Here is a 57,671-nt window from a genome sequence, read left to right on the forward strand (position 1 = left end):
CAGTGGCAGACCCCGCCCGCCACGGTGTCCTCCGCGCCGCCCGCCTCCACCCTGCCGTCCGGCCTGGACGCCTATCTGGACGACGGCGACGAGGCCGAGCTGCGGGTCTACGACGCCACCGACGGCACGCTGCTGCGCAGCTTCCCGATCCCGGCCGGGGAGGACAAGACGTTCAGCCCGACCTTCGCCTGGGCTGCCGAGATCAAGTCCAACACCCTCATCGTGTACGCGCTGAGCGGCGACGCCTACGCCCGCAAGGCCCGCCTGACCCCGGAAGCGTTGAACGTCAAGGATCTGACCCTGCAGACGGTAGCCTTCATCCCCGGGACGACGCTGCTCGCCGTCGAGGTCGACGGCGGCGACGGCATCACCCACAAGACGATCTCCCTCGACCCCGCGGACCCGGAGAACACCATCCACGACTTCGCGGGCATCCCGTTCTCCTGGGACTCCCACGCCGATCCTGTCGAAACGGCCTACGTCCCGATCCCCGCCCTCCCCCAGGCTGAGGACGTCGTCATCCGCCGCAGCGCCCGCGAACTCGTCCAGGCCGACATCCTCGAGGACGACGACCCCCTCTACACCTGCACCGGCCCCGAACTGGCCCCGTTCACCCTCGCCTGCCGCGGCCAGGGCAGCACCGCCGTCCTCGCCGCCCTGACCGCCGACCCGGCCAAGAACGTGGCGACGCTACGCGTGATCGGCAAGGCCAAGGGCAAATCCTTCACGGCCGTCCACGTCTCCCCCGACCGCAAGACCCTGCTCGCCCAACGAGCGGACGGCTTCTACTCCGTGCCCGTCACCGGCGGCAAACCCAAGCTGCAATTCGACGCCCTCCCCCGCAGCAAGGACCTCACCGTCCTGTCCTGGAACTAAGACGCGTTGCGGTAGCACGGGGAGCTGACCAGCAGGGACATCGCCGGGGGTTCGCCGGTGCCGAGGCTCAGGTCGTACTCGTCGGTGGTGACAGCGATGATCTCGCCGCCGCCGCTGTCGAAGGTGCGCTCGGTCTTGATCGTGTGGCCGGCCTGTTTCCAGGCGTCGCGGACCTTCGCGATCGCGGCGGCCTGTTGCTCGGCGGGCACCAGGAGCTGGTAGATGCCCTGGACGTAGTAGACCTCGTCGGGGTCGGAGATCTCGCCGGCGCGGCCGTCGCAGCCGCTGATGTTGGCGTTGGACTGGCTGAACGACGCGATGCCCGCGGCGGTGCGTGCCGCGGTGGCGAGCTGCTCCACCTGGGCCTTGGCGTCGGCCTGCGGCTTGGTCTGCACGTCTTCTCCCTTGTCGGTACAGGCGGCTAGTGCCAGGAGCAGCGGCACGATCACGGCGAGGCGGGACACACGGGTCATGAGGTTGGTGGCTCCCCCCACATCAGCGAGACCTGATCGTACTGACCGACCACCACTTTGGCCTGGTTGAGCAGGCTCTGGCTGCCGGGCTTCCAGTAGTCGCTGTGGCCCTCGGTGTCGGTGACGTAGCGGTTGGCGCCGAAGTCCTCGTCGGTGGGCTCGTTGCCGTGCACTCCCCAGACGCTGCCGAGGGCGCCGGCCACCGGGTCGCCGTCGGCCTGACCGCCCCACACGTGTTTCGGGTCGATCTGCAGGTCGGCGGCCCGGTCGGTGTGCATGCCGGGGCTGCCCGCGGTGATGATGTCGTCGGCGGCCAGGCCGTCTCCCCGCAGCGCCGCCTCGGCCACCACGGTCGAGCCGTAGCTGTGCCCCTCGACGGTGACGTGCGAGGCGCCGGGGTCGTGGGTGGCGCGCAGACCGTCGACGAACCGGTCGAGCAGCGGGCCGCCCTGCTCGGAGCGGCCCGAGCCGCCCACGTTGCTCAGCTCCGGCGCGTCGTAGCCGAGCCACATGATGCCCGCCACGTCGTCGGCCTGCGCGGTGCGCGAGTCGGCGGCCTGCTGCAGGTTCACCACCCGGTTGACGTTGCCGCGGGTGTCGGTCAGCTCGGTGTTCAGGCCCGGGACCCAGACCGCGGTGTGCCGGGCGGTGTCCGGGTTGCCGACGGCGATGATCGCGCGGCCGTCGCCGGCCGGGTCGAGACCGAGCAGCAGCCCCTTCGGGCCCAGGTCGGCGAGTTTGGTCGTCACGGCGTCGAGCCCGTCGAGTTCCTTGCGGACCTGTTTGAGCTCGTCGCGCATCTCCACGGCCCGGTGGCTGCGGGGGCCTTCCTTGTCGATCGCGGCCTGCAGGTCTGCCGCGCGCCGGGTCAGGTCGACCTTGTCCTTGTCCAGCATGATCCGGTTGGCGGTGTCGCGGTCGGTGGCCGGGACGCCGTCCATCGCCCCGACCAGGTCGGGGAAGTCGTGGATGGCCTGCTCCTGCTGGGCCGGGGTGAGGGCGTTCCACCAGCCCTGGATCTCCGCCGGTGTGCGCCCGCCCTGCTCCGCGAGGGTGTCCCGGATGACCGGTGGCATCGTGAACTGGCCGAAGCCGGTCGACGCGTCGGGCAGGTTGACGTTGATCGCGTTGGCGGTCGAGTCGTCCAGGGCCGCCGCCCGTGACAGCACGGCCTCCAGCTCACCGATCACCGCGACGACCTGGCGTTCGCCGTCCGGGGCGGAGGCCGGCGCGGTGACCGTACCCGTGGCGGTGTCGACCTTCATGCCCTTCTGCCGGGCTGACGACACGATCGACTCGGCCTGCCCGCGCAGGTCCGACAGGCCGTGCGCGTGCAGGTCGAGCGTCTGGTAGATCCGGTATGCGGGGTTGTAGGTGTTGCTCACCTCGGCCTGCAGGCGGGAGCTCTCGGCCAGCGCCGCCGCCGAGCCGGGGCCGTCCGGCCACGCGTCCTCGAGACCCCGGGTGCCACGGATCAGCTGCTCGGCCGCGTCGTCGATCCTCATGGCCAGGTCACGCCACGTGGTGGCCGCTTTCTGCCAGGGACCCGCGTCGGCCGCCAGCAGCAACTGCAGGGTCACCCCGCTCACCGTGGCCCCTTGCCGCTCCGGGTGATCCCGTCGGCGGCTGTCTCGTCGGTGGCGGCGTATTCGGTGGCGGAGTCGGCGAGGTTGTCACCGAACGTGCTGACCTGCCCGGCGAGGCCGGCGAGGTAGCCGTCCCACGAGGTCTGTGCGCCGTGCGCGGCCACGGCCGCGCTCCAGCCGTCCTGACCTGCGGGCGCCAGCGAGCCGTGCGCCGCTCTGGTGGCCGCGCGGACGGTCTCGGCTGCCTCACTCACACCGGCGGCGACCTTCTTGACGCCCGCCGGATTCACCTCGGACCGCTCCATCGACGCTCCCCCGATCAGCTCGATTCAGCGCCATGGTACGGCTCCGGCCCGGTCCGGGCTGCCCCGTGGAATCCCGAGACATCGATCTCGATCCAGCCGGGCGTGATCAGGTCGAAGATCTCGTCGACCGCCGCCATCGGGTCGGGCGCCTCACGGGCCAGGGGGTAGACGCCGAGCACGTAGTGGGAGAACGCCCGGCAGGTGGTCGACGACTTCGGCAGTCCCAGATCGGCGGCGATCACGGTGGTCAGGGCGTCCTCGTGGCGCTGCCACATCGTCGACGCGTACTCCCGCAGCGCCGGGGAGTCGTCCACGAGCCGCCAGAAGGTCACCGCGGCGGGCCTGGCGAAGTCCTCGACGACCGCCCGGAAGTGCTCGCGGAGCGCGTCGGGAATCGTCTGCTCCGCCCCACGCCCGGTCACCGCCTGCACGAGCCGGTCCTCGCGTTTCTGCCCCTCGTCGAAAGCGAGGGCCTCCTTCGACGGGAAGTGCGAGAACAGCGTGGTGACGGCGACATCTGCTGCCGCCGCGATCTCGCGGATCCCGACCGCGTCGAAACCGCGCTCCAGGAACATCTCCCGGGCCGTGTCGGCGATGTGCCTGCGGGTGGCGGCCTTCTTGCGCTCGCGGCGCCCTGGTTCCTCGGTCACAGGCTGCATCCTAACCGTTTCGCAACGCTAACCGTTGTGAAAAGCTAACCGTTAGCGTTATGGTTCTCGGCATGACCACCACCGAGACCCCGCAGCAGACCCCCCAAGAGAAGAGCCCCGGAGAAAGGAGCCCCGCAGAGAAGCCCCTCCGGGAGGCGTGGGTGGCCCTCGCGGGGCTGTCCGCGGTGTTCCTGTTCGAGATGCTCGACAACTCGATCCTCAACGTCGCGCTGCCCACGATCGGCCGCGAGCTGCACGCCTCGACCTTCTCCCTGCAATGGGTGACCGGCGCCTACGCCGTCGTCTTCGGCGGGCTGATGCTCGCGTTCGGCGCGCTGGCCGACCGGTTCGGCCGGCGACGGATCATGCTCATCGGGCTGACCCTGCTCGGTGCCGCGAGCCTGGCGACCGCGTTCGTCACCACGGCGGAGCAGCTCATCGCCGTGCGCGCGGTGACGGGGGTCGCGGCGGCGATGACCACCCCGGGCTCGATCGCCCTCGCGTTCAGGCTCTTCCAGCAGGACAGCCTGCGGGTACGGGCGATGTCGCTGATCACCACCGTGGGGCTGGTCGGGCTCGCGGTCGGCCCGACGGCGGGCGGCTTCATCCTCGCCGTCGCCCCCTGGCAGGTGCTGCTGCTGGTCAACGTGCCGGTCGCGGTGCTCGCGTTCATCGGCATCCGCACCGGCATCGCCGCCGACGACCCGGCCGAGCTGCACCGCGACCCGATCGACATCCCCGGGGCGCTGCTCGGCACGGCGACCGTCGTGCTCGCGCTCATCGCCCCGACGCTGTTCGTGAACAAGAGCTCCGGGTCGTGGGCGGTCACCGCCGCCGCCGTCGTCGCGGCGCTGCTCTTCGTCCTGCGCGAACGGACGGCGCGCCACCCGATGCTCGACCTGAAACTCGTCGCCCGCCCGCTCGTCTCCGCCGGGCTGGCCTACAAGGCCGCGTCCGGGCTCGCGGTCGCCGGGCTCAGCTACATGGTGACGCTGCAGCTGCAGCTCGACTGGGGATGGCCGCCCGCCCTCGCGGCGATCGGCATGCTGTCCCAGGTCGTCGTCCTGGTCGCCGCCGGTCCGTTCGTCAGCAGGTTCGTGGACTGGGCCGGGCTCGACCGGGCCGCCTGGATGAGTGCCACGGCGGTCGTCGCCGGGCTCGCCGTCTACAGCACGCTGGGCCGGCTCGGATACGTCTGGGTCGCGCTCGCCCTCGCGCTGGTCGCCGCCGGCATCCGCGTGGTCGGCGTCGTCGCCGGCGTCAACGTGCTGCGCGGCCTCCCGGAGAACCGCACCTCGATCGGCGCGGCCCTCGTGGACACCGCCTCGGAGGTCACTACCGCGGCCGGCATCGCCGTCACCGGCACCATCCTGGCGGCACTGTTCACCGGCACGATCGCGTCCTCGCACTGGACCTCCCACCAGAGCACCCAGTTCGAGCACGCGATCACCATCGCGGGCTTCACCCTCACCGCCGTCGCCGCAGCCCTCGTATGCTGGGCCACCCTGCGCACCCGCTCCCACCGAGCCTGATCGGCCGGCCCATGCTCAGCTGCGTGAAGTCAGACCTGCCCATACCCGCCATCGACGTGGTAGTCGGCGCCGTTGACGTGGGAAGCGGCAGCCGAGGCGACGAACGCGATCACCGCGGCGGCCTCCTCCGCGGTGCCGGCCCGGGTCATCGGCGTCCCGGCGCCCATCCTCGAGAAGAACACCTTTCGCGCCTCGTCGTCCGGGACGAGCTGCGTGATGGCGGGCGTGTCCGTCGGGCCCGGACTCACCACGTTCACCCGGATCCGCCGCGGACTGAGCTCCAGAGCCCATGTACGGGCCAGCGCCCGGACCCCGGCCTTGGACGCCGCGTAGACGCTCTGCCCGCGCGACGCCTTATGGGCGGCCATCGACCCGACGAGCACCACCGCGCCCCCGTCGGCGAGCAACGGCAGCGCCTTCTGCACCGTCATGATCGTCCCGGCGATGTTGACGCCGAAGACGGTGGTGATGATCTCCGTGGTGATCGAGCCCAGCGGGGCGGGCACGATCGCCGCCGCGTTGGCGACGAGCACGTCCAACCGCCCGCTGCGCTCCCGTACCCGCGCGAAGAGCCGGTCGAGATCCTCGGCGGAGGCCGAGTCGGCCGGGACACCGACGACGTCACCGGGGATGCTCGCCGCCACCGCCACCCGGTCCGCGTCCCGGCCGGTGATGTAGACGGTGCCGCCGCCGTCGGCGATCTTCCGCGCGGTGGCGAGGCCGATACCGGCGCTGCCGCCGGTCACGACCGCGATCTTGCCGGAGAAGGTACCGCTCTGTCCGTTCATGCTTCTGAGCCTGCGCCGCCTCTGATACCGGTGCTGAGAGCCTGCTCATACCAGTACTGACAACACCCGGCTACCGGGTTACGGCTCGGGCACGATGGTGACGTGACAGCCACCGCACGCCGCAGTGAACTCGGCTCGTTCCTGCGCTCACGACGCGAACGGGTCACCCCCGGCCAGGTCGGCATGCCGCCCGGCCTCCGGCGGCGCACCCCGGGGCTGCGCCGCGAGGAGGTGGCCCAGCTCGCCGGGGTCGGCGTCACCTGGTACACCTGGCTCGAACAGGGCCGGCCGATCAACGCCAGCGCCCAGGTGCTCGCCGCGGTGGCCCGGACCCTGCGCCTCAGCGATGCCGAACGCGACCACCTCTACCGCCTGGCCGGGGTGCCCCAGCTCCGGTCCGGCGTCGAACCCGCGCCCGGCATCCCGGACGAGCTCCACGCCATCCTGCGGGCCCTCGACCCGCTGCCGGCCGTGCTGGTCAACGCCCGGACGGACGTTCTGGCCTGGAACCGGTCCTACGGCGCCGTGCACCACCACATGGTCAGCGCATCGGCCGCCGAGCGGAACACCCTCTGGTACCTCTTCACAGCACCGCCGGAGCACAGCCGCATCCTCAACCGCGACGAGCAGGCACCCGAGGTCGTGGCAGGGTTCCGCTACCGCTACAGCCAGCACCCGGACGATCCGCAATGGCGCGATCTCGTCGCCCGGCTGCACGACGCGAGCCCGCTGTTCGCCCGCTTGTGGGACACCGAGGACGTGGCCCCGCCCTCGCTGTGCGACAAGCACTACGATTTCCCGGAGATCGGGGAGCTCCGCCTGCGCTCCACCGGCATGGACCTGATCGGCCGGCCCGGCATCCGGCTCGTCGTCCACACCCCCGCCGACGACTGCAGCCGCGACCGGCTGGATCGGTTGAGAACCCGCCCTGTGGACGGGTAGGGCCGCGCAGGAGCAGGGCCGCGCAGGGGTGCTCAGGTCCAATGAGTACAGATACTCAGGAGCGGGCCTGCTACGTACGGAATGTTCGTCGCATGACGTTCATCGAATCCCCGCGGCGCCGGTTCCGCCATCGACGAGTGGCGACCGGCCGTGGACGCCGGGTCGTGGTCCGGGCCGCGCGGCGGATGGGTGTGATGAGTGCGGCCGATGCCGGGCGATCGCGCGATGCGGCGTACAAAATGATGACTCTGGGGTTGGCTCTGGTGTTTCTGCCGGTGGCGTTCGTGGTCGCCGGGCGGCGCGCTGCGCACGTGGGGTGCCGGTGGGCGCTGGCGTTCCGGTTTCCGGCCGAGCGGCTGGCCGGGCTGACCGCCGAGACCAGGGCGGCGCTCGAGGCGGCTCGGAGCAGGGCGTTGTGGCGCCACGGTGAGCTGATCGGGGTAACGTCCGGGCACCGGCCGGCTGAGCGGCAGGCCCGCATCTTCGCCGATGCGATCCGGCGCGAGGGTTCTCTCGAAGCGGCCCGGTTGCGGGCACTGCCTCCCGGCGAGTCACGGCACGTCGCGGGCACGGCGGTGGACGTGCGGCCCGTCGAGGGGGCGCGCTGGCTGGAGCGGTACGGCGCGCGCTACGGGCTGTACCGGATCTACGAGAACGAATGGTGGCACTTCGAGTATCGTCCGGGCGGCCGGCCTGTGCTGCTGCCGCATCCGGGCGTGACGCGGCGGCCGGCGAGGTCCACTGTCTACCGATCGAACAGGGTGCTGACGAATGCGACGTGACGGCGCCTGGCCGGTGGTCCTCGGCGGAATCGGCGGGGCGCTGCTGCTGACGGTGGAGGCTTCACCGGCATACGGCGGAGGGCTGCCACCGTTCTTCGGCGGGGTCGGCGCGGCGGGCTGGGGCGCGATCGTCACGACCGCGGCCGCGCTGTGCCTGCTGCGGTTCTGGCCCTACCTGCTCGGGGTCGCCGCGCTGCTCCAGCTCAGCGGGTCCCCCCACTATCTCCTCGCGATCATCGGCGTGCTGGCCTGCGCGCAGAGCCTGTTCCGCCGCGGAGCGCCCGGGTGGGGCGCGGCGGTTGCGGCCCTCAGCATCGGCTCCCGGCTGATGGGTACGGCGATGACGGGACCGGCGTGGCTGATACTGCACGCGTCGCTGCCCACCTGGCACCGCGTGCTCACCGTGGCCGCGCTGGCGCTGCTCGGACCGGTGCTCTGGCTGTACCGGCGTGGTGATGCGGACGCTGCCGGGCCGTGGGAGCGCGGGAAGTGGCCGTGGACCCGGGTACGCCTGGTCCTGGCCGGTGCGCTGGCGCTCGCGGTGCTGGTGCCGGTGGGCATGCTGACGACCGGGCGGATCGCGTACCTGCTGGGGGTCGACGCGTACGCGGTGGCCCGGCACGGCGCCGCGCAGGCCGCGCTGACCGGGGCGATCGTCCTGGTCACGGTTGTCGTTCTCGCCGCGATGGCCGGGCTGTGGTCCCTCGCCGGGGCGCTCACCGCGGCCACGGTGCAGGTGGCCGTGCTGGCACCCGCGATCCTCGCCCTGACCGCGCTGGCGTATTCCGACACCACGCGCTGGCTGAGCGTCCTCGCCGGTGCCGTGGCGGGCGCTGCCGCGGCCGCGAGCAGGTGGCGCATCCCGCTGGCCGCCGGGCTCACGGTGGTGGGGGCGACGACCATGCTCATCGCGTACGCCGCGACGACCGGCCATCCGGAGAAGCTCGCCACCCAGCGGCAGGCGATCCCTGCGGCCCTGCTCCTGATCGTGATCGCGGCCGCGGCAACGGCCACAGTGGGCACCACCGCCACCGTGCTGGCACCCCGCGGCGCCCTCCCGGCCGTCCTCGGCCCGGTGACCGGCGTGCTCGCCGGCGCCGCCGCGCAGACCGTCTCCGTGACCTACCTGCGCGACGGGCTGCCCACCTCGTCGTACCTGAACCCGGTCCTGCACCTCAACACCTCGGCGGTGCTGCTGCTCGTGGGCGGCTCGGCCCTCGGTGGCCTGGGGCTCGCCCAGCAGTTCGCGGCCCGGCGCGCCGAACGCCGGCACGCGGAGCAGATCCGCCGGGAAGCCGCCGACGCCGAGCGCGACCGGCTCGCCCGCCCGATCCACGACGGCGTGCTGCAGGTCCTCGCCCTGGTGCAGCGGCACGGCTCCGAGCTCGGGGGCTCCGGAGCCCAGCTGGCCGAGCTCGCCGGCGCGCAGGAGATCGCGTTGCGGAACCTGCTCACGGGCAGGACCGCTCAGCCGCGTACCGCCGATGCCGATCTGGGGTCTGCCCTGTCCGTGCTGGCCTCCGCGTCGATCGAGGTCGCCGCCCCGGCCGGCCCGGTCATGCTGCCCGCCGTGACCGTCACCGAGCTGACCGCCGCCGTGCAGGCCGCCCTGGACAACGTGCGCCGCCACGCCGGGGCCGGCACACACGTCTGGATCCTGCTGGAGGACGAGGGCAACGGCGTGCGGGTCTCGGTGCGCGACGACGGCGCCGGCTTCGCCCCCGACCGGCTGACCGAGGCCGCGGACAACGGCCGCCTAGGCGTCGCCCAATCCATGCGCGGCCGCATCACCGACCTCGGCGGCACCACCACGATCCACAGCCGCCCCGGCGAGGGCACCGAGGTCGAATTCTGGGTCCCCCGCAGGTAGAAGGTCAGACGGGGACGGTGTCGAGGGCCGCTACCGCGGCGCCGCGGGCGCCGGCCATGTCGAGGTCGGGGACCAGGGCGAACGTGGCTGCGGCGCGCTGCTCGCGGCGGAGCTGGGTGTGCTCGCGGACGGTGTCGAGGAACCACTGGCGGAAGTGGGGGGCGGCTTCCACGACGCCGCCGCCGAGGAAGTAGGCGGCCGGGTCGGTGAAGTTGGCGGCGATGGTGAAGAGTTTGCCGATCGCGCGGGCCTGCTGGCCGAAGACCGCGAGGGCGAGGGGGTCCTGCTTCTCGCCGTAGCCGCGCAGCAGCTTCGCGGCCCGGCCGAGCGGCTCGGCGGCGAGGGGGTGGTCCGGGAAACGGGTGAGCCAGTACGGCAGCAGGTTCTTCGCGATGCCGGTGAGCGACGCGATGCTCTCCACGTCGCCCTCGAAACCACAGTTGCACAGCGGGATCGGCTGGCCGTCCTCGAGGACGCCGTGCAGCGGGATCTGGACGTGGCCGAGCTCGCCGGCCATGCCCGCGGCGCCGCTGACGACCTTGCCGCTCTCGACGACGCCGCCGCCGAGGCCGGTGCCGACGATCGCCGCGACCGAGGAATTCTCCATCGCGGTGGTGCCGAAGTGGCGGTGGTGGGCGTAGAGGGCGGCGGCGTTGGCGTCGTTGGCGTAGACGACGGGCAGGCCGAGCCGGCTCTCCAGGGCGCCCCGGATGTCGAAGCCGTGCCACGACACCTGGGAGAAGTTGGTCGAGCCCTTGGACGAGATGACGCCGTCGGCGCTGGCCGGGCCGGGGGTGTCCAGGCCGACCGCGCGGACCAGGCTCAGCGGGGTGCTGGTCAGGTCGAGGATGCCGGTGAACGCGCGGGCCAGGGACTCGACCGCCGACTCCGGGCCCTCCTGCACCAGGCTGGGGTTCTCCACGAGCTGGTCGACCAGGAACTGCCCGGTCGCGTCCAGCACGGTCGCGTTGTTGCAGGTGCCGCCGTTGTCCAGACCCACCACGACCCAGGACGCGGGGGTCCGTACCGCATCGATGTGATCCACAGCATGAGCGTACGTCCGCGCGGCCTTCTAAGCGACGGGTGCGGGTGGATTGCGGGGCGTTAGCGTTGGGTTGCCGGTGCGACTCGTCCCCGCGTACGGGCCGAAGGGTCTGGCATGCAGACGACGACTCGCCGTGCCGTTCTCGGGGGTGCCACCGCCGTGGCCGCCGCGCTCCTGCTCGAGCCCGCCCCCGCCGGCGCCGCAGCTCCTGTGGTCGCGCCCGCCGCCGACCCGGTCTCGCACCTGCTGCGCCGGGCGACGTTCGGTCCCACCCCCGCCGCGCTCGCCGAGGCCACCCGCCTGGGCGCCGCGGGCTGGCTCGACCGCCAGCTCAACCCCGCCACGATCGCGGATGGAGACCTGGACGTGCTGCTCACGCGTCTGCCACTGGCAAATGCCGACATCGCGACGGTACGCGCGAAGCTCCCGAAATACTCCTGGGACGCCTTCGGTGACCTGGGCCGGGCAGCGGTGGCCCGGGCCATCTGGAGCAACCGTCAGCTGTTCGAGTCGGTGGCGGCGTTCTGGGCCAACCACCTGCACATCACGTCACCGTCCAGCGGGGTCTGGGACAACCGGCCCGACTACGACCGCTCGGTGACCCGCAAGCACACGTTCGGCCGCTACGCCGACATGCTCAAGGCGTCCGCCCGGCACCCGGCGATGCTCAACTACCTGGACAACAAGTCGTCGACCAGGGCCGCGCCGAACGAGAACTACGCGCGTGAGCTGATGGAGCTGCACACGGTCGGCCTGATCTACTCCGAGGCGGACGTGAAGGCTGCGGCGCGGCTGCTCAGCGGTCTGACGGTCACCGCGGACGGGCTCTACACGTACGACGCGTCGAAGCACGCCACCGGCGCCGTCACGATCCTCGGCTTCAGCCACGCCAACGCCACGGCCGAGGGTGGCGAGGCGGCGTCCCTCGCGTTCCTCGACCACCTCGCGACCCACCCGGCCACCGCGCAGCGTCTCGCCACCAAGCTCTGCCTGCGCTACGTCGCCGACGAGGCACCCGCGTCCCTGGTCACCAAGCTCGCCAAGGTCTACCTGGACAACGGCACAGCGATCACTCCCGTCCTCAGAGCACTGTTCCTGTCCCCCGAGTTCGCGGCTTCGACCGGCCGCAAGCTGCGCACGCCGTTCGAGGACCTGACCGCGACCGTCCGCGCGCTGGGCCTCAAGCCGGACACCGCCGGCATCGAGGGTCTCAACGCCCTCTACAACAACGCCGTCAACGCGGGCAACGCGCCGTTCCGGTGGAGCCCGCCGAACGGCTTCCCCGACGTGGCACAGGCGTGGGCGTCGCCGTCCGCGTACCTCATCCGCTGCAACAACCACCTGAACCTCGCCGCCGGCTGGTACCCCAAGCAGCTCACCCGCCCCGCTGACCTGCTGAAGTACCTGGTGCCCGTGCTGCCCGCCACGTACGGCGCGCTGGTCGACGCCATGAGCGTCAGCCTCGCCGGCACCCGGCTCCCGGCCGAGCACACCGCCGCGGTGCTCAGCGTCGTGGGCAAGCTGCCGACCAGTCCTGTGACCGGCACCGACACGTCGCTCGAGGGGCAGGTGCCGTACCTGGCCGCCCTGATCCTCGACGCACCGACCTTCCAGCTGAGGTGACCATCGTGCACTCCTGTAGCGGATTCTCCCGCCGCGGCCTGCTGGCCGCGGGCGGCACGGCAGCCCTGACCGGCCTGGTGGGCGAGGGCCTCTCCACCCGCCTCGCGTACGCGTCCGGCACGTACACCGGCGACACGCTCGTCGTCCTGTCGCTGCGCGGCGGCTTCGACGGCCTCTCGGCGATCGCCCCGATCGGCGACCCGGAGTACTACAGGGCCCGCCCGGGAATCGCGCTGCCCAAGACCCAGGCGATCGCCGGCGACACGATGTTCGGCCTGCACCCGGGCCTGTCCCCGCTGCTGCCGATGTGGAAGAACGGCCAGCTCGCCGCCGTCCACGCGGTCGGCCAGCCCAACCCCAGCCGCTCCCACTTCGACGCCATGGAGGAGATGGAACGCGCCGCCGCGGGCACCTCCGTCCGCACCGGCTGGCTGGACCGCATGCTCGGCCTGACCGGAGCCACCGGACCGCTGGCCGGCGTCTCGCTCGGCACCGCGATGCCCAACCGCCTGCTGACCGGCCCCGCCGTGGACGTCTCCATGAGGTCGATCGACACGTTCACCCTCTCCGGCGAGGGCGAGAACCGCCCGGTGGCCGCGGCCCTGCGAGCCATGTACGCCTCCGCACCCCCACTGCTGTCCGGCCCGGCCCTCGCCGCCGACGCCGCCCTGACCGCCACGACGTCACTGCGTGCGAACGCGTACACGCCGGCCAACGGGTCCGCGTACCCGAAGACTGCCCTGGGTGACGCCCTGCGCGACGTCGCCCGCCTGATCAAGGCCAACGCCGGCCTGACCGTCGCCGCCGTCGACTCCGGCGACTGGGACATGCACGAGGGCCTGGGCACCGCGGTCAAGGGCCAGCGCATGTACGACACCCTCTACGACGTCTCCCTCGCCCTGGCCGCCTTCGCCGCCGACCTCGGCCCGGCCAGCATGAAGAACGTCACGGTCGTCACGGTCAGCGAATTCGGCCGCCGCGTCGCGGAGAACGCCTCCCGCGGGGTCGACCACGGCCACGGCAACGCGATGCTGGTGATGGGCGGCGGCATCCGCGGCGGCAAGGTCTACACGAAATGGCCGACCCTGGCGCCCGCCGCCCTCGCCGACGGCGACCTGGCAGCGACCACCGACTACCGCTCGGTCATCGGCGAGATCCTCCAGAAACGCTGCGGCATCGGCAGCCTGTCAGCCATCTTCCCGGAGATCAGCCCGTCCTCGTTCGGCCTGGCCATCGCCCGCTGACCGGATCGCCGCGGCGGTCAGCAGGGTGGCTCGTACGGCAATCCGGGAATGTCGCGTTCCCATTGGGCGCGGGTAATGCGTTCGCCGCTGCCCGCGCAGAGCGCCCGGGAGTTGATGCCGGGATCCAGCTCCCAGACATCGGCCAGACCGTGCTCCATCGCGGCGACCAAGGTGTGATCGTCACCGGCGAACGCCAGCGACCTGCCGGCACCCGGGCCGATGTGGACGACGCCCTCGAGGGTCACCGTCCGTGCCGCGATCCGGTAGTAGCGCAGCGTCCTGTCCCGCCCGATGGTGGCCACCCGGGCACCGTCGGGGCTCATCGCGACCTCGTAGACGTCGCCGGTGTCCTGCATTGTCGCGAGCACCTGCAGCTCGCCGTCGCCGAGCCGCCAGACCCTGACGGTGCCGGCCCGGTCGGCGGCGGCCATCAGGCGTCCCCCGCGATCCGTGGCGAGATCGAGCAGGGAGTAGCCGCCGGCGCACCGGGCGCCGGTGTCGTCCCGGGTGAACGTCCCGCCCGCGCAGACCGGCGCGATCAGCTCGGCCCGTGCCGGATCGGAAACGTCCCAGAGCTCGGCCGCCGGGCTGTTCAGCCCGCCGGAGACCAGTACCGGGCCACCGCCCGGGGGATGCAGCACGTCCAGGTTGGTCACACTGCCGTAGTGGGCGACGATCGTGCCGAGCGGCGCGCCACCGGACGGCCCGGTGGTGTCGACCAGCGTGATCTGACGGCTCGAGTCACCGATCGCCAGGACATGGTCGTCGACGAACGCAACCGACCACGCAGCGCACTCCTTGCCCTCGACACAGACGTCGGGAAGGCCTGCGATCGTCCACTCCCCCGACTTCGCCGGGCGGCCGGGGTCTTTCGTATCGACAGTGACCAGCCTGTTGCCCGAGAGGATGGCGAGTCGTGAACCGTCCGGGTTGAAGGCCAGAACCTCGACGGAGGCTCCCGCGGGCAACGACCCGAGCGGCAGCGGCGGCCCCTCCTGCCGGACGTCCCACAGCGCCAGGGTGTCCCCGCTCACCGAGGCCAGCACGTTCTCGTGAACCGCGATGGTCCCGCCCGGACGCGCGGAGACGGCACCCGGCTGGCGGCCGTCCGCGAGCTGCCAGATCCGCAGCGTGCTGTCGTCCTGCCGCCCGGCGCCGCCCGGGCCGGTGTTGGTGCCCGGGGACAGCATCATCAACTGCCGGCCGCTAGGGCTGAACCCGAACGCGTCGGTGTTGTTCGCATCGAACTCAGGGACCAGGAACGTCGCCACGAGAGGGGGTACGTCGTCGTCCAGGCCGTTGTTCCAGACCTGGACATTGCCGTCCTCGGTCACCGCCGCCAATTGTCCCTGCGGACCGGTTGCCGCCTCGAGGACCTGCGCACCCGGGTCGGCGACCGGCAGCGCGGCAGGGGACGCCACCGCACCGGTGGGCCCGACCCGCCAGCGCCGCGCCGGGGACTCCCGGCCACCGCTCAACGCCCAGCCGCCCTCCGGGGCGTAGGCGAAGCTCTGCACGTCGCCGAGGGCGGGAACGAGCGGGAGAACCCGTGGCTTCGCCGGATCGGACACGTCGACGAAGGCTGGGCCGCGGCTGACGTCCGAGAACACGAGCCGCCTGGCACCGGGCGCGAAGGCGAGCCTGCTGTAACTGCGCTCCTCGAGCATCGGCAGGGCCGTCGCCGACAGGAGGCGAGGTGCCGCGGGATCAGCGACGTCCCACATCCGGAGCTCGTGCTTCCAGTCGACGGTCGCCACCAGTCCGGCGGCACCGGTCGCCAGCAGGTCGACGACGTCGCGGTGACCGGCGAGCGAAGGAAGCTCCCGGGGATGCGACGGGTCCTGGACGTCCCAGATCCGGACGGCGGTGTCGTAACCGGCCGCGATCCGGCGTCGCTCGCCGGGAAGGAACACGATGCCCTGACTGATCCCGTGCCCGAGCGGGATCGTGCCGGCCTCGGTCAGGCTCTTCGTGCCGAGCAGCCGGATGACGCCGTCGGTGGCCGGATGGGTGGTGCCGAGCGTCGTGTATTCGTCGTTGCCGCTGCGGGCCAGGGCCAGGACCCCGCCGTCGGTGCTGAACGCGGCGAGTTCCGCGTCGACCCGCACCTCCTGCGGGATGGACCGGCCGGCGGCCAGGGCACCGGCGACCTGCGGTGTACGGCTGATCCTGCTCGCCGCGGCGAGCATCTGCCGGGCCAGCCCGGGCTGGGTATCGGTGATCGTCGCCGCCTCGGCGACGAGCTGGTTGGCCAGCGCGGTGTCGCGTTGCCGGACGGCCTCGCCACGGGCCCGGAAGGCGACGACGGCCAGTGCCGACGCGACGAGTGCCAGCGTGGTGACCAGCGCCGTCGCGCCGAGCGCGGCACGCAGCGTGCGCCGCTGCTGCCGGAGGTGCTCACCGACGAGCGTGTCCTTGTCGACCCCCTGGATCGGGGCGGCGAAATCCGCCACCACGTCGCCGATCCGGCGCCTGCGTCCCGCGCCGGACTCCACCGGCCCACGCACCGTACGCAGGTCGGTCCACAGAGGCACATGCCGCAGCGCAGCCACCAGATCGGGCGGGAGCGCATCGGTCAACTCGGGGTCGATCCGCTGGTTGTCCACGGTGGTGGCGATCCGGCCGTCGGTCAGCGCGATGAGCACCCGGGTCGCCGCCGGGTCCTTGGCGAGCCAGAGGCCGACCTCCTGGCGGACCCAGGACGACGCCGCCGAGTCGGGTGACGCCATGAGCAGCAGCCAGTGGGACGCGTTGATCGCCTCGACGAGCTGCTGCGGCAGGCTGGGCGCGGCCGGCAGATTGGTGGCGTCCCGGAAGACGCGCAGGGGCCGGCGGCGTGCCCCGGCCGGCGCCGTCGGGAAGACGGGCTGATGCCGGTAGAAGGGCACGCCGAAGCGGCGGATCTCGCGCTGCAGGGTCGCGGCCAGTTCCTGGTCACGCCGATGCGCGTACGAGATGAAGACGTGGAACCGGGTGTCGTCCGGCATAGCACCGCCGGGCTCGGGAGGCATCGAGCCAACCAACCATGTGCCGGCCATGGAACACGTCGGAGAATCGCATTCCCGACAGGATGGTTCCTGCTGGGTGACGTCGGCCCAGCGTTCGCGGACGCGTTCGAGGCCGTTCTGGCGCCGGTTCACGCGCGGGGGACCGTGACGGACCGCTCAGCGCAGCCGTCGCACCTGCTGGCGCCAGTGCCGGGCGGCTTCGGGGTCGCCGGCTTCCTCTTCGAGTTTGGCGAGGCCGAGCATGACCGACATGGCGACATCGGAGTGGCCGGTGCCCAGGGCGCGGTGGTACCAGTAGCGGGCGAGGTCCCATTCCATGTCCTCGCGGTCGAGGTCGCCGAGGGCCTTCATGGCGGGTGGGGCGCTTTCCGGGTGGTCGGTGTCGACCGTGCGGCGCCACCAGCCGCGGGCGGCCTTGGTGTCGCCCTCGTCGAGGGTCATGCTGCCCAGCAGGAGCATCACGGGGGCCAGGGCGGGGTCGCCGGTGGCGGCGAGTTCGGCGCACCACTTACGGCTGTCCGAAACTTCCCCCCTGTCGTACGCGCTGAGCGCCACCCGTAGCCGCGTCGCACCGTCCAATGTGTCGCAGGCGTGGCGCCAGACGGCGTCGCAGATGCTGCCCTCGGTGACCACGGCGAGCAGCGGGTGCGGGCGCAGGTGGCCGCCGGGAAGCTCCTCGACGAGGCGGGTGGAGCGGGCCCAGGAGAGGTCGGGGGTGGCGCCGTGCAGGCGGCGGAGCAGGCCGCGGTCGAGGCGGCCGGGCATACCGATGCGGCCCCAGTCGGTGATGATCCGGAGCACGGCGCGCTGCTCGATGGTGGCCGCGGTGAGGGCTTCGGCGACCCGGTCACGCTCACCGACCCCTTGACGGGTACGCCCGGACGCCGCGACGATCTCCGCGTGCTGGGAGAGCGCGCTGGTCACGGGGGCGGGGACGTGGGAGCCGGTGACGACTTCCGTGTCGGCGGTGGCGCAGATGCGCAGGCCCTCGGGCAGGGTGCTGAGCAGCCGGGCGTCGATCTGTTCGAGCAGGCCGGGAGTGAGCGCGTCGAGCCAGAGCACCGCCCGGTCGCCGTGGCGCAGCCGGCGGGCCGCCGCCGCGACGAAATGGCTCAGCGGGACACCGGGGTCGGGGATCGGCACGAGCAGCACGTGGTCGGGCAGGTGGCGGCGGGCGGCTTCGGCGAGGGCGCGGCTGGATCCGGCGAGCCGGCCGCTGTGCACCAGCGTCAGGGGGCGGCGGCTGCGCAGTGCGCGGGTGATGTCGTTGTCGTAGTCGCGGGGCTGGTAGTCACCGCCGCCGTCGTGCACGCCGAAGGCGCTGAGCGGTGCCTTCGCCACAGCAGTGGGCGGGGGCCGCCACACTTGCCGCCTCTTGAACATCGTCGGCCCGCCGTCCTCGAAAGATCAATGAGGTTACCGATCGGCGGCCTCGCCAGTGACGCAGCGACCCCACGACGCAGCGACCCAGTTACGCAGCGACGTCGTGGGCCACGTGCGGGCACGTTACAGCCCGGGTACAGACGTGTTACCGGCCTTCGTTCGATCTGGCTCAATCTACTCTTCATAAAGCTTTCGGCAATACGTGTGAACGACAGGAAAGGGCGGCGGCCGCGTAAGCAGCCACCGCCCTTTATCCCCTATCACCCTCCCGCCGCGGGTTCCGCCTCACCAAGCGGGTCCGCGGCGTGAGTCAGGTCCGCGCCGGCACCGTCTCATCTCCCGATACCGGCGCGGAGACTTCGATCAGCGGGAGGCACCCGCCCGGCGCTTCGACCACACGTCGAACGCGACCGCGGCGAGCAGGACCGCGCCCTTGACGAGCATGACCTGCTCGCTCGGGGCACCGATCAGGCTCATGCCGTTGTTGATGACACCCATGATCAGGCCACCGGTGATGGCGCCGACGACCTTGCCGACACCGCCCTGGACCGCCGCGCCGCCGATGAAGGCCGCCGCGATCGCGTCGAGCTCGAACGAGTTGCCCGCCGTCGGGTTCGCCTGGTTGAGGCGGCCCGCGAAGACGATGCCGGCGACGGCCGCGAGCACGCCCATGTTGACGAACAGCCAGAAGACGACGCCCTTGACCTTGACGCCGGACAGCGTCGCGGCCTGCAGGTTGCCACCGACCGCGTAGATCTGGCGGCCGAAGACCGCCCGGTTGGTGACCACGGAGTAGCCGATGACCAGAATGGCCAGCAGCACCAGGACCCACGGGAGGTTGCGGAACCGGGCGAGCTGGATGATCACGGCCATGACGACCACCGCGGCGATGACGATCTTCGCGATGAACATCCCGAACGGCTCGACGACCTGCAGGTACTTCTGGCGCCCGGCGCGGGTGCGCCACTGGCTCCAGAAGATGGCGCCGACCACGAGCAGGCCCACGATGATGCTGAACAGGTCGGCGCCGCCGAGGCTGCCGAGCCCGATGTTGCCGAGGTAGCCGCCGGTGAAGCCGTTGGTCAGGGTGCGGACCTCGTCCGGGAACGGGCCGATGCCCCGGTTGCCCAGGATCATCAGGGTGACCGCGCGGAACAGCAGCATGCCGGCGAGCGTGACGATGAAGGCCGGGATCCCGAAGTACGCGATCCAGTAGCCCTGCCACGCGCCGATCAGACCACCGAAGACCAGCGTCACCAGCAGCGCGATCGGCCACGGGACGTCCCAGTTGACCATCATGACGGCCGCGAAGGCGCCGGTCGCTGCGACCACGGAACCGACCGACAGGTCGATGTGGCCGGCGATGATGATCAGGATCATCCCGATCGCCAGGATCAGGATGTAGGAGTTCTGGATGATGATGTTGCTGATGTTCTGCGGTGCGAGCAGGTCGCCGCCCGTGAGGATGGCGAACAGCACCACGATCAGCGCGAACGCGATGTAGATGCCGCTCTCGCGCAGATTGATGTTGAACTTGCGCGGGGAGTTACCCGGTTCGGAGGCCGAAGGCGTGCCGAGCGCGAGGTCCGCGTTGGTTGGTGCCACGCTGGTCACCGCGCGACCTCCGTTCCGTGGGTCGTCATCAGGGTCATCAGACCCTCCTGGGTGGCGTCGGCGCGGTTCACCTCTCCGGTGATCCGGCCTTCCGCCAGGGTGTAGATCCGGTCGCAGAGGCCGAGCAGCTCGGGCAGCTCGCTGGAGATGACCAGCACGCCCTTACCCTCGTCGGCGAGCCGGTTGATGATCGTGTAGATCTCGTACTTCGCGCCGACGTCGATGCCGCGGGTCGGCTCGTCGAGGATCAGCACCTCGGGATCCGTGAAGATCCACTTCGACAGCACAACCTTCTGCTGGTTGCCGCCGGAGAGCTTCCCGACGATGCTGCCGACGCTGGGCGCCTTGATGTTCATCGACGAGCGGTACTCGTTGGCGACCTTGAATTCCTCGTTGTCGTCGACCCAGCCGCCCTTGGCGAGTTTCTTCAGGCCCGCCGCGGAGACGTTGCGCTTGATGTCCTCGATGAGGTTCAGGCCGTACCGCTTGCGGTCCTCCGTGGCGTACGCGATGCCGTGCTTGATCGCGTCCTGGACCGACTTGAGGTGGACCTCTCTGCCGTCCCGGAAGACCTTGCCGGAGATGTCGACGCCGTACGAGCGGCCGAAGACGCTCATCGCCAGCTCCGTGCGCCCGGCGCCCATCAGCCCCGCGAGGCCGACGATCTCGCCACGGCGCACGTTGAGGCTGGCGTTACGCACGACGACCCGCCCGTGCTGGGTGGGGCTGTGCACCGTCCAGTCCTCGATGCGCAGCACCTCCTCGCCGACGTGCGACTCGTGCGGCGGGAACCGGTTGTCCAGGTCGCGGCCGACCATGCCCGAGATGATCTTGTCCTCGGTGACCTCGTCCGCGACGAGGTCCATGGTCTTGATGGTGCGCCCGTCCCGGATGATCGTGACCCGGTCCGAGATCGCCATGACCTCGTTGAGCTTGTGCGAGATGATCACGCAGGTGATGCCCTCGTCACGCAGGCCGCGCAGCAGCGCGAGCAGGTGGTCCGAGTCCTCGTCGTTGAGCGCCGCGGTGGGCTCGTCGAGGATCAGGAGCCGGACCTGCTTGGAGATCGCCTTGGCGATCTCCACGAGCTGCTGCTTGCCGACGCCGAGATCGACCACCTGCGTGGTCGGGTTCTCGCGGAGGCCGACGCGGCGCAGGAGCTCCGCGGCGGCGGCGTTCGTCTTGTTCCAGTCGATCAACCCGCGGGTTGCCTGCTCGTTGCCGAGGAAGATGTTCTCCGCGATCGAGAGGTTGGGGGCGAGCGCCAGCTCCTGGTGGATGATGACGATGCCCTTGTGCTCGCTGTCGCGGATGCCGGCGAACCGGCACGGCTCGCCGTCGAAGAGAATCTCTCCGTCGTACGAGCCGTGCGGGTAAACGCCCGACAACACCTTCATCAGCGTGGACTTGCCGGCGCCGTTCTCCCCGCAGATCGCGTGGATCTCTCCGCGGCGCACGTCCAGCGTGACGTCCTGCAGGGCCTTGACGCCGGGGAACGTCTTGGTGATGTCCTGCATCCGAAGGATGGTGTCGGAGTCGGTCACTTCAGGTCGGCCTCGGTGTAGTAGCCGGTGTCGATGAGCTGAGCCTTGTAGTTCGACTTGTCGACGATGACCGAGTCGAGCAGCTGCGCCGGGACGACCTTGACACCGTTGTTGTAGTCGGTGGTGTTGTTGGTGGTCGGCGTCTTGCCCTGCAGGACCGCGTCGGCCATCTCGACCGTGGTCTTGGCCAGCGCGCGGGTGTCCTTGTAGATGGTGCTGTACTGCTCACCCTTGATGATCGACTTCACCGAGGCAGCCTCGGCGTCCTGACCGGTGACGATCGGGAACGGCTGCGCGGCGGTGCCGTAACCGTTGCTCTTCAGCGCGGAGAGGATACCGATCGAGAGACCGTCGTAGGGCGACAGCACGCCGGAGACCTTCGCGCCGCTGCGGTACGTCGAGGTCAGCAGGTTCTCCATGCGGTCCTGCGCGACCTTCGGCTGCCAGCGCAGCGTGGCGGCCTGCTTGAAGTCCTTCTGGCCGCTCTTGACGACGATGGTGCCCTTGTCGATGTACGGCTTGAGCACGCTCATCGCGCCGTTGAAGAAGAACGTCGCGTTGTTGTCGTCGGGCGAACCGGCGAAGAGCTCGACGTTGAACGGGCCCTTGGCGGTGCCCTCGGAGCCGTCCGCGTTGAGGACCTTGAGACCGGTCAGCAGCGAGGTGGCCTGCTGGACGCCGACCTTGTTGTTGTCGAACGTGGCGTAGTAGTCCACGTTCGGGCTGTTGCGGATCAGGCGGTCGTACGCGATGACCGGGATGTTCGCGGCCTTCGCGTTCTCCAGCTGCGTGGTGATCGCCGTGCCGTCGATCGACGCGATGATCAGCAGCTTGGCGCCCTTGGTGATCTGGTTGTCGAGCTGCTGCGTCTGGGTCGGGATGTCGTCCTCGGCGTACTGGAGGTCGACCTTGTAACCGAGCGCCTCGAGCTGCTTCTTGACGTTGTCGCCGTCACTGATCCACCGCTCGGAGGATCGGGTCGGCATCGTCACACCGATCAGGGCGCCCTTGTTGTCGGTGGCGCCACTGCTCTGGTCGACGGACTTCTCGCTGGAACCGCAGGCGGCCATGGCCGCCGCCAGCGTGGTGGCCATGGCCACCGACGCGAGCCGGGTGAACTTCATTGTTTCTCCCTGAAGGACTTTAAGGACTCTTGCGATCGGCACGCACGCACAAGTGAGATGACTATCACGCACGTCCGATCAGAAGTGAACACTTCTCGACACTGTTGTTAGCAGGGCGTTACTTACTTACCTATCTTGCGTACTGGCGGTAATACGCCTGGTTCCAGCGGACCCGGTCGGCGAAGTCATGGGTCGTGGTGTGCTCGTCGATCACGAGCAGCTCGGTGTGCAGCATGGTGGCGAAGTCCCGCAGCGGCTCCACGCCGACCGCCTGGGTCAGCACGGTGTGGTGCGGGCCGCCCGCGGTCAGCCAGGACTCGGCGGAGGTGGAGAGCGACGGGGCCGGCTTCCAGACGGCGCGGGCCACCGGCAGCGCCGGTAGCGGCTCGTCCGGGGCGGTGACCTCGACGGTGTTGGCGACCAGACGGAACCGGTCACCCATGTCCGCGATGCCGATCACCACGGCGTCGCCGGCCTTCGCGTCGAACACCAGCCGGACCGGGTCCTCGCGGCCGCCGATGCCCAGCGGGTGGATCTCGCAGGACGGCTTCGCATCGGCGATGCTCGGGCACACCTCGAGCATGTGCGCGCCGAGGATCTTCTGCTCGCCCGGGCCGAAGTGGTAGGTGTAGTCCTCCATGAACGAGGTGCCGCGACCGGTGCCCGTACCCATGGCCTTCACGGCCGCGAGCAGCGCGGAGGTCTTCCAGTCACCCTCGCCGCCGAAGCCGTAGCCGTCGGCCATCAGCCGCTGCACGGCCAGGCCGGGAAGCTGCCGGAGCCCGCCGAGGTCCTCGAAGTTCGTGGTGAACGCGCCGAAGCCGCCCTCGGTCAGGAACTGGCGCAGACCGGCCTCGATCCGCGCGGCGTAGCGCAGCGAGTCGTGCCGGGCACCGTCCTTGGCCAGCTCGGGGACGAGCACGTAGTCGTCGGCGTACTGGGCGACGAGCTCGTCGATCGCCTTCTCGTCGACGGCGTCGACGACCTCGACCAGGTCGTTCACGCCGTACGTGTTGACCGAGACGCCGAATTTCAGCTCGGCCTCGACCTTGTCACCCTCGGTGACCGCGACGCCGCGCATGTTGTCGCCGAAGCGGGCGAGCTTGAGGCCACGCAGGTGGGCGACGCCGGCGGCGGCGCGGGACCAGCCCTCGATCCGGGCGACCAGCGCCGGGTCCGAGGCGTGCCCCGCCACGGTCTTGCGGGCGACCCCGAGGCGGGTCTGGATGTAACCGAACTCGCGGTCGCCGTGCGCGGCCTGGTTCAGGTTCATGAAGTCCATGTCGATGGACGACCACGGCAGCGCCTGGTTGAGCTGCGTGTGCAGGTGCAGCAGCGGCTTGCGCAGCGCGTCCAGCCCGGTGATCCACATCTTGGCCGGGGAGAACGTGTGCATCCAGGCGATGACGCCGATGACCGACGGGTCGGCGTTGGCCTCGATCATCACCTGGCGGATAGCCGTGCTGTCGGTGAGCACCGGCTTGCCGATCAGCTCGGCGCCGATGCCACCGTCGATCAGCAGCTGCTGGATCTGCTGCGACTGGGAGGCCACCTGGTCGAGGGTCTCCGGGCCGTAGAGGTGCTGGCTACCGGTCAGGAACCAGATCTGGGGCTTCACTTCGCGGGCTCCTGTCCATAGACGTTCCTGGTGCGGGCGTACGGCGGCTGGATCGTGTTCAGTGTGCGCATGATCCGGTGCTCGCCGCGGCCGAAAAAGTCATGCCGCCGGTCATCGAGCCGGTCGGCACCACCGGGGGATCGGCGGATCACCGGGGACCCGGACGGTGCGACGGACATCGTGCAGTACCTCCGCGAAGGGGGACCGGGGTGTCACAGGACACACACCGGGCGGCGTGGATCGAGTGTGAGCGCTAACAAAACTCGTGTCAACAGTTCGTCAGCAACAACGCTGCAATGTTGGCGAAATGATGCCGCTCACAGGCGCTGCGACGCCGGTCTCAGGCCTTTCCCGGGCTGCTCAGACGCGGTGCGGGGGCGGTCCCACGCTGGACCGGGCGACCAGGGTGGGTGCGATGACGATCTGTTCGGCCGGGGGTGCCTCGTCCGAGATCTGGGCGAGCAGGAGCTCCAGGCCGGCCTGCGCGACGGCGTCGAAGGCCTGGCGGACCGTGGTCAGGGGCGGGATGAAGAACTCCGCCTCGGGGACGTCGTCGAAGCCGATGACGCTGACGTCGTCGGGCACCCGGCGGCCGTGCTCGCTCAGCGCCCGGAGCAGGCCCAGCGCCTGGTGGTCGTTGGCGGTGAAGACAGCGGTGACCTCGGGCATCCGGGCCAGCATCCGACCGGCGGCGTACCCGGAGGCTGCCGACCACTCCCCCGCGACCACCGGCGGGACCTCGGCCCCGGCGGCTTCGAGCGCGGAACGCCAGCCGTCGGCGCGCCCGGCCGCGTCGTACCAGTCGGGTGGGCCCGAGACGTGCCAGACCGTGCGGTGCCCGGCGGCGAGCAGCAGCTCGGTCGCCTGCCGGGCGCCGGCCGCCTGGTCGACCGTGACCAGGGCGCGCGAGCGGGCCGGGTCCCCGTCGATCGTGACCAGCGGGACGTCGTCCGGCATGTCGTCCAGGGCGTCGTCGGCCGAGGCCACCGGGGCGATGACCACGAGCCCCGCGACCCGCTGATCGAGGTGGCGCTCGACGGCACCGGCGATGGACTCGCGGTCCATCCGGCCCACGCTGCCCACGCTGACGGCGAAGCCCGCCTCGGCCGCGGCCTGCTCGAACGCCGCCAGCAGAGATGCCGGGCCGTAAAGCGTGCTGTTCTGCGCGACGATGCCGATGAGCTGGGAACGGCCGGTGACCAGGGCCCGGGCCGCGCTGTTGGGGCGGTAGCCGAGCTCGGCGATCGCCGCACGGACCCGCAGGCGGGTCTGCTCACGCACATTGGGATGATCGTTGAGCACGCGGGAGACAGTCTGATGGGAGACGCCTGCCAGTTTGGCGACATCGGTCATCGCGGGGCTGCGCACTGCTCGCAGATCCATCGCCGCACCTCGTCCCGGTCGTGACCGCGTGACGAACCGCGGTCGCCGCATCGTAGCGCTCAAAAAGGGACATCCCGGGGACACGTTGTGTGTCCCACGATTCGGAACCCGGATGCATTGTTAGCGATAACAAGCTCCGCGTCAACGCCCTGTCGCGCTGAGTTGCCACCGGATGCGTACGCTCGGCGGTGATGGACGCCATCCCGCTCCCGCCCGCCTCCGGCCATGTCGTGCTCGGCACCGGCCGCGATGACGGTTTCTCCTCGCTCCGCCGTCCGGCCCGCCCGCGCAAGGAGCGATACGAGCTCGGCCGCTCCCTGCGCGACCGTGCGCCGCGCTCGGATCTCGGTCAGTGGCGCCCCGCGCCCGGTCGCGCCGACCCGATCGACCAGCTCACCGACGCGCACGAGGGGCGGCTCGACTGGCTGATCCCGGTGCGGGTCGGGCGGATGGTCGCCAGCCCGTACGCGTTCCTGCGCGGCTCGGCGAACATCATGGCCGACGATTTTGCCACGCTCCCGCACACCGGCATCACCCCGGTCATCTGCGGCGACGCGCACCTGGGCAACTTCGGCTTCTACGCCTCCCCCGAGCGCGAGCTCGTCTTCGACCTCAACGACTTCGACGAGGCCCACCCCGGTGCCTGGGAGTGGGATCTGCGCAGGCTCGTGACCAGCGTGTACGTCGCCGGCCGACAGAACGGGTTCCGCGAGCACGACTGCGCGGACGCCGTGCGCCACTGCGTGCAGGAATACCGCGAGCAGATCGGGCACCTCGCCGCGATGCCGCTGCTGGCCCGCTCCTTCGAGACGATCGACGTCGACGACATGCGCAAGGCCGCCAGCAAGCAGAGCTTCAAGGAGGAGATCGAACGGGCGGCCCGCCGCGCCCGCCGTCGCACCAGCGACCGGGCGCTGCCCCGGTTCACCGAGCAGCGTGACGGCACGGCCCGTCTGGTGCAGGAGCCGCCGCTGATCACCCGCCCCACCGACGAGGACCTCGACCTGCTGGCGGAGGCCCTCGACGGCTACCTCAACACGCTTCCCCCGCACTGGGCGCGCATTCTCGCGGGCTATCGCATCGTGGACATCGCGCACAAGGTGGTCGGGGTCGGGTCGGTCGGGCTGCGGGCGTACGTTGCGCTGTGTGAAGGAAGCAGCCCCGACGACGTGGTCTTCCTGCAGCTCAAGCAGGCCCGTCGCTCGGTCGTCGCCAAGCATCAGCACGGCGAGGCCGCCTGGCACCGCCACCAGGGCCAGCGCGTCGTGGAGTACCAGCAGGCGCTGCAGACGGTCAGTGATCCGCTGCTCGGCTGGACAACCGTCGGTGACCTGCAGTTCTACGTGCGGCAGTTCCGGGACATGAAGGGCGCGATCGTCATCGAGGACATCAACGCCTCGGCCCTGGAGGACTACGCCGGCATCTGCGGCTACCTGCTCGCCAAGAGTCACGCCCGCACCAGCGGCGCGTCGATGATCGCCGGCTACATCGGAGGCAGCGACAAGTTGGACGACATGCTGAGCAGATTCGCCCGCGCCTATGCGGACCAGGTCGAATCCGACCACGCCCGCCTGGTCGACGCCGTCCGGACGGGCGTCCTGCCCATGGTGACGGCGTGAGCGGGCGGCTGGATCTGAACGCGCCGGCGGTGGTGGACTTCTGGACCGAGCGGCACCTGTGCACGCTGACCACGCTGCGTGCCGACGGGTCGCCGCACGTGGTGCCGGTCGGCACAACGGTCGACCGCGAGGCGGGCCTGCTGCGGGTCATATCGTCACGCACCGCCGTCCACGTCCGGCACGTGCTGGCCGGCGCCGAGCGGGTCGCGATCTGCCAGGTCGACGGCGCCCGCTGGGCCACGATCGAGGGCAGTGCGGTGATCCGCGACGACCCGGAGTCGGTGGCGGAGGGCGAGAAACGCTACGCCGAGCGCTACCGCACCCCCCGCCCCAACCCGCAACGCGTCGTCATCGAGGTCTCGATCACCAAGGTGATCGGCTCAGCGACCCTCGGCGCTCCGCGGTAGGAGACACAGGCGGCTGCCTGCCCCGGGCGGGAACCGGCCGGGGGTACCGCAACTACCCCCGGCCGGCCCACCCCCATCGTAAGGAGTCACATGATCCTCCGGCTTGCGGTGGCCGGCGCGAGAACGGACCTCGGGCACCGGATCGCCCGTCGCCGACGCCGCGACAAGATCACGCAGAGCGAGCCGGACGAGGCTTAAAGAAAGTTCAGAGCTGGATATATCTCGATGCATTGACATCGCTCACCTGCGGATCGATGCTCGGGTTGCGGCCCGTTCGCGGTTCGCGAAGGTCAGGGGTGCTCCCCCACGTGCCCGCCTCGCGGCTCCTCTGCCCGGACGCCATCCCCTGCGGGCCCCCACCCGGCAGGCGTCGAAACCGGCGGCCGACCGTGGATGTGACCATGACGATCTCCCGCCGGTTCGCCGGCCTCTCCGCCCTGCTGCTCGCGGGCGTGCTCGGCCTCGCCGTGCAGACCGTGACGTCCGCGACCGGTGCGGACGCCGCCCAGACCGCCATCCGCGCCGCCGACCCCAGCGTGCTCCGCGTCGGCGGCACCTACATCTCGGTCCAGTCGATCAACGGCGGCATCGGGGTACGTCAGGCCGCCTCCCCCGATGCCCTCGCCGCCGCCACCGTGCGCCAGGTCTTCACCGACAACCAGGGCCTCGGCGAGGTCTGGGCCCCCGAGATCCACGTCGACGGCGGCCGTTTCTACATCTACTTCACCATGGGCACCGGCGCCGCCCACCGCATGTACGTGATCAGCTCGGCGGCGGCGGACAGCGGTTACGGCGCGGCGACCAAGCTCAACCTCCCGGACGACCGCTGGGCCATCGACGGCACCATGTTCGTCTTCAACGGCCAGCGCTACTTTGTCTGGTCCGGCTGGGCGGGCACCACCAATGTGGAGCAGAACCTCTACATCGCCAGGATGACGAGCCCGACGGCGGCGACGGGAGCCCGGGCGATCATCTCCCAGCCCCGCGAGAGCTGGGAGAGAGTCGTGGGGAACCCCTTCATCAACGAGGGCCCCGAAGCGATCAGGGACCCCAGCGGCCAGCTCCACGTCACCTATTCGGCCAACGGCAGCTGGAGCGACCAGTACTGCATCGCCGACCTGCGGTTGCGTGCCGGCGGCGACCCCATGTACGTCTGGGACTGGTACAAGTCGAACGGCTGCCTCTTCGGCTCGAACCGGGCGACCATGATGACCGGCTGGGACCCGACCCTCAACGTCAACGGCCCCGGGCACCACACGTTCGTCCTGCTCAACGGCGACATCAACACGAGCCCGCCGGCCGGTTCCCGCTTCCCGCTGATGTTCCACGCCGTCCCGAAGGGCACGCCGTACTCGTGGGCCAACCGCTCCTGGTACACCGGGACGTTCATGTGGTGGGGCGCCATCACCTACAGCCGGGCCAACGTGCCGGGCTCGCCCACGGACACCGGCTGGAGCCTCAAGTTCTTCGAGTGACCGCTCACCGGGTGGTCAGGCGGATCTCCGTGTAGGCCCGCAGCACGAACGTCGGGCGGTGCACCGGCTCCGCGGCGAGCGCCAGGGCCGGGGCGTGGTCGAGCAGGGCGGTCAGGCCCGCCTGGAGCTCGATGCGGGCGAGCGGGGCTCCGAGGCAGAAGTGCAGGCCCGCCCCGAAGCCCAGATGCGGGTTGGGGTCGCGGCCCACGTCGAACCCGTCCGGCTCGGTGAAAACCCCGGGGTCGCGGTTCGCGGCCCCGAGGAGCGCGGCGACCTGGCCGCCCGCCGGGATCGTGACGCCGGCGATCTCGACGGGGGCGGCGGCCGTCCGGACGAACATGTGCAGCGGCGGGTCGTACCGGATCATCTCCTCGCCCGCGGTCCCGGTCAGCGTCCGGTCGGCCCGCAGCCGGGCCAGCTGACCGGGATGCCGCAGCAGCGCCACCATCCCGCCGCCGAGGGCGTTGACCGAGGCCTCGTGCCCGGCGTTGAGCAGCAGGATCGCCGAGGCGACGAGCTCCTCCCCGCTGAGCCGGTCGCTGCCGTCCCGGACCGCGACCAGGTGACTGATCAGGTCGTCACGCGGCTCGGCCCGCCGTTTCGCCGCCAGATCAGCCAGGTACGCCGCGAACTCCCGGCACGCCCTCAGCGCGGCGGTCTCCTGCTCCGGCGTACGCGACACCTCGTACATCCGCACGATCGCGGCCGACCACGGCCGGAGCAGATGCCGGTCGGCGGCCGGAACCCCCAGCAGCTCCGCGATGACCGTCACCGCGAGCGGCTCGGCGACCTCGGCGAGCAGATCGAACTCGGTCCCGGCCGCCCGGACCAGCGCCGCGGCCTCGGCGGCGACGGCCGGCCGCAACCGCTCGACATGTCCGCGCCCGAAAGCCTGGGCCACCAGCGACCGCAGCCGGGTGTGCACCGGCGGCTCGTTCTCCATCATCTGGTGCCGGTGCAGCAGGTTGAACGGCTCCCAGACCGCGGCCGGCTCCCGGTCCCGCCAGAACCGCCCCAGCCGCCGGTCCCGCAGCACCGCGCCGGCGGCGGCATGACTCGCGGCCACCCACATCCCGGTCGGCTCGTGCCAGCTGACCGGGCCTCGCCGCCGCAGCACATCCAGCCCCGGGTACGGATCGCGCACGAACCCGGGATCGTCGAACTCGACCTCCATCCCGGAACGGTAACCCCTGCCGGGCCGGTCGCCGCGTGATGAGATGAGGTCGATGACCGTCACCCTTCGGGTCGACGCGACGCCCACCGCGGGCGCGCTCACCCTCCGCCCCTGGAACGCCGGGGACGTCGAGGCGCTGGTGGAGATCTATCGGGACCCCACCCTGCGCCGCTGGACGAGCCTCCACGTCGAGGACACCGAGGGCGCGAAGTGGTGGCTGGACATCCAGGATCGTGGCTGGCGGACCGGGAAGCGGCTCAGCTTCGCGGTTCTCGAGGACGACCTCCCCGGGGTGGCGGGCTACCTGGCGTTGAAGAGACCCGATCCGCAGGGCTCCGCCGCCGGCCTCACCTATTGGACGGCCGCCCACGCCCGGGGCCGCGGGGTCGCTCCCCGGGCGCTGGAAGGCCTCTCGACCTGGGCCCTCAGCACCGGCGGTCTCCGCCACCTCGAACTGATCCACGAGGCGGCCAACGAGGCCTCGTGCCGGGTCGCCGGAAAGGCCTCGTTCCGGCTGCACCACACGCTGCCCGACGGGAGTCACGTGCACATGCGTGATTGCCGCTGACGGTTTGGGTATGCGGGCTCATCCGCTCGGGTCGCGCCGTTGGCAGGGTGTTGAGGCATGACGTCTGCCACGCTCGCCGCGCGCACCCCGGTCACCCGGGACCGCTACGCGGACCTGCTCCGGGTCGCCTCCCTCGGAATCGTCATCTGCGGTCACTGGCTCATGGCCGTCCCGGACGAGGACGGCGAGGGCATCACCAACGTTCTCGCCGTCGTGCCCGTGCTCCAGCCGCTGACCTGGCTGTTCCAGGTGATGCCACTCTTCTTCCTGGTCGGCGGGTTCGGTCATGCCCGGGCGCTCGGGTCGCTGGAGCGCCGCGGCGGCGGGTACGCCGACTTCGTGCGGGCACGCGTGAGCCGGTTGCTGCGTCCCGCGGCGGTCTTCCTGGCCGTGTGGGTGCTGCTGGCCGTGGCCGCGGGGCTGGCGGGGCAGGATCGGGGCATGGTGCGGCTCGGGCTGCGTACGGTGGTGCAGCCGTTGTGGTTCCTGGGTGTCTATCTCGGACTCGTCGCGCTGGCGCCGGTGATGCTGCGGCTGCACCGGCGTTACGGTGTGGCTGTCCCGATCGCGATGCTCGCCGCGGCCGGTGTCGTGGACCTGCTGCGTTTCCACGGGCACTCCCAGCCGGCCGTACTCAACCTCCTCCTGGTCTGGGGCGGGGTGCACCAGCTGGGTTTCTTCTATGCGGACAGGACCCTGCAGCGGCACGGCCCGGCCCTGGCCGTCCTCGGCATGGGAACCGTGCTCCTCCTGACGACTTTCGGCCCGTATCCCGTATCCATGGTCGGACTCCCGGGAAGCCGGATGTCGAACATGTCCCCGCCTTCGACAGCGCTCGCCGCCCACTCGATATGGCTGATCGGCGTCGCCATGCTGCTCCGTGCGCCCGCGACGAGATGGCTGGAACGAGCCCGGGTCTGGCAGGCCGTCATCGCGGCGAACGGGCTGGCGATGACCGCCTTCCTCTGGCACCTGAGCGCGGTCTTCGTCCTCCTCACGATCCTCCCCACCGGCATCGGCGGCACGCCGGGAACACCGGCCTGGTGGCTCACCCGCCCGGTCTGGCTCGCGGCCGCAGCGGCCCTGACCTCGGCCTTCGTCCTCGTCTTCCGCCGCTTCGACACCACGATCCCGCGACCGGGCGGGTCGGCAGCACCCGCAGCGATCGGCGTCACGTTGTGCACTCTCGGCATCATCGGACTCTCGGCGGTCGGGCTGGGCGGGCTGCTGACCGGCCACAAGGCCGCACTGCTAGGCATCGAGGTCACCGCGCCGCTCACCCTGGCCATGATCGCTGTGGGGGCCGGGCTGGTCCGCGCGCGGATTGTCGTACCCCGGCGGTAGCGTTCCGGTATGTCAGTCGAGCTTTTGGAGGGTGCGCCGGTCGCGCTGGGCGGCCCACGAGGCATGAGCGTTGTCCGTACGCTCCCCAGCAGGCACAGACGCATGGTCGGCGCCTGGTGCTTCCTCGACGCGTACGGTCCGCACGACCTCGCCGGGTCACCGGGCATGCGCGTCGGCCCCCACCCGCACATCGGCCTGCAGACGGTGACGTGGCTGCTCAGCGGCGAGGTGCTGCACCGCGACAGCCTCGGCAACCGCCAGGAGATCCGCCCCGGCCAGCTCAACATCATGACGGCGGGCAGCGGCATCTCGCACTCCGAGGAGACCCCGGCTGAGCACGGCCCGGTGCTCCAGGGCGTACAACTCTGGGTCGCCCTGCCCGACCCCGACCGTCACATGCCCCCGGCCTTCGCCCACCACGCAGATCTCCCCGTCATCCGCGAAGGTGGCCTGACCGCCACGGTCCTGATGGGAACTCTCGCCGGCGCGACCTCCCCGGCCCGCTGCCACACCCCGCTGATGGCCGCGGAAATCACCCTCACCGCCGGCACCACCACCTCGATCCCCGTCAACCCCACCTTCGAGTACGCCATCCTGACGCTCGACGGCGAGACCACCACCGCCGGCACCGCGCTCAAACCGGGCCCGCTGCTCTACGTCGGAGCAGGCCATTCAACGCTGGACCTGAGCGCGGGCCCGCCGACGCGGGTGCTCCTGCTCGGCGGGGAACCGTTCGAGGAAAAGCTCGTCATGTGGTGGAACTTCGTCGCCAGAACATCCGAGGAGGTCGTGGCCGCCCGCGAGGCCTGGAACGCCGCCGAGCACAACGCCGGGGCGGGACCGTTCGGCGAGGTCCTGGGGTACGACGGGCCGCGCATCCCGGCGCCGCCCATGCCGATCACGACGCTGGTTGCCCGGGGGCGGGTGCGGTGAGCTCGCGGTGCGCGGATTGGGTTGACGCGGGGAGCTGAGCAGCGCATCGTCGATAAGAGACGGCTCCGAACGGGCGGGCGGTGGGCACGGCTCGGAGGTTGGGCACGGCTCGGCCTGGTGCGGCTATGCGTTCGGGCTTGGCCCGGACGTTGGGATTGGCCGGGGTGTTCGGCTTGGCCCGCGCTGGGCTTGGCCCGGCGCTGGGCTTGGCCCGGCGCTGGGCTTGGCCGGCGCTGGGCTTGGCATTCGGGCGGGGCTCGGAGCTGGGTCGGACTTGGGATTCGCGCGGGCTGAAGGAGCGCGGCGTGAGCATGGTTGACGTTGGGAAACTGGCACTCATCACTGCGGCGCCCACGCTGATCGGGGCGACTGTCGTCTACGCGCCCAAAGTCTTTGCGGTGTTGAGCCGGGTGTGGGCCGAGAAGGCACCCCAGCAACCACAACCAATCGGGCCGCCGATCGAACGACTGGCCACCGACCTGCGGCGACTGTTGCGCCTCCACGACGACTTGACCCGCTCGGCACACATGGCCATGTGCGCCCACCGGCTCTGGTCCGTCGAAGCAGCAATCGCAGTCCGCGCAACCGAAGCAGCCCGCGCCCTGGGCGTAGCCCACCAGGAACCCCCACCACCTGGCAACCTCACCCGCGCCGAACTGATCGCCCTCCTGCACTCCCTCGCCGACGCGGGCATGGTGCTGCCCAGTTCATTAGGACACTTCACCCAACACGGACGCCTCTGACCCTGACCACCCTGCGACGGCCAGCCGGCAGACGATTGCTCGGGTGGCCGAGCAGACAGATACGGCCGGGCCAAAACGGGCGGCCGGGTGGCCGGGCCGGTGCCGGGTCGCCGGGTCGCCAGGTCGTTGGGGTTGCTGGGGTTGCTGGGGTTGCTGGACGGATGGCCAGGCGCCGGGCGGATGGCCAGGGCTCGGGTCGCTGGGTGTGGCCCGGCTATGACAGGCGGTCGGGCAAACGGCTGGCCAGGTGCCGGGTCGCCGAGTGTGGCCGGGCAGAAACGGGCGGTCGGACAGACGATTGATCGGTCCGGGGTCGACGGGTCGACGGGTCGACGGGTCGACGGGTCGACGGCAAACCTTCCTCGGGCGGGCTGGGAGGGGCGAAACGGCGGCGGGTGCACCCGCCGCCGTTTCTCATTCCCCGGCGGCGCAGAACGGGGGGCTGTTTGCGCCTGCCGGAGAGGTCTTGGGTATCGCCTGTGCGACCAGTCGGTCTTGCCGCGAGGCGGCATCAAGATGCGGTCTCTCCGAGCTGGAGTCGATCGACGAAGCGCTGAGCCAGCTTCTCGACCACCGGCTTGACGCTTAAGCGCTCGGCTTACCCCCTCGCCCACTGGCCTGTCGCTGGAACGCTGGCCCACTACTCAACCGCCGGCCTTGTCGTCAACCACCGTGCTGGCGCCCTACCGCTGGGTTGGCGCCCAACCGCTGCCCAACCGCTGCGCTGCCGCCCTGCCACTGAGCTGGCGCCCTGCCACTGAGCCACCACCCTGTTACTGAGCCGGCTCTCAACCGTTGAGCCAGTCACTCGGGCGCAGGGCCGGTGCTTAACCGCTGAGCCAGCCACCCAGACGCAGGGCCGGCGCTCAATCGCTGAGCCAGTCACTCAGACGCTGGGCCTGGTTACCGGGGCAGTGGGGTCCGCTGAGAGCGTGTCGGCAGGCAAAGCGCCCGCCAGCCGAAAGCGGCCACCCTGCCCAGGAGCCTCCGGCGGAGAGCGGATATCAGAGCGAGGTCCGAATCAGCGGTTGCGGGTGGTGCGGGCCAGGTTCGGGGCGTTGAGGGTGGAGAGGGTCCAGGAGTCCAGGCGGCGCAGGGTTGACCTGAGTGCGGCGTGGACAGAGCTGGGGGTCATAGGGGACATATTGCGCTCCTTTCGGTAGGTGTCGTGTTTCTGTCACTTGGTGGATCTAGGCGCGGCAGGGTCGCGCGGGGCTGAGCTGGGGCCTTACGGAGCGGGGACTGCGGGGCGGTGTGGGGCGTCTCAGCAACCGTGACATCCCGGGGCACCATGATCCGTGGGGGCGCGACGTGTCTCTCGACACGGTCACCGTACGTGTCCGTAGCATTGGCGGGCGTATTGGCGTACCTGTGAGATTTGAGGGGTGGGGTTAAGAATGGCTTAAATTATTGGGGGATCCATGGAGCGGAAACATTAGGGAGCGTTCATGGAATGGCTGCACGGCTCGGACTCCCCCGTCACTCTCCGTGGATTGTGCTTGATCCGCAGGTCGCTGCGCCGCAGGAAATGAACCGCTGGGCTTCCGCGTCCGTACTGTGCGTCGACGGACCATGCCCGGCGGGCTGTGATGCCGGGGGCGGCCCGGGTCCTCGGGGGTGGGTGACGTGGCTCCGCGGGTGGTGGCGCCGTACGCAAATCCATGGTTAACCTTCCAAGCCTGCTGCGCGGAGGGGATTCCGGACGCGCGGGCGGGCGGGCGTGGCAGCGAGGACGGGGGCACGGATGCGGCAGCGGGACGGCTCGGCGTGTCCGGCATCGTGTCCTCGTGACGGGGCGGCCCGATGAGCTACGAGGACGACGAATACTGGGAAGACGAGTACGACGACGACAAGAAGCGCGCCGTACCGTTCCCTGACGCGACCGCTACGGCGCGTGATCCGTACGCGGACGCTGCTGTTCTTTCCCGATGGGGACCCGACACCCGCCGGCCGGCGCAGAATCGCAAACCCTCGGCCCGGACCCAATACCTCGCGGAAGACGATTTCGACGCTTCCCCCCGCATTTCCCGTACGCCCGGAGCGCCGTCCTCGCGCGCGCAAGCGACCCCGCAGCCGCGCATGCCCGCGCCACCCCAGCCACGCACAGCGTCGGCCCCGGCGGCCCGCACTCCCGTAACGCCCCCGCCGCGCACGTCGGCGGCGCCTCCACCCAGGACGCCCGTGTCGTCCCCGCCCAGGACACCGGTCTCGGCCGCGCCCCGCATGCCCGACGAGTCGGACCAGACCGTCGACGAGCTGGCCGAGCGCAGGCAGCGCAGGCAGAACGGCCACCCCCGCTCAGCGGGCCGCGACGAGCAGATCAAGCAGGCCTTCGACGGCGACCGCCCCAGCTGGCTGGACGACCCCGGCTTCGAAGCAGCCGACCTCGACGCCGCCCCGATCGAGTTCGGCCCCGACGGCGTCCAGAACCGAGCCCTCGACTTCGACGAACTCGAGTACGACGACCGCGAATTCGACGCCGACGACTGGGAAGCCCAGCGCAAGTACACGTCGGTCCAGCGCGCCCGCCGCATCGAGACCTCGTCCTTCTGGGACGGCGACCCCGCCGACGAAGAGGAAGAACGCCCCCGCCGCAACCGCCGCAAGCCGGACCCCGAGCCCCCGGCCGTTGCCGGTCGCGCGAAGGTCACACCGGCGCGCCCCTCCGATCGCCCCGAGACCCGTCCGGCCAGCCGCCCTTCCGAGCGCCCCGACGTCCGTCCGGGCGCCCAGCCCACGGACCGTCCCGACATGCGCCCCGGCGTCCGCCCCGCGGATCGGCCCGCCGCCCGCACAACCGAGCAGCCCGATCTGCGTCCCGGCGTCCGCCCCGCGGATCGGCCTGCCACCCGTTCTTCCGACCAGCCCGACGTGCGTCCCGGCGCCCGGCCCGCTGCCCGTCCTTCCGAGCAGCCCGACGTACGTCCGGGCGCCCGGCCCGCGGATCGCCCTGCTGCCCGTCCTTCCGAGCAGCCCGATACGCGTCCCGGCGCTCGCCCCGCGGACCGTCCAGCCGCCCGGGTGGCGGACGGCGCTGTGGCACGTCCGGCCGACCGCGCCTCCGGCTGGCCCGTGGACCGGCCGTCGGACCGTCCCGCCGAATGGCTCGGGGACCAGCCCGCGGAACGTACGTCCGGCTGGCCTGCGGAGCAGACTTCCGACTGGGCAGCCGAGCGTCAGACGGACTGGTCCGCGAACCGTCCCTCCGACCGGCCCGAAGTGCCATCGGTACGGCGCGAGGTTGTGCCGCCGACGCCTCCCCCGGCTCCGATTTCGGCTCAAGCCCCGGCCCCGGCTCCGGCTCCGAAATCACCCGGCCAGGACAAGGCGCCGAAGGAAAAGAAGCCCTCCCGCCTGCGCTTCCGCAAGAAGGAAGACCGCGAGACCGCCGCACAGAAGCAAGCCGCGGAGGAGCAGCGCCGCAACGCCGAGAACCCAGCCGCACTCCGCGACGAACCGGGCAGCCGCACGCCGTTCCGCCGCCCGTTCGCTGCACCGCCCGAGCCCCAGGCCTACGAAGCTCAACCCTCTTACGAAGCCCCGCAGTCCTACGAGTCCCCGCTCCCCCACGACGGCCAGCCCTCCCATGCCGGTCAACTCTCCTACGACGGCCAGCCTTACGACGGTCGGCAGCCCTACGAGGGCGCCCAGCCCTACGAGGACGCCCAGCCCTACGACGCGGGTCAGCCTTACGACGCGGGTCAGACCTATGACGCAGGCCAGACCTACGGCGCAGGCCAGACCTACGACGCGGGCCAGACGTACGACGCGGGCCAGACGTACGACGCGGGCCAGGCCTACGACGCGGGCCAGGCATTTGACGCAGGGCAGGCCTATGCCCCGAGCCAGGCATACGGCGCGGGTCAGACCTATGACGCAGGCCAGACCTACGACGAGGGCCGGGCCCACGACGAGGGTCAAGGTTACGAAGAGGGGCAGAGCGCCGAAAGCCAACCCTTCCAGGGCCGGCCCGCAGCATTCCAGCAGCCCGCATTTGATCAGGGAAACGAGTGGCAGCCCGCCGCATTCCACCCCGACAAGTACGACTCGGCCGCCCCCCTCGACACCACCGACCCCGCAGCATCCAACCGCGACAACCGCCAACGGTCCGCCGACCCCGCAGCGTTCCTGCGTGGCGACGAGCAGCGCCCGGCCGCGTTCGATCGAAACGACGAGCGCCGGCCCACCCCGTTCGAGCGGGACAAGGACCGCCGGCCGGCGCCGTTCGGGCAGGACAAGGACCGCCGGCCCGCCGAGTTCGGGCAGGACGACGAGCGCCAGTCCGCCACGTACCGGTCCGACTTGTACGATCCTGCCGGCGCTGAGTCGCGTACCGACAGCTGGGAGGATGACCACGCTCCTTACCGGCCGCAGGCTGATTCACCTGCGGCTGCGGCGACCACGCAGCAGGGCGAGCGGGCCGGCCAGCAGGAGCAGCAGGACGACAGCCCGCGCATTCTCAGCCGGGCGACCCCGCCTGTCGCGCCCAAGGTCATCAAGAAGGCGGCACCGCCGGCGACCCCACGCGTCATCAAGGCGGACCCGCCGACCATGCCCCGGGTGGTCGCCGCACCGCCGACAGCCACCCCGTCCCGCCCGGCAACCCCCGACCAGGCCGATCACTCCCGGCCGATCTCTCCCGCAGCCTCCACCAATGCCACGGGTACGCAGGACAGCCCGGCCGCCTACGACAACAGCACCCCGCCGTCCCGCCCGTCCCGAGTCGGCTACATCACCTCGGACGGCCCGATCATCCCCCCGGGCCACGACCACGCCCAGCGCCCCGGCCGCGGCACAGCCCAGGTCCCCCAGCCCCCCGCCGACCGCCCGGCACCGCCCCAGCCGGCCCCCGGAAGTCACGCCCCCGACGCCCCGGTCAGCCCCGCAGCCGAAACCCCGGTCAGCCCCGCCACAGGCACCGTCCGCAACCGCCCGGCCACCGACCCCGGCCGCCACGGCATCCCGGCGCAGAACCAGTCCACCCAGTCCGGCTACGCGAACGCTCCCACCCCCGAGCCGTTCCGGGCACCGATCTCCGCGGCCGCCGCCTACGCACCCACAGATGACCTCCGTCAGCCCGAGCGTGACTTCCGTCAGGCAGACCACTTCGGGCAGCCCGGCCAGCACGAACAGCCCGACCAGTACACGCAGCAGCCCGATCAATATGGGCAGGAGCCCGACCAGCTCCGCCGGACCCCGCCGTCCGGACAGCCGGCGCCACCGGTCTCGCCCGCGCCGTCGGGCCCGTCGGCCGGGACACCGCCGATCCTGCCCACCCCCGCGCCGCAATCCAACGCAGCGCCGCACTCCGGCGCCGCGCCGCAGCCCATGCCGCCGTCGACTCCCACGCCGATTCGCCGTCCCGCTGCCGCTGCACCCCCGCAACGCCCCACGGATCAGCGCCCGCAGTACGACGTACCCCAGACTCCGGCCGCCTTCACCCCCTGGGCCGATCAGGAAACCTCCCCCCAGCGGGGCCAACTCCCCCAGCACCAGCACGGCCAGGGCCAGCACGACCCGGGCCCCCAGGAAGGCACCACCTCCGAACGCCCGATCGTCGGCGGCCCCCGCACGGCGATGATCCTCTCTACGGGCGAACCGTCCGCCGTACCGCGCTCGCAGCGCCCGCCGTCCCGCATCGCCCCCGTCAGCGGCGCACCCGGCTCCCACCGCCCCGTCAGCAGCACCCCCGGATTCCCGCCCGTCAGCAGCACCCCCGGCTTCCCGCCCGTCAGCAGCACCCCCGGTGTCACGCCTGCCAGTAGCGCACCCAACTTCCCGCCGACCAGTAGCGCACCCGGATTCCCGCCGGTCAGCGGTGCGCCGGGCGCGGATCGTCCGGCCAGCGGTGGAGCACCGGACTACCCGGTCAGCGGTGGCCCGGTCAACGGTGGCCCGGTCAGCGGTGGCCCGATCACGGACCGTTCCATGGGCGAGGTGCCCATCGCCGGGCGTACGCCGGGCGCCGGCCAGACCCCGAGGGGCACCCAGGCCGGCGAAGGCCCGACCGTCGCGATGGCCCGGGCGAGTGTCGTCCCGGTGCCGGCACCCCCGCGGCCGCAGGACGACGCCGCCCGCCAGGCCGAAGTTTCACGCCAGGCCGAGGCTTCACGCCAGGCCGAGGCCTCCCGCCAGGCCGAGGCCTCCCGCCAGGCCGAGACGACGCGGCAGGCGGAAGCATCGCGGCAGGCGACGGGGGCAGCGCGCCAGGCCGAAGCGACACGCCAGGCCGAAGCCGCCCGTCAAGCCGAAGAAGCCGCCCGCCAGGCAGCCGCGGCACGCCGGGCAGCAGCCGAACGGCAGGCCGAAGCAGCACGCCAGGCCGAGGTGGCCCGGCAGGCGGAAGAGGCGGCACGCCAGGCCGAAGCCGAAGCGACCCGTCGCGCGGCCGAAGCGCAGGAGGCCGCCCGCCAAGCCGAAGCGGTACGCCAGGCGGAGGAGGCAGTGCAACGGGCCGAACACGCCCGGCACGCCGAGGAGACCGCGCGTCACGCCGCCGAAGCCGCCTACCGCGCACAGGTCGATCGCGAAGCGGAAGCAGCCCGCCAGGCCGAAGCCGAACGCCAAGCAGCCACCCGCCTTGCCGAAGCCGCCCGCCACGCCGAAGAAGCCGCCCGCCACGCCGACGCGGCACGCAAAGCCGAAGAAGCCGCCCGCCAGGCCGAAGCCACCCGCCAGGCCGAGCAGGCCGCCCGCCAGGCCGAGGCCACCCGCCAGGCCGAGCAGGCCGCCCGCCAGGCCGAAGCAGAACGCCAGGCCGAAGTCGCACGCCAAGCCGAAGCAGAACGCCAGGCCGAAGTCGCACGCCAAGCCGCGCGTCATGCCGAAGCAGAACGCCAAGCTGAAGCCGCACGCCAGGCCGAGACAGAACGCCAAGCCGAAGTCGCACGCCAAGCCGCGCGTCAAGCCGACCATGCACGCCAGGCCGAACAAGCACGCCAAGCCGACCAAGCACGCCAAGCAGAAGACGCACGCCGGGCAGAAGCAACGCGGCAGGCGGAGCTGGCCCGCGAGGCGGAATCCGCGCAGCAAGCCGAGGCAGCACGGCAAGCAGCAGCCCGCCAGGCGCAAGAAGCCCGGCAAGCGGAACAGGCCCGCCGAGCCGAAGAAGCCGCGCGCCAGGCCCAGGTAGCACAGCAGGCGGAAGCGGCTGCGCGGGCTGAAGCACGGCGGGCTGAGTCCGCTCGTCAGGCGGCGGCGAACAGGGAGATGCAGCGCAACGGTGCGCTGCCGTCGAGTTCGCTGCCGGTTTCGGCTGTTCCTCAGCAGGAGCGTCCGGGGCCGAATCCCGCGGCTAATGCGCTGCCTATCGGGCGGTTGCTGACGTCCGGGCCGACTGCGCCGCCGAAGTACGCGGATTCCGAGCTTGGGCCTACCTGGTTCGGGCCCAAGAATCAGAACAGCAACGACACAAACACCAACCCGGAGGGTACGCCGCCCGCGAACCGGCCCGCCCCGGCAAGCGAGCCGTCCGCCCCCGCCGCCGACCGGGCAGTCGACCAAGCCACCACAGCAGCCGACCGCGCAGATGACCAAGCCACCACAGCAGCTGATCGGACGGTTGAGCCGGCCGACCCCGTATCTGAGCGGGCAAGTGAGCCGGCAGCTGACCGGGTAGCCGAGCCTGCCGCCCCGTCAGCTGACCGGGCGACTGACCCGGCTACCCCAGCAAGTCTGGCTCAGGCGGATCTGCCACCGGCTGCAAATAACCAGGTCGAGGAAAACCCGAAAGCCCCAGAACCGGCGGCAGCCCCGGAACCAGCAGCCACCAAGCCAGCACCAGCGCAGCCGCAAGCAGCAGAACCGCGAGTAGCCAAAACACAGGCAACCGAACCGCCGTCGGCAGAACCGGCATCAGCAACGCCGGCAACACCCGAACCCCCGCGCCCGGAAACGCCCACCGACCCGCAGCCGAGCACCCCCGAAGCGACCACCCCCAAGGCGACCACTCCCGAAGCGACCACCCGAGAAGCGACCACCCCCGAGGCGACAAGCTTCAACCGCCCCACCGCCGAGCACGCCACCCTCACCGAGCCGTCCGAGACGGACAGTCGCAGTGTCGTCATCGATCTGGACATCACCAGTTTGATGAACGGCCTGGTTGCCGCTGCCGGGGCCGTGGCGCCTGAGCGGCCGGGCGTGAAGCCGCTCGCCCCGCTGGTGATGCGCGCGGCTCGCGTACCGGAGAAAAAAGAGCAGAAGCCGCTCGGGCCGGAAGACCTGGCGGCGATCCGGTGGCGGCTGGACGGGGCGACGCTGAAGGAGATCGTTGACGATCGCGAGGCGTTGAAGGAGCTCGGGGAGCGGCTGGACGGGCCGTTGGCCGAGGAGCAGGACAATGTCGCGCGGGCCGGGTTGCTGAGCGTACGGGCCGAGGTCTACCGGTTGCTGGATGAGCTCGGGATGGCGGCGGCGGCGAGCCGGTTGGCGCTGGCTCATGCCGAGTCGGCCGGGGATGTCCAGGCGACCGTGATCGCGCAGGCCGAGCTGGCTCATGTGCTGCGGTTGCGGGGCGACTATCAGGAGGCCGACCGGCTGTTCGAGCAGGCCGCAAGTTCCGGGGCGCCCGACCTGCTGCGCAGCGTCGTGCACGAGAACGCCGGGCGGAGTGCTTTCGATCAGGGGCGGCACATGGAGGCCCTCGATCATTTCACCCGGTCGGTACGGCTGGGGCTGCCGGAGGATCAGGAGCTGATCCAGCGCATCGATGTGGCGCTCGAGGCGATCTACATCCATGTGCTGCGGGACGGGTGGGGGCCCTATCCCCGGCTCCGGCGGGAGATCGCCGGGCTGGTCAAGGCCGCTGATCCGGAACAAACTGCCTGACCTGGGGTACGCGGTCCACGTTGTGCCTTCCGCCGCGCGGCGGCTCGGCCGGTGCGGCGTGCCGTCCCACTCGCGGCTCCTCGTCCGGCCCGGTCTCCGCAGCCCGGGCGCGGCCCGACGGCGTGGCGAGGGCGATCCTCCCCCGGCCGGAGCTCTTCGCGTCGTACAGCGCGGCGTCGGAGGCCGCGACCAGGTCGTCGATGGTGCCCACATCGTCCGGGAGCGTCGCGATGCCGATGCTCAGACTGGGTGGGCCGCCCGGCAGCACGGTCGTCGCGGACACCGCGGCGATCAGGGACTCCGCGGCCCGGACAGCCGTGGGACGATCGGCGCGCAGGAGCAGGACGAACTCGTCGCCGCCGAGCCGCGCGGCGATGCCGGAGTCCCCGGTCACCGTACGCATCGCATCGGCGACCACTTGGAGTGCGCGGTCCCCCTCAGAGTGACCGTACGTGTCGTTGATGGCCTTGAAGTGGTCGAGATCGACGCTGATCAGCGCCAGACCGCCCCGGTTGAGCCCGGCCCAGGCGCCCGCGGCCTCCAGCGATTCGGTGTACGAGCGCCGGTTCGCCAGGCCGGTCAGCGCGTCCGCGTTGGCCTGCGCCTCGAGGACCGCACGCAGCCGGTCCGCACGGGCACGCAGGCCGCTGACCACGATCACGGTCATCGTCATGGCCAGGAACATGGCGATCCAGTCCGACAACCCCTTACCCGCACCGAGCACGGCGAAGACGACCACGGCGTCCCCCGCGTACACGAGCGCGAGGATCGCGTAGATGGCTCTACGGCCGAGAAAGTTCGCCGCGTAGAGCACGGGCCACAGGTAGAAGAGCTGCGAGCCGGTGCTGGCGTCCCGCGTACCCAGATTGAGGGCTGAGATCAGAGCGGCGGCGATGGCCGGAGCGGCGTACCAGAAAAAGTTCGGCAGGATCTCGGGCCGGCGCCAGCAGAGCAAGCCGGTCGCCGCCATGAGCAGCGCGATCAGGCCGATGCCGCTCTTGGCGGCGAGGCCGATGTCCGAAAGACCGCTCGTCACGGCCACATAGGGCGCCCCGGCCAGGGTGAGGTACGCGACCGCACGCGACGCGCCGTGCAGGTCGCGCAGCCTGCGATCCCCCCTGAGCAACACACCCGTAGATCGGCGGGTACGCCCCCGACGTGAGGATTCAGCCCCGTCCCGATCACCGACCCACGCCACACCGAGCCCACCCTGCCACCGCTTCGCACATTCCAGGCCGAGCTTTTCAGCGCGGCGCCATGGACGTAGTCGGCCGGCTGGTCATTCGGTGCGCAACGCTTCGACCGGGGCGCAGTCGGCCGGCAGGTCACTCGGCGCGCAACGCTTCGACCGGGACGCAGCTGGCCAGCCGGTCATTCGGTGCGCAACGCTTCGACCGGGTCGAGGCGGCCGGCGCGCTGGGCCGGGACCACGCCGAAGACGATGCCGACCGCGGCCGAGACGCCGAATGCCAGGGCCAGCGACCACCAGGTGACCGCGGCCGGGACCGGGGAGAGCCGGTCCACCAGCAGCGCCGCGGTGATGCCCAGCGCCATCCCCAGCACCCCGCCGATCGTGGTGAGCAGCACCGCCTCCAGCAGGAACTGCAACCCGATGTCGCGGGGACGCGCACCCACCGCCTTGCGCAGGCCGATCTCGCGGGTACGTTCGCGGACCGAGACCAGCATGATGTTCGAGACGCCGACCCCGCCGACGAGCAGACTGATCCCGGCGATCGCGGCCAGTACCCCGGTGAGCACCCCGAGGATGTCGCCCAGCACCCCGAGGATCTGCTCCTGGGTCACGGCGCTGAAGTCGGTGCCCGGATGCCGCTGCGTCAGCGTGGCGACGACATTGCTGCTCAACTTGGTGATCCGCTCCCGGTCAGGCGCCCGGATGGCCAGCGCGTCGACCCGGTCGGTGCCGAGCAGCCGCTGCGCCGCGGTGACCGGCACGTGCACCTCACTGTCCCGGTCCACGCCGAGGCTCTGCCCGAGCGGCTCGAACGTCCCGATGACCCGGAACCGAACCCCGCCGATGGTCACCTGGCGCCCGATCGGGTCCCGGTCCCCGAACAACTGTCCCGCGACCCCGGCCCCGAGCACCGCCACCCGCCGCGCGGTGTTCACATCGGACCGCGTCAAGTAGCTCCCCCGGTCGAGCCGCCGCACGAAAACGCTCGGCGTGGTCTCCAGCACCCCCTGCATACTGGCAAAAGCCTCCCGGCTCCCGGCCCGCACGGTCTCCCCCGACGCGATCGTCACGGCCACCCGCGACCGGTCCCCCACCACCCGCCCCACCGCATCCACATCATCCAGCGACAACGTCGAGACCGACGGCGCCGCCCCGGCCTCCAGCCGCCCCGGCACCACGATCAGCAGATTCGACCCGAGCCCCTCCACCTGCTGCTCGATCTGCTGCTTCGTCCCCGTCCCGATAGCCACGAGCGCCACCACAGCAGCCACCCCGATCACCACGCCGAGCATGGTCAGCACACTGCGCAACCGATTCGCCCGCAAAGCATCCAGCGCCACCCGCCACGCCTCAGCAAGCCTCATACCGCGCCCCCGGCAGCCGGCGCGGCATCCTTGCCCGGCCCCGCCACCCCGCCAGACGAAGCGGTGGGCACCGCGGGCGACGCAGCCTCCCCGACCGTCTCGGACTCGCCAGGCAGGACAGCCTCGCCAGGCGAAACGTCCTCATCAGGTAAAACAGCCCCAGCAGGCGAAACGGCCGAGGTGGGCGAGAGAGCGTCCGTGGCCGGGATAGCGTCCGTGGCCGGGAGAGCTTCGGTGGCCGGAACCGCCGAGATGGACGGCATGGCCGAGGTGGGCGAAACGGCTGAGATCGGCGGGACGGCCGAGGTGGGCGGGACGATGAGGCCGTCGCGCATTTCGATGCGGCGGTGGGCTCGGGCGGCTACTTCTCGGTCGTGGGTTACCAGGACCACGGCGACGCCTTCGGTGTTGAGGGATTCGAGGAGGGTGAGGATTGCTTCGCCGGTGGTGGTGTCGAGGTTGCCGGTGGGTTCGTCGGCGAGCAGGACCGAGGGGTTGGTGACCAGGGCGCGGGCGATGGCGACGCGTTGTTGTTCGCCGCCGGACATCTGGTTGGGGCGGTGGTCGATGCGGTGGCCCAGGCCGACGCGGTGCAGGAGGTCGGCGGCGCGGGCCCGGCGTTCGCGGCGGCCGAGGCCGCGGTAGACCAGGGGCAGGGCGACGTTGTCCCGGGCTGTCGTGCGGGGCAGCAGGTGGAACGATTGGAAAACGAAGCCGATGACCTCGTTGCGGAGCCGGGCCATGTCGGGCGGGGACAGCGTCGACACGTCACGGCCGCCGATCAGCAGGGTGCCGGAGGTGGGCCGGTCGAGGCCGCCCAGCAGGTGCATCAGCGTCGACTTGCCCGAGCCCGAGGTCCCGACCACGGCCACGTAGTCGCCCGCCGCCACGGTCAGCGACACACCCCGCAGGGCGCTCACCGACACCCCGTCGAGCTCATACGTCCGCGTCACGTCACGCGCCACGATCGCCGGCGGCAAACCGCCGGGGCCCTCCACCTGGCTCACCTTCCCCGCCACGATCGCGCGCAGCAACCCGTCGGACTCGCCCACCCGGCTCCCGTCACGCCCCGAGCTCGGGGGAAGAGGCTGAGAGACGGGAGGCGACGAGGCTGGTCCCGGCCAGACGATAAGGCAAGCCGGCGAAAGGAGGGCAAGGCGGAAGGCAGGGTGGCCGGAGGCATCAAAACCGGAGGCGAAAGGGCCGGAGCCGACAAAGCCGGGCACTGCAACGCCTGAGGCGACAAAGACGACGGCGACAAAGGCGAAGGATGCGAGGCCAGAGGCGACAGGGCCGAAAGCGACAGGACCGGAGGCGACAGGACCGGAGGCTGCAAGGCCGGACGCTGCAAGGCCGGACGCTGCAAGGCCGGACGCTGCAAGGCCGGACGCTGCAAGGCCGGAGGCGACAAAGGCGGAGGATGCGGGGCCTGAGGTGGGTGGGTCATGGGAGGGATTGGCCGGGGGTGACTTGGTCGGTGCCGGTGGTGACGATGGGGTCGCCGGGGGTGAGGCCGGTGGTGATCTGGACGGTGTCTTCGCCCTGGACGCCGAGGGTGACCGGGGTTTGGGTGGCTTTGCCGGCGCGGATGGTCCAGACGGTGTCGTGGCCGTTGGTGGAGAGGATGGCGCTTGCCGGGACGGTGATGGCGTCGGTGGCTTCTCGGACGTTGAGGCGGACGATGGCGCTCATGCCGGGGCGGGGGGTGGGGGTGTCGTCGGCGGATGGTTTGGCCAGGGTCAGGTGGACGCGGTAGGAGACGCCGCCGCGGGCTGAGGTGGTGGGGAGGAGGTCGATGGCGCGGACGGTGGCGGGGTAGGTGATGCCGGGGGCCGCGTCGAGCTCGATGGTGCCCTTGGTCTTGGTGCTGACCAGGAGGACGTCGGTTTCGTCGATCTCGGCGGTGACGCCCAGGCGGGCCGTGTCGACGATCGTGACGATGGCGGTGCCGGGGGCGACCGGTGCTCCCTCGGGGACGGCGGCGTCGATGCCGGGGAGCGCGCCGGGGGCAGCCGCCGCGGCGGCGGGGTCGGCGTTGGCGATCAGGTCGGTGAGGGACGGCGCGGTTGCCGAGCCGGTGCCGCCGAGCTGGACCACGCCGGAGACCGGGGCGTGCAGGGTGAGGGCGTCGACGGCCGCGCCCGCCAGGTCGTAAGCCTGCTGGGCCTGGAGGCGCTGGGCCGCGGTCAGGGCGTTGACGGCCTCCCCCACGCTCGCCACGCCGCGCTGCAGGGAGCGGACCGCGGAGCCGGCCGCGTCGGAGATCGCCTGGTACTGGGTCTGGGCGGCGTCGGCCTGGGTGCGCAGCGCCGCCCGGAGGACCGGGTCGGTGATCTTGTCGGCGGCGGCGCGGGCCTGCTCGAAGGCAGCGGCCGCGTTCGCGTCCGTCTCTGCGCGGGCGGCGACGTAGGAGGACGTGCTGCCGCCGGTGGAGACGGTGCCGGAGGAGGTCGCGTCAAGGGCTTCGGTGGCGGCGTCGAGGCGTTGCTCGGTGGCGGGAGAATCGATGATCGCGATCACCTGACCCTTTCTCACCGTGCCGCCCGGCTCGACCAGCAGCGAGCCGAGGGTGCCGCCGGCCGGTGAGGTCACCGTCGCGGCGGCGCGGGCCGTGACCGCACCGGAGGCCTCCACGACCTCGGCGACCGTGCCGCGGGTCGCCGCGCCGACGGTGACGCCGGAGGGCTCGTCGCCGCAGGAGGCCGCGGACAGCGGTGGCAGCAGGACGCACGCCACCAGGACAGCGATGGTGCGCCGGGGGGATCGGGACACGTTCGCCACTCTATGGGCAGCCACCGACAACAATTCTCGACGTCAGCGCCCGGCGGCCGATAAGAGCTGGCCAGAAAAGACGGAGATGGAGGGTACGCGGGGAGCGCCGAACCGTACGCGCTGATCGAAATCGGACGTGGGGGCTGATACCGGGCCCGTGTCGGATTGTCGGCGTGGCGGCCGGCCGGAAGGTGACGGCGCCGCCCACGATGGCGTGCGAGGCTGGTCTGCGAATTGAACCGTGCGCCCCCTCGCGCTCGTAATCCCCGTCACGGTGCCCATCCGCGTACGTGAAGGAAGATGACGATGATCCGTGCCGACGAACTGACCGTCGTGCACCACGACGACACGGTGAGCATCTTCACCGACGTCACCTACATGCTGAGCCGCGACGGCCTGACGGTGGTGACCGCGTCCGGCGACGAGCAGGCGTTCGCGGGGCACGATGTGCTGACCGTGCACGCTCACTGCGTACATGAATAGGGACAGAAAGGGCCCGCCGGCCGAGACCGACGGGCCTTTCCTGGGGTGAGAATCAGGTGCCGGAACGGCGCCCGTAGACCTTCACCGTGGAACCGATCTTGCCGATGCCGTAGTAGGCCTTGGCGTCGGCCGGCAGCATGTTGATGCAGCCGTGCGAACCACGCCACGCGTCATGGATGTACGTGGTCGTCTGGTGGAAACCGATACCACCGACGAAACGCTGCCAGTAGGGCATCCACACCGAGTAGGGGTTCGACCATTCCTTCTTGGTGCGCTTGTTGATCTTGTAGGTCCCGGCCGGCGTCCGGTGACCCTTCATGCCGCTGCGGATCACAGTGGGCTTCTTGTAGACCTTGCCGTTCTTCATCACGAACGTGGTCTGGTGCGTCAGGTCCACGCAGAACGTGAGACCCGACTTCTTCGCCTTGCACGCCGACGTCTTCGTGTCGGCGAGCCGCTTGGCCACGCCGAACGTCGTCGGGCCGGCGAGTCCCTGGGCCGGCTTGATGCCGAACCGGCTCTGGAACTTCTTGATCGCCGAGCAGTCGGCGGCGGACTGCTTGCCGTCGACCGAGACGGCGCCGAAGCCACCGATCTTCTTGAGGTAGCCCTCGACCTGCTTCTGGTACTTGCCGGTGGCGCACGAAGCCGCGGCGGCCTTCGTGACGACAACTGCGGCAACCGGTGCCGCGCTGACGGTCCGGGGCGCGGCCGAAGCCACACCCGGTGCCAGCACGGCAGCGCCCAGGCCACCGCAGACCGCCACCGCAAGCGCGGCAACGGCGAGGCGTGCGGAAACCCGCTGCACTCCCAAAACGTCCTCCCGAGGAGATGTGTCCGCACATCGAAACACACCGGTGCGACGATCCGAATCCGCCGCATGACCGTTGGCACGAACCCGGGAGTCCAGGACCGCCAGGCCAAAGGTCATAAGCCGCGCAAAACCCTCAAGAAACTCGTTACGACGTCGTTATTGGCACTGCGGAAACCTGCACCCAGAACGGGGTCCGGTCCGCGGCGAACGCCAGCCCGAACCCGGTCTCCCGCAGCCCGCAGTCCATGATGTTCTCCCGGTGCGCCGGGCTGTGCCACCAGGCGTCGACCACCGCACGCACGCTGCTCTGACCGCGCGCGATGTTCTCGCTGTAACGCCGCCATCGATACCCTGCGTGATCGAGGCGCTGCCCCGCTTGCGCTCCGGAGCGGTCCTCATGCGCGAAATAGTCATGACGGGCCATATCCGCTGCGTGACCGTCGGCCGCGGCGATCAGCTTGCGGTCCAGCCCCAGATCCGCACACCCGCCTGCCTGGCGGTGCGCGTTGATCAGCTTCAGGGCCTGCCGCTGCACGTCGCCGTCGGGATCGCCGCCTTCGGCGATCACCGCCCGCCGCTCCCCCGGTTCGTCGCGGATTTCCTGAGCTGCCTTCTTCGCGGCATTACGGGTTATTGCCGTAATTGCGGCTATTTCCAGAGATATTTTCTGTACGCCGGAAAGCGCGCTCAGAGCACCCGCCGGCAGATGTGTTGTGGGCAATTTAGTTGTGCCCAATTTAGTTGTGGGCAATTTAGTTGCACGCAATTGATTGCCGGGTGAAGCAGTTGCGTCCGACTCGAAGCCGGGCGAACCGGGGTCACCGGCGCCGGCCCCGGACGAGCCGGCAGCGCCCGACCCGGCGGTAGGCGAGCCGGCGGCACCCTGCCCGACCCTGGACGAGCCGGCGGCACCTGGCTCAGCCCCGGACGAACCGCCGGCACCCGATCCGGCCGCGGACGAACCGGCGGCGTCCAGCCCGCCGACAGGTGAGCCGGCACCACCCGGCCCGGCACCACCCGGCCCCGCAGCACCCGACCCGGCACCACCCGGCCCCGCGGCACCCGGCCCCGCAGCACCCGACCCGGCACCACCCGGCCCCGCGGCACCCGGCCCCGCGGCACCCTGCCCGGCGGCACCCGACCCGGCACCACCCGGCCCGGCGGCACCCGACCCGGCACCACCCGGCCCCGCAGCACCCGACCCGGCACCACCCGGCCCCGCGGCACCCGGCCCCGCGGCACCCTGCCCGGCGGCACCCGGCCCAGCAGCACCCGGCCCAGCAGCACCCGGCCCAGCAGCACCCGGCCCAGCAGCACCCGGCCCAGCAGCACCCGGCCCAGCAGCACCCGACCCGGCAGCACCCGGCCCAGCAGCACCCGACCCGGCAGCACCCGGCCCAGCAGCACCCGACCCGGCAGCACCCGGCCCAGCAGCACCTGGCCCGGCGGCGGCACCCGGCCCCGCGGCAGGTGAGCCGGCGGTATCCCGGCCGGTCCCGGAGAAGCCGGCGGCGTTGGATCCGGCCGGGGAGGGGGCAGCCGCGGGTGGCGCGACGGCCCGGCCGGTCGGATCGGACTGGGTGGTGCGGTCGGGGTGGGATGGGGACAGGGGGCCGGTGGTGATGAGGATGGCGCCGGTGAGGATGGCTGCGGCCGCGGTGGTGGAGACGACGAGGGGTTGGCGCATGGCGTTGGCCTCTCAGGTCGCGGCGGCGCCGGAGGGGCGGTCGCCTTGCCGGGGACCAACGGCGGGGCCGGGCGACGGTGACTGCGGGCGGGGGCGGTGGGCGGGCTTCGGGCGTACCGTGAAATGGGGGGTTGAGCTGGATCTTTGGGGGTGGTGCGGGGTGGGTGGGCATCGCACAGTCGCACGGACAAATGGGACACTTCATTCTTGCGGGGTAAGCCGGGGAGGTGAACTTGGCGACCGTGCGGACGGTCCCTGGCGACCGCCTGGCGTAGCTACCGTTTCGCGGTGCGTAACCGCTACCTGGATCTGCTCCGCGCCGCCGCCATCCTGCGGGTCGTGGTCTACCACCTGTTCGGCTGGCCGTGGCTGTCGATTCTGTTGCCTGCGATGGGCATCATGTTCGCGCTGGCCGGTTCGCTGACAGCCGCCTCTCTCGACAAGCGTTCCGCCGGGAAGGTCGTGACCTCCCGGCTGCGCCGCCTGCTGCCACCGTTGTGGCTGCTCGGGGCGCTCGCCGTACCTTTCATGATCTATCTGGGGTGGGCCGGGCAGGACGGCGGTGAGTCGCCGTGGAGCTGGAAGCTCGGGCTGTGGATCCTGCCGGTCGGTGATCCGCCGGGCAGCATCGCGGGCATCGACGCGTGGGAGCCGCTCTGGTACATCCGGGCGTACCTGTGGTTCGTGGTGTTGTCGCCGTTGATGTATCTCGCCTACAAGAAGACCGGGTGGTTCGCGGTGGCCACCCCGCTGGTGCTGCTGGCGGTGCTGGACCGGACCGGGTTCTCGTTGCCGTTCGGGCGGGCGGACTCGGCGATGTGGGATTTTGTGACGTACGGGGCGTGCTGGGTCGCCGGGTTCGCGCATCATGACGGGCGGCTGTTCCGGCTGCGGGCGGGGATCGCGTATCCGCTGGTGGCGGTGCTGGGTGCCGCGGCTCTGTACTGGCTGCACGGGCACGGGGCGGACACCGACTACGACCTGAACGAGTTGCCCGAGGCGCAGGCGCTCTGGTCGGTGGCGTTCGTGATCCTGGCGTTGCGCTGGCGGCCGGACATGACGTGGCTGACGTACGTGCGGCCGCTCGACCGGACGGTGACGCTGCTCAACGGGCGGGCCGTGACGATCTACCTGTGGCACAACATCGCGATCGCGGCGATCTGGCCGGTGCTGACCGTGCTGGCGCTCGACGATCTGAGCGGCGGCATGGAGGGGCCGATCGAGCTGGCCATGACGCTGCTGCTCACGGGGGTCGCGGTGCTGGCGTTCGGCTGGGCGGAGGATCTCGCCGCCAGGAGGAAGCCCCGGCTCTGGCCCGCGGCGCCGGCCACCGCCCGAGCCACGCCCGGCGGCGATGGCGGCGGTCCAGGCGCACCGGCCACCCCGCCGGCGACGCCGATACAGCAGGCACGCCCGGACGTCGCGGGTGACATCTACGAGGATGAGCCGACCCTGTCGATCGGGATCGGGACGCCGGAGCAGCGCCGCCCGGTCGAGGATCACGACGGCCCGCTCGACCGGTACGGCCCGGTCCACGAACCGGGGCCCGAGCTCCACGCCGAGGAGGAGCCCTCGGTCACCTGGTTCAGCCAGCCCGAGAAGCATTGAACGACGAGATGGGCGGAATGAAACATTCTCACCGATGCGGGGTAATTGCCCGCTAGCCTGAGGCGATGGGGCAGCCCGGACAGACGGTGCCACCGGCAGGGACGCCTGCCGGTGTGCCGTCGCTGGTGTTCCGGGCGGGTTCGCTGCTGTGTGCGCTGCGGCTGGACGAGGTCATCGAGACCATGCGGCCGCTGGCCACCCACCCCCTCGCGGGCACCCCGGCGTACGTGAGCGGCATCTGCATCATGCGGGGCGTGCCCACCCTGGTGGTGGATGTGGCGCGGCTGCTCGGGGGTGGCGAGGCCGAGGTCGTGCGGTTCGTCGCGGTGCGGACCGAGCGCGGCCCGGTGGCGTTCGCGACCGGGGCCATCGGCGGCGTACGCCCGGTCGCCGCGGACACCGCCGGCCGGCAGGAGGCGCTGCTCGGTGACGCCCCGGCCCGCCTCGTGGCCGCGATCGGGACGATCGACGCGGAACCGGTGCTGCTGCTGCAGAGCATGCGCCTGGTCCCCGACGAGGTGTGGGCGGCGGCCGCGGCATGAGCGCTGACGTCGAGCGGTTCCGGGCGGTGCTCTCCGCGAAGCTGGGCTGGGTCTTCGATCCGAGTGACAGCCCGCAGCTGGCCCAGGTGCTCGCGAAGCGGGCCGGCGCGGCGCGGCTGGACCAGGCCGCGTACCTCGCGAAGCTGTCCGGCGGTGGGCCCTGGCCGGCGGAGATGAACGCGCTCGCCGAGGAACTCACGATCAACGAGACGTACTTCTTCCGGCACGGTGAGCAGTTCCGGGCCCTGCAGGAGGCGGCGCTGCCCGAGCGGATCCAGGACCGGTCGAGCCAGCGGGTGCTGCGGATGCTGTCGGTGGGGTGCTCGTCGGGTGAGGAGGCGTACACCCTGGCGATCGTGGCCCGGGAGCTCCAGCCGGGCCCGGACTGGATCGTGTCGGTGCTGGGCCTGGACGCGAGCCCGACGGTACTCAAGCGCGCCGCCGCCGCCCGGTACTCCGCGTGGTCGTTGCGGGAGACCCCGGACACGATCCGCCAGCGCTGGTTCCACCCCCGGGACGGGCTGTACGAGCTGGACGCCGGCATCCGGTCGACGGTGCAGTTCCGGCAGTACAACGTGGCGACCGAGGACGTGTCGCTCTGGCGCGCCGAGCAGTACGACGTGATCTTCTGCCGGAACCTGCTGATGTATCTCACGCCGGAGGTGCAGGCGGAGCTGGTACGCAGGATGACCCGCTCGCTCGCCACCGGCGGCTACCTCTTCCTCGGGCACACCGACTCGCTCGGCAGCCGCCCCGACGGTCTCGAGCCGATGCACACGCACCGCACGTTCTACTACCGCCGCTCCACGGTGTCGACGATGCCGCCGCCGGCTCCGGCACCGATGCCCCCGCCTCGCGTGGAGAAACGCGCAGAGACGAAAGAACCGGCAAGACACAGCGACGCGTACGACCGCGCGCTGGGCCTGCTGCGTGACGAACGGTTCGCCGATGCGCTGACCGTGATCGAGACGGACCCGCCCGAGCGCCCGGAGCCACGGGAGCGGTTGCTGCACGGGGTGCTGCTGGCCCAGGCCGGGCGGCTGCGGGACGCCGAGACGATCTGCCGGCGCCTGCTCGACACCGACGGGCTCTACGCCGACGCGCATCACCAGCTCGCCGTCTGCCTCGAGGGTGCGGGCGACGTGTCCGGGGCGCTCGAGCAGTACCGGCTGGCCGCGTACGTGGATCAGGATTTCGCCATGCCGCGGCTGCGGCTGGGGCTGCTGGCCCGCCGCCGGGGTGAGAACCGGGTGGCCGGTCCGGAGCTGGAGCGGGCCCTGGCGCTGCTGCGCCAGGAGCACGAGGACCGGATCGCGCTGTTCGGCGGTGGTTTCGGCCGCATCGCGCTGACCACTCTGTGCCGGGCCGAGCTCGATGCCTGTGGGGTACGCCGATGAGCCCGACCGAAGTGACCGACCGGCTGACCGAGCTGCGCGCCGATTTCGACCGCTCGTTCGCCGAACCGGCCCGCCGCCACGACGCGGAGCACGCCGAGCTGCTCGCGGTGCATGCCGGCGGCCGCCCGTACGCGCTGCGTCTCGCCCAGGCCGCCGGGGTGCACTCGGACCGCCCCGTGACGCCGCTGCCCGGCCCGCAACCGGCCCTGCTCGGCGTCGCCGGCTTCAGCGGCGCGATCGTCCCCGTCTACGACCTGGCCGCCCTGCTCGGTCATCCCGTCCCGGAGCGTCCCCGCTGGCTGGTGCTCGCCGCGGGTTCTCCCCCGCTCGCGCTCGCCTTCCACGAGCTCGACGGGCACGTCCGGGTGAGCGCCGCGGTCATCGTCGGGGAGCCGGACGGCCATGACGGGCGCGACGTGCTGCGCGGCATGGTCCCGCTGCCCGGCGGGACCCGCCCGATCGTCGATCTTCCGGCCGCCCGTGCCGTCGTGCACCGGCTGACCGGCCACACACAGGATGTCTTCGAGGAGCGATGATGGCCAAGCGAACGTTCGGCAACAAGCTCTGGCTGGGCTTCGGGGTCACCGTGGCGCTCACCCTGATCATGGGTACGGCGTCGGTGACCGCGCTGACCGTCGTCGTGCACGCCAAGGACGACGCGATCAACCTCGCGGTCAACGACCTGGTGTCCGCGGAGCACCTCACCACCGAGGCGGAGAGCCGGATCAGCGACTACCGCGGCTTCCTGTTCTACGACACCGAGGACTACCTGGACGCCACGAACTCGGACCGCGACGAATTCCTGAAGATCGTCAACCAGCTGCGCAGCACGCTCACCGATTCGACGGCCCAGTCCCTGCTGAGCACGGTGACCACCACCGAGGCGAAGCATGCCGAGGCGATCTCGGCGGTCATCGCGCTCCGGCAGCAGACCACGGACCTCGGTCCGATCCGCAAGGCCAGCAACGAGACGGTCACCCCGCTGCGCAAGGCACTGCAGACGGCCATCAAGGACCTGACCACACGGGTACGCGCGGACGTCGTCACCGCCCGCACGTCCGCCACCGACCGCGCGAACCAGGCGATCGTGCTGATCATCCTGCTGGCCCTGCTGGCCACGGCGTTCGCGGCGGGGGTGGCCTGGCGGCTGAGCCGGGACCTGCGCCGGGAGGTGGGTGCCGCGGTCGGGCACATCCAGAGCTCGTCGGCGGAGCTGGAGGCCGCCGCCGCGCAGCAGGCCAGCGGCGGGCGTGACCAGGCCAGCGCGATGAACGAGATCACCACGACGATCAGCGAGCTGCTGATCACGTCGCGGCAGATCGCGGACAGCGCCCAGCGGGTGTCGAAGATCGCCGAGGAGACGTCGGAGGCGGCGCGCAACGGTGACGCCACGATCGAGCAGACCCGGGCGTCGATCTCCGCGATCCGCTCGCAGGTGGACCAGATCGTGCAGCACATGCTGGCGCTCGGTGAGAAGTCCCAGCAGATCGGCGGGGTCGTCGACCTGGTCTCGGAGCTGGCCGAGCAGACGAACATCCTGGCGATCAACGCGACGATCGAGGCCAGCGGCGCCGGTGAGTGGGGGCGCAGGTTCGCGGTGGTCGCCGAGGAGATCCGCAAGCTCGCCGACCGGACGGCCGGTTCCGCCAAGGAGATCCGGGCCCTCATCGACGATGTACGCGGTGCGGTGAACACGACAGTGATGGCCACCGAGATCGGCGCGAAGTCCGTCGACGCGGGATCCCGGCAGTTCGACGAGGCGACCGGCTCGTTCCGGCGCATCGCGCACCTGGTGGCGACCACGAACGACGCGACGCGCGAGATCGAGCTGTCCACCGCGCAGCAGTCCACCGCCGTCGAGCAGGTCAACGTGGCCGCCGGCGACACGGCGCGGGTGACCCGCGAGACCGAGGCCAGCGCCGTGCAGACGAAGCAGACCGCCGCGCACCTGTCCAACCTCTCCGGTGACCTGCTCGAACTGGTGGGCACCGGTCGCCGATGAGCCAGGACCCGCTGCGGTACTTCCGCATCGAGGCACGCGAGCTGGTCGACCAGATCAGCGCGGGCGTGCTCGACCTCGACCAGCAACCGGGCACCGAACTGGTCGCCCGGCTGCTGCGCTTCGCGCACACCCTCAAGGGCGCGGCGCGGGTCGTGCGTCAGCAGGACATCGCGGACCGGGCGCACAAGTTCGAGGAGGTGCTGGTCCCGCATCGCACGGACGAGGGGCCGCTGCCCGCGGACGAGATGCGCGAGCTGCTGCGGCTCAACGACGAGATCGAGGCGTACGTCGCCCGGCTCGAACCCGCCGCGGCCGCGGCGCAAGCCGCAGCCGCCGCGACCGCGGTAGCCCCCGCCGAGCCGCCTGAGCTACGCGCGGAGTCGAAGCCCGAGCCTGCGCCGGCACCGAAGCCCGCTCCGAAGCCCGTCGCCAAGAAGGACGAACCGGTCGCGCGGGCCACCACCACCGATGTGGACGATCTGCTGGACGCCGTCGGGGAGACGCACGCGCGGTTCGCACCGCTCCGGACCGGGAGCACCGCTCTCGACCGGTTGCACCGCTCCGCGGAATCCCTGGCCTATCAGCTGCGGGTGGGGCGCACCCCCGGCCAGGCCGAGGCGGCCCGCAGCGCGGCCGTGCGGCTCGCCGGGGAGCTGGGCATGCTCGGGCGCCGGCTCACCGACACCGTGGAGCAGGTGGAACGCGAGCTCGACGAGGTCCGTGGCCGGGCCGAACGGTTGCGCCTGGTCGCGGCCTCCAGCATCTTCACGGCGTTGCACCGCGCGGTCCGCGACGCCGCCGACGCGCAGGGCAAACGGATCCGCTTCGAGGGGCGCGGCGGTGACCTGCGCATGGACCCGCAGGTGCTCGCGCTCGCCAACGGCGCCCTGCTGCACGTGGTCCGCAACGCCGTCGTGCACGGCATCGAGGACGACGAGGTCCGGGCCGCCGCGGGCAAACCCGCCGAGGGCCATGTGGTCGTCGAGATCCAGCGGCGCGGACGGTACGCGGCATTCCTGTGCACCGACGACGGACGTGGCTTCGACCTGGCGGCGGTCCGGCGCACCGCCGAGGCGCGCGGGCTGCTGATGCCCGGTGGCACCGAGCCCGACCAGCAGACCCTCGTCGACCTGGTGCTGCGCGGCGGGATCAGCACGTCCCCGACCGTGACCGAGGTGGCCGGGCGGGGCATCGGGCTCGACGTGGCCCGCGACGTCGCCGACCAGCTCGGCGGGGACGTCGGCGTGCGCACCGAGGCGGGCGGGGGCACCACGATCGAGCTGGTGCTGCCGCTGGCGTTGCTGTCGCTGCACGGGCTGGTCGTCGAGGCC

43 protein-coding genes and 1 pseudogene (2 of these 44 only partly in view) are annotated in these 57,671 nt (G+C 71.3%); 22 read left to right on the top strand and 22 right to left on the bottom strand.

Annotation, left to right across the window (positions count from 1 at the left end; genetic code table 11):
* On the top strand, positions 1–876 hold the 3' portion of the coding sequence (locus Aco04nite_RS22765; protein ID WP_212999272.1) for a hypothetical protein. 69 nt of this gene lie to the left of the window's left edge; the window shows 876 of its 945 coding nt (coding positions 70–945); the start codon falls outside the window, past its left edge; the stop codon is at positions 874–876.
* On the opposite strand, the gene Aco04nite_RS22770 is transcribed toward Aco04nite_RS22765, so the two are convergent.
* Genes Aco04nite_RS22770 through Aco04nite_RS22785 form a run of 4 tightly spaced genes read right to left on the bottom strand, consistent with a single transcriptional unit; the run spans position 873 to position 3,890 of the window.
* Complete coding sequence (locus Aco04nite_RS22770; RefSeq protein WP_212999273.1) at positions 873–1,349, bottom strand: hypothetical protein; 477 nt, start codon at positions 1,347–1,349, stop codon at positions 873–875. The genes Aco04nite_RS22765 and Aco04nite_RS22770 overlap by 4 nt on opposite strands.
* Complete coding sequence (locus Aco04nite_RS22775; RefSeq protein ID WP_212999274.1) at positions 1,346–2,938, bottom strand: alpha/beta hydrolase; 1,593 nt, start codon at positions 2,936–2,938, stop codon at positions 1,346–1,348. The genes Aco04nite_RS22770 and Aco04nite_RS22775 overlap by 4 nt, the downstream gene beginning before the upstream one ends.
* Positions 2,935–3,240 (bottom strand): WXG100 family type VII secretion target, encoded by a 306-nt coding sequence (locus Aco04nite_RS22780; RefSeq protein ID WP_212999275.1) that lies wholly within the window; start codon positions 3,238–3,240, stop codon positions 2,935–2,937. The genes Aco04nite_RS22775 and Aco04nite_RS22780 overlap by 4 nt, the downstream gene beginning before the upstream one ends.
* Positions 3,241–3,254: 14 nt before the next feature.
* Positions 3,255–3,890 carry a TetR/AcrR family transcriptional regulator gene (locus Aco04nite_RS22785; RefSeq protein WP_212999276.1) on the bottom strand — a complete coding sequence of 212 codons (636 nt, stop codon included), beginning with the start codon at positions 3,888–3,890 and terminating at the stop codon, positions 3,255–3,257.
* Positions 3,891–3,961: 71 nt separating this feature from the next.
* Here Aco04nite_RS22785 and Aco04nite_RS22790 point away from each other — a divergent pair, with 71 nt between their 5' ends.
* Complete coding sequence (locus Aco04nite_RS22790) at positions 3,962–5,422, top strand: MFS transporter (protein ID WP_212999277.1); 1,461 nt, start codon at positions 3,962–3,964, stop codon at positions 5,420–5,422.
* Positions 5,423–5,451: 29 nt separating this feature from the next.
* Here the strand turns inward: Aco04nite_RS22790 and Aco04nite_RS22795 are convergent, their stop codons facing one another.
* On the bottom strand, positions 5,452–6,210 hold the full coding sequence (locus tag Aco04nite_RS22795; protein WP_212999278.1) for an SDR family NAD(P)-dependent oxidoreductase: 759 nt from the start codon (positions 6,208–6,210) through the stop codon (positions 5,452–5,454).
* A 102-nt stretch (positions 6,211–6,312) separates the two neighbouring features.
* Between Aco04nite_RS22795 and Aco04nite_RS22800 the strand changes: the two genes are divergently transcribed.
* The 3 genes from Aco04nite_RS22800 to Aco04nite_RS49010 all read left to right on the top strand — a co-directional run bounded on the left by Aco04nite_RS22800 (position 6,313) and on the right by Aco04nite_RS49010 (position 9,804).
* Complete coding sequence (locus Aco04nite_RS22800; RefSeq protein WP_244876209.1) at positions 6,313–7,152, top strand: helix-turn-helix transcriptional regulator; 840 nt, start codon at positions 6,313–6,315, stop codon at positions 7,150–7,152.
* Positions 7,153–7,244: 92 nt separating this feature from the next.
* A complete protein-coding gene (locus Aco04nite_RS22805; protein WP_212999279.1) occupies positions 7,245–7,934 on the top strand; it encodes a D-alanyl-D-alanine carboxypeptidase family protein in 690 nt (229 codons plus the stop codon).
* Positions 7,924–9,804 carry a sensor histidine kinase gene (locus tag Aco04nite_RS49010; RefSeq protein ID WP_244876210.1) on the top strand — a complete coding sequence of 627 codons (1,881 nt, stop codon included), beginning with the start codon at positions 7,924–7,926 and terminating at the stop codon, positions 9,802–9,804. Before Aco04nite_RS22805 ends, Aco04nite_RS49010 begins: the two co-directional genes overlap by 11 nt.
* A gap of 4 nt (positions 9,805–9,808) precedes the next feature.
* Here the strand turns inward: Aco04nite_RS49010 and Aco04nite_RS22815 are convergent, their stop codons facing one another.
* Positions 9,809–10,849, bottom strand: coding sequence for an ROK family protein (locus tag Aco04nite_RS22815; protein ID WP_212999280.1), 1,041 nt, complete (start codon positions 10,847–10,849; stop codon positions 9,809–9,811).
* 114 nt (positions 10,850–10,963) lie between these two features.
* On the opposite strand from Aco04nite_RS22815, the gene Aco04nite_RS22820 reads away from it, so the two are divergent.
* Both Aco04nite_RS22820 and Aco04nite_RS22825 read left to right on the top strand, forming a co-directional pair.
* Positions 10,964–12,472: a DUF1800 domain-containing protein gene (locus Aco04nite_RS22820; RefSeq protein ID WP_212999281.1), complete on the top strand. Its 1,509-nt coding sequence runs from the start codon at positions 10,964–10,966 to the stop codon at positions 12,470–12,472.
* A gap of 5 nt (positions 12,473–12,477) precedes the next feature.
* Positions 12,478–13,716, top strand: a complete 1,239-nt coding sequence (locus Aco04nite_RS22825) for a DUF1501 domain-containing protein (RefSeq protein WP_244876211.1) — start codon at positions 12,478–12,480, stop codon at positions 13,714–13,716.
* Positions 13,717–13,733: 17 nt separating this feature from the next.
* Here Aco04nite_RS22825 and Aco04nite_RS22830 read toward each other — a convergent pair whose 3' ends face one another.
* The 8 genes from Aco04nite_RS22830 to Aco04nite_RS22865 form a co-directional block, all read right to left on the bottom strand.
* On the bottom strand, positions 13,734–16,727 hold the full coding sequence (locus tag Aco04nite_RS22830; RefSeq protein WP_212999283.1) for a toll/interleukin-1 receptor domain-containing protein: 2,994 nt from the start codon (positions 16,725–16,727) through the stop codon (positions 13,734–13,736).
* A 153-nt stretch (positions 16,728–16,880) separates the two neighbouring features.
* Entirely contained in the window at positions 16,881–18,089 is a 1,209-nt protein-coding gene (locus Aco04nite_RS22835) for a hypothetical protein (protein WP_212999284.1), read from the bottom strand.
* Positions 18,090–18,470: 381 nt separating this feature from the next.
* Entirely contained in the window at positions 18,471–19,721 is a 1,251-nt protein-coding gene (gene mmsB / locus Aco04nite_RS22840; RefSeq protein WP_212999285.1) for a multiple monosaccharide ABC transporter permease, read from the bottom strand.
* Positions 19,718–21,238, bottom strand: a complete 1,521-nt coding sequence (gene mmsA / locus Aco04nite_RS22845) for a multiple monosaccharide ABC transporter ATP-binding protein (protein WP_212999286.1) — start codon at positions 21,236–21,238, stop codon at positions 19,718–19,720. The genes mmsB and mmsA overlap by 4 nt, the downstream gene beginning before the upstream one ends.
* 23 nt (positions 21,239–21,261) lie before the next feature.
* Entirely contained in the window at positions 21,262–22,389 is a 1,128-nt protein-coding gene (gene chvE / locus Aco04nite_RS22850; RefSeq protein ID WP_280519369.1) for a multiple monosaccharide ABC transporter substrate-binding protein, read from the bottom strand.
* 130 nt (positions 22,390–22,519) lie between these two features.
* On the bottom strand, positions 22,520–24,007 hold the full coding sequence (gene araA, locus Aco04nite_RS22855; RefSeq protein ID WP_212999287.1) for an L-arabinose isomerase: 1,488 nt from the start codon (positions 24,005–24,007) through the stop codon (positions 22,520–22,522).
* A complete protein-coding gene (locus tag Aco04nite_RS22860; protein WP_212999288.1) occupies positions 24,004–24,186 on the bottom strand; it encodes a hypothetical protein in 183 nt (60 codons plus the stop codon). The genes araA and Aco04nite_RS22860 overlap by 4 nt, the downstream gene beginning before the upstream one ends.
* A 181-nt stretch (positions 24,187–24,367) precedes the next feature.
* Positions 24,368–25,390 carry a LacI family DNA-binding transcriptional regulator gene (locus Aco04nite_RS22865; RefSeq protein WP_244876213.1) on the bottom strand — a complete coding sequence of 341 codons (1,023 nt, stop codon included), beginning with the start codon at positions 25,388–25,390 and terminating at the stop codon, positions 24,368–24,370.
* A gap of 191 nt (positions 25,391–25,581) precedes the next feature.
* On the opposite strand from Aco04nite_RS22865, the gene Aco04nite_RS22870 reads away from it, so the two are divergent.
* The 3 genes from Aco04nite_RS22870 (at position 25,582) to Aco04nite_RS22880 (ending at position 28,891) form a co-directional block, all read left to right on the top strand.
* Positions 25,582–27,009 (top strand): DUF2252 domain-containing protein, encoded by a 1,428-nt coding sequence (locus Aco04nite_RS22870; protein WP_212999289.1) that lies wholly within the window; start codon positions 25,582–25,584, stop codon positions 27,007–27,009.
* Positions 27,006–27,416, top strand: a complete 411-nt coding sequence (locus Aco04nite_RS22875; RefSeq protein WP_212999290.1) for a pyridoxamine 5'-phosphate oxidase family protein — start codon at positions 27,006–27,008, stop codon at positions 27,414–27,416. Before Aco04nite_RS22870 ends, Aco04nite_RS22875 begins: the two co-directional genes overlap by 4 nt.
* A gap of 401 nt (positions 27,417–27,817) precedes the next feature.
* Complete coding sequence (locus Aco04nite_RS22880) at positions 27,818–28,891, top strand: glycoside hydrolase family 43 protein (RefSeq protein WP_212999291.1); 1,074 nt, start codon at positions 27,818–27,820, stop codon at positions 28,889–28,891.
* Positions 28,892–28,895: 4 nt separating this feature from the next.
* On the opposite strand, the gene Aco04nite_RS22885 is transcribed toward Aco04nite_RS22880, so the two are convergent.
* Positions 28,896–30,065 carry a cytochrome P450 gene (locus tag Aco04nite_RS22885; RefSeq protein ID WP_212999292.1) on the bottom strand — a complete coding sequence of 390 codons (1,170 nt, stop codon included), beginning with the start codon at positions 30,063–30,065 and terminating at the stop codon, positions 28,896–28,898.
* Positions 30,066–30,117: 52 nt separating this feature from the next.
* Between Aco04nite_RS22885 and Aco04nite_RS22890 the strand changes: the two genes are divergently transcribed.
* The 5 genes from Aco04nite_RS22890 (at position 30,118) to Aco04nite_RS22910 (ending at position 42,479) form a co-directional block, all read left to right on the top strand.
* A complete protein-coding gene (locus Aco04nite_RS22890) occupies positions 30,118–30,633 on the top strand; it encodes a GNAT family N-acetyltransferase (protein ID WP_212999293.1) in 516 nt (171 codons plus the stop codon).
* 57 nt (positions 30,634–30,690) lie between these two features.
* Positions 30,691–31,977, top strand: a complete 1,287-nt coding sequence (locus Aco04nite_RS22895) for an acyltransferase family protein (RefSeq protein ID WP_212999294.1) — start codon at positions 30,691–30,693, stop codon at positions 31,975–31,977.
* Positions 31,978–31,986: 9 nt separating this feature from the next.
* Entirely contained in the window at positions 31,987–32,910 is a 924-nt protein-coding gene (locus tag Aco04nite_RS22900) for a pirin family protein (protein ID WP_244876214.1), read from the top strand.
* Between the two features lie 311 nt (positions 32,911–33,221).
* A complete protein-coding gene (locus tag Aco04nite_RS22905) occupies positions 33,222–33,653 on the top strand; it encodes a hypothetical protein (RefSeq protein ID WP_244876215.1) in 432 nt (143 codons plus the stop codon).
* 1,803 nt (positions 33,654–35,456) lie between these two features.
* The gene (locus Aco04nite_RS22910) at positions 35,457–42,479 is read left to right on the top strand and encodes a hypothetical protein (RefSeq protein ID WP_212999296.1); all 7,023 of its coding nucleotides are present in this window, start codon (positions 35,457–35,459) and stop codon (positions 42,477–42,479) included.
* On the opposite strand, the gene Aco04nite_RS22915 is transcribed toward Aco04nite_RS22910, so the two are convergent.
* From Aco04nite_RS22915 to Aco04nite_RS22930, 4 genes and pseudogenes are all read right to left on the bottom strand, one after another.
* The gene (locus tag Aco04nite_RS22915; protein ID WP_212999297.1) at positions 42,448–43,608 is read right to left on the bottom strand and encodes a GGDEF domain-containing protein; all 1,161 of its coding nucleotides are present in this window, start codon (positions 43,606–43,608) and stop codon (positions 42,448–42,450) included. The genes Aco04nite_RS22910 and Aco04nite_RS22915 overlap by 32 nt on opposite strands.
* 242 nt (positions 43,609–43,850) lie before the next feature.
* The gene (locus Aco04nite_RS22920) at positions 43,851–45,035 is read right to left on the bottom strand and encodes an ABC transporter permease (protein WP_212999298.1); all 1,185 of its coding nucleotides are present in this window, start codon (positions 45,033–45,035) and stop codon (positions 43,851–43,853) included.
* A 313-nt stretch (positions 45,036–45,348) separates the two neighbouring features.
* Positions 45,349–46,015 (bottom strand): annotated as a pseudogene (locus Aco04nite_RS22925) (ABC transporter ATP-binding protein); the annotation flags it as partial.
* A 463-nt stretch (positions 46,016–46,478) separates the two neighbouring features.
* Positions 46,479–47,807: an efflux RND transporter periplasmic adaptor subunit gene (locus Aco04nite_RS22930; protein ID WP_212999299.1), complete on the bottom strand. Its 1,329-nt coding sequence runs from the start codon at positions 47,805–47,807 to the stop codon at positions 46,479–46,481.
* 300 nt (positions 47,808–48,107) lie between these two features.
* Between Aco04nite_RS22930 and Aco04nite_RS22935 the strand changes: the two genes are divergently transcribed.
* A complete protein-coding gene (locus Aco04nite_RS22935) occupies positions 48,108–48,290 on the top strand; it encodes a hypothetical protein (protein WP_212999335.1) in 183 nt (60 codons plus the stop codon).
* 52 nt (positions 48,291–48,342) lie between these two features.
* On the opposite strand, the gene Aco04nite_RS22940 is transcribed toward Aco04nite_RS22935, so the two are convergent.
* The 3 genes from Aco04nite_RS22940 to Aco04nite_RS22950 form a co-directional block, all read right to left on the bottom strand.
* A complete protein-coding gene (locus tag Aco04nite_RS22940; RefSeq protein WP_244876216.1) occupies positions 48,343–49,098 on the bottom strand; it encodes a L,D-transpeptidase family protein in 756 nt (251 codons plus the stop codon).
* 151 nt (positions 49,099–49,249) lie between these two features.
* Positions 49,250–49,672 carry a CAP domain-containing protein gene (locus Aco04nite_RS22945; protein ID WP_212999301.1) on the bottom strand — a complete coding sequence of 141 codons (423 nt, stop codon included), beginning with the start codon at positions 49,670–49,672 and terminating at the stop codon, positions 49,250–49,252.
* A 119-nt stretch (positions 49,673–49,791) separates the two neighbouring features.
* Complete coding sequence (locus tag Aco04nite_RS22950) at positions 49,792–50,559, bottom strand: hypothetical protein (RefSeq protein ID WP_212999302.1); 768 nt, start codon at positions 50,557–50,559, stop codon at positions 49,792–49,794.
* A 520-nt stretch (positions 50,560–51,079) separates the two neighbouring features.
* Here Aco04nite_RS22950 and Aco04nite_RS22955 point away from each other — a divergent pair.
* The 6 genes from Aco04nite_RS22955 to Aco04nite_RS22980 all read left to right on the top strand — a co-directional run.
* Positions 51,080–52,399, top strand: coding sequence for an acyltransferase family protein (locus Aco04nite_RS22955; RefSeq protein ID WP_212999303.1), 1,320 nt, complete (start codon positions 51,080–51,082; stop codon positions 52,397–52,399).
* A 65-nt stretch (positions 52,400–52,464) separates the two neighbouring features.
* Positions 52,465–52,941: a chemotaxis protein CheW gene (locus Aco04nite_RS22960; RefSeq protein WP_244876217.1), complete on the top strand. Its 477-nt coding sequence runs from the start codon at positions 52,465–52,467 to the stop codon at positions 52,939–52,941.
* Positions 52,938–54,338, top strand: coding sequence for a CheR family methyltransferase (locus Aco04nite_RS22965; RefSeq protein WP_212999304.1), 1,401 nt, complete (start codon positions 52,938–52,940; stop codon positions 54,336–54,338). Before Aco04nite_RS22960 ends, Aco04nite_RS22965 begins: the two co-directional genes overlap by 4 nt.
* Positions 54,335–54,874 (top strand): chemotaxis protein CheW, encoded by a 540-nt coding sequence (locus Aco04nite_RS22970; protein ID WP_212999305.1) that lies wholly within the window; start codon positions 54,335–54,337, stop codon positions 54,872–54,874. The genes Aco04nite_RS22965 and Aco04nite_RS22970 overlap by 4 nt, the downstream gene beginning before the upstream one ends.
* Complete coding sequence (locus Aco04nite_RS22975) at positions 54,874–56,340, top strand: HAMP domain-containing methyl-accepting chemotaxis protein (protein ID WP_212999306.1); 1,467 nt, start codon at positions 54,874–54,876, stop codon at positions 56,338–56,340. The genes Aco04nite_RS22970 and Aco04nite_RS22975 overlap by 1 nt, the downstream gene beginning before the upstream one ends.
* Positions 56,337–57,671, top strand: the 5' portion of a protein-coding gene (locus tag Aco04nite_RS22980; protein ID WP_212999307.1) for a hybrid sensor histidine kinase/response regulator. The gene runs 789 nt beyond the window's last position; the window shows 1,335 of its 2,124 coding nt (coding positions 1–1,335); the start codon lies at positions 56,337–56,339; the stop codon falls past the right edge of the window. The genes Aco04nite_RS22975 and Aco04nite_RS22980 overlap by 4 nt, the downstream gene beginning before the upstream one ends.

It is taken from the genome of Winogradskya consettensis, from assembly GCF_018332715.1.
Taxonomy (GTDB): Bacteria; Actinomycetota; Actinomycetes; order Mycobacteriales; family Micromonosporaceae; genus Actinoplanes; species Actinoplanes consettensis.

Bases quoted from the DNA above. Each gene is read 5' to 3' on its own strand.
- Aco04nite_RS22910 (WP_212999296.1), top strand. From the start codon at position 35,457: ATGAGCTACGAGGACGACGAATACTGGGAAGACGAGTACGACGACGAC.
- Aco04nite_RS49010 (WP_244876210.1), top strand. From the start codon at position 7,924: ATGCGACGTGACGGCGCCTGGCCGGTGGTCCTCGGCGGAATCGGCGGG.
- Aco04nite_RS22900 (WP_244876214.1), top strand. From the start codon at position 31,987: ATGTCAGTCGAGCTTTTGGAGGGTGCGCCGGTCGCGCTGGGCGGCCCA.
- Aco04nite_RS22935 (WP_212999335.1), top strand. From the start codon at position 48,108: ATGACGATGATCCGTGCCGACGAACTGACCGTCGTGCACCACGACGAC.
- Aco04nite_RS22960 (WP_244876217.1), top strand. From the start codon at position 52,465: ATGGGGCAGCCCGGACAGACGGTGCCACCGGCAGGGACGCCTGCCGGT.
- Aco04nite_RS22885 (WP_212999292.1), bottom strand. From the start codon at position 30,065: ATGGAGGTCGAGTTCGACGATCCCGGGTTCGTGCGCGATCCGTACCCG.
- Aco04nite_RS22965 (WP_212999304.1), top strand. From the start codon at position 52,938: ATGAGCGCTGACGTCGAGCGGTTCCGGGCGGTGCTCTCCGCGAAGCTG.
- Aco04nite_RS22880 (WP_212999291.1), top strand. From the start codon at position 27,818: ATGACGATCTCCCGCCGGTTCGCCGGCCTCTCCGCCCTGCTGCTCGCG.
- chvE (WP_280519369.1), bottom strand. From the start codon at position 22,389: ATGAAGTTCACCCGGCTCGCGTCGGTGGCCATGGCCACCACGCTGGCG.
- Aco04nite_RS22870 (WP_212999289.1), top strand. From the start codon at position 25,582: ATGGACGCCATCCCGCTCCCGCCCGCCTCCGGCCATGTCGTGCTCGGC.
- Aco04nite_RS22895 (WP_212999294.1), top strand. From the start codon at position 30,691: ATGACGTCTGCCACGCTCGCCGCGCGCACCCCGGTCACCCGGGACCGC.
- mmsA (WP_212999286.1), bottom strand. From the start codon at position 21,238: ATGCAGGACATCACCAAGACGTTCCCCGGCGTCAAGGCCCTGCAGGAC.
- Aco04nite_RS22820 (WP_212999281.1), top strand. From the start codon at position 10,964: ATGCAGACGACGACTCGCCGTGCCGTTCTCGGGGGTGCCACCGCCGTG.
- Aco04nite_RS22865 (WP_244876213.1), bottom strand. From the start codon at position 25,390: ATGGATCTGCGAGCAGTGCGCAGCCCCGCGATGACCGATGTCGCCAAA.
- Aco04nite_RS22905 (WP_244876215.1), top strand. From the start codon at position 33,222: ATGGTTGACGTTGGGAAACTGGCACTCATCACTGCGGCGCCCACGCTG.
- Aco04nite_RS22970 (WP_212999305.1), top strand. From the start codon at position 54,335: ATGAGCCCGACCGAAGTGACCGACCGGCTGACCGAGCTGCGCGCCGAT.
- Aco04nite_RS22780 (WP_212999275.1), bottom strand. From the start codon at position 3,240: ATGGAGCGGTCCGAGGTGAATCCGGCGGGCGTCAAGAAGGTCGCCGCC.
- Aco04nite_RS22975 (WP_212999306.1), top strand. From the start codon at position 54,874: ATGGCCAAGCGAACGTTCGGCAACAAGCTCTGGCTGGGCTTCGGGGTC.
- Aco04nite_RS22805 (WP_212999279.1), top strand. From the start codon at position 7,245: ATGACGTTCATCGAATCCCCGCGGCGCCGGTTCCGCCATCGACGAGTG.
- Aco04nite_RS22860 (WP_212999288.1), bottom strand. From the start codon at position 24,186: ATGTCCGTCGCACCGTCCGGGTCCCCGGTGATCCGCCGATCCCCCGGT.
- Aco04nite_RS22795 (WP_212999278.1), bottom strand. From the start codon at position 6,210: ATGAACGGACAGAGCGGTACCTTCTCCGGCAAGATCGCGGTCGTGACC.
- Aco04nite_RS22920 (WP_212999298.1), bottom strand. From the start codon at position 45,035: ATGAGGCTTGCTGAGGCGTGGCGGGTGGCGCTGGATGCTTTGCGGGCG.
- Aco04nite_RS22790 (WP_212999277.1), top strand. From the start codon at position 3,962: ATGACCACCACCGAGACCCCGCAGCAGACCCCCCAAGAGAAGAGCCCC.
- Aco04nite_RS22830 (WP_212999283.1), bottom strand. From the start codon at position 16,727: ATGCCTCCCGAGCCCGGCGGTGCTATGCCGGACGACACCCGGTTCCAC.
- Aco04nite_RS22890 (WP_212999293.1), top strand. From the start codon at position 30,118: ATGACCGTCACCCTTCGGGTCGACGCGACGCCCACCGCGGGCGCGCTC.
- Aco04nite_RS22770 (WP_212999273.1), bottom strand. From the start codon at position 1,349: ATGACCCGTGTGTCCCGCCTCGCCGTGATCGTGCCGCTGCTCCTGGCA.